Source organism: Pseudomonas sp. HMWF021 (genome assembly GCF_003061005.1).
Taxonomy (GTDB): Bacteria; Pseudomonadota; Gammaproteobacteria; order Pseudomonadales; family Pseudomonadaceae; genus Aquipseudomonas.
In genome coordinates this window covers 10,179-52,119 of sequence record NZ_QAIK01000120.1, presented here as the reverse complement: position 1 = coordinate 52,119, position 41,941 = coordinate 10,179, and the positions used below count along the sequence as shown (strand labels likewise).

Here is a 41,941-nt window from a genome sequence, read left to right as displayed (position 1 = left end):
GCGCGCAACCCTGCGTGTTCAGGGGGCAACAGACTGATCGACTGTAGGAGAGAACGGGTGGACGAGCAAAAAGCCCTGAGGGTCATGCGCGAACTGATCGACCAGAGCCAGCTGACCGACCCCGACAGTGCTCGCGGCAAACTGCTGCAAGTGGCCGCTCACCTGTTTCGCAATAAAGGCTATGAACGCACCACCGTGCGCGATCTGGCCGGGGCGGTGGGGATACAGTCCGGGAGTATTTTTCATCACTTCAAAAGCAAGGATGAAATCCTCCGCGCGGTGATGGAGGAGACCATCCGCTATAACACCGCCCTGATGCGCGCCGCGCTGGCTGAAGCGACAGACGTGCGCGAGCGGGTACTGGCGCTGATTCGCTGCGAGTTGCAGTCGATCATGGGCGGTAGTGGCGAAGCCATGGCGGTGCTGGTCTACGAATGGCGCTCGCTATCCGAAGACGGTCAAGCCAAAGTGCTGGCATTGCGCGATGTCTACGAAGACATCTGGTTGCAGGTGCTGGGCGAAGCCAAGGAGGCCGGCTTCATCCGTGGCGATGTATTTGTAACCCGACGTTTTCTCACTGGCGCGTTGTCCTGGACCACCACCTGGTTCCGTGCCGGCGGCAGTCTGAGCCTCGATCAACTGGCCGATGAAGCGCTGATTCTGGTGCTTGAAGAGCGTTGACTGCGCTTTTTGACTGGCCGGGAAACTGGCTAACTGGGCGAAACCGCCTAGCTTGAATGCATTGATCGGTATTTTTTCGGGGAGTGGGGTGTTTTGAAGTCTTCGCCAATTCGGACGGCCACGGGTCTGGTACTCGTCGCGCTGACGGCATTTTCAGGGTTGCCTGCGCAGGCGGCGCAACTGGTTCGAGTGGGCGCGGCACACTTTCCGCCTTACACCATCCGCCCGGAAAGCGGTGCCGATACCGGGCTGCTGCCGGAATTGGTCGAAGCGCTCAATGCGTTGCAGACGGATTATCAGTTTGTCCTGGTGCCGACCTCGATTCCCCGGCGCTTCGGCGATCTGAAGGAAGGTCGCACCGACATGGCGATTTTTGAAAACCCGGAGTGGGGCTGGAAGGACATTCCACACGCCACGGTCGATATGGGCCTGGAAGATGCCGAGATTTTCGTCGCGCAACGTAAGGACGGTCGTCAGGAGAACTTTTTCGCCGATCTCAAGGGCAAGCGTCTGGCGTTGTACAGCGGTTATCACTACGAGTTCGCCAACTTCAACGCCGACCCCAAATTCCTTGCTGATACGTTCAACGCGACACTGACCTATTCCCACGACAGCAACCTGCTGATGGTCCTGCGCGGGCGGGCCGACATTGCCTTGGTGACGCGCTCATACCTGTTCGATTATCTGAGGCGCAACGAAAAGGTCAAAGACGAGCTGTTGGTATCGCAGCGCATCGATCAGATCTACCATCACTACGCCATTCTGCGTCCGACCGCGCCGATCACCGGCGAAGCCTTCGGCAAACTGTTGCAGGGTTTGCGTGACAACGGCCAGATGCTGAAAATCTTTGATCCCTACAAAATTGCCGTGGTGCCGGTGGCGCATCCCTGATCGATTTTCACCCGTGCGGCTAAATTTCCGCTCTCGGCTCACGTCCCATCGTTGAACTGTCGACGATTATCGTGAGCCCGACCCATGTCCAATCTGAATGACCTGACTGCCCTGGCCTTGCCTTCGGGCAGCGAACTGGTAGCCGACGCCACCGAAAGCCGCCTGTGCCTGAGCCTGGATGGGCAGCCGCTGATCCGTCTGCGCCTGGATCGCCAGACCCAAGGCCCGATCCAGCTCGACGAGCGTTATGCGCTGCCCGTGGGACAGGCGCTGTGGGCGGCCTGTTACTGGCTGTTTGCCCGTGATCCGCAGTGCCAGCAATTGATCTGGCAACTGGATCAGCCACCCACCGAAGCCTTGCTCAGCGGTCTGCTAGTCAGCACCGAGGTGGCCGGTGAGTACCGTTGCGAACGCACGTTGTTCTGGCAACTGCCGCAACCATGGCTCGGCACCTCGCTGACCGGCAGTTATCCGCAACAAATGGTGATCAGCAATGGCAAGCGCCACCCGCTGCGCCCGGTGAAGCCGCGCGGCGAGGTCTATCGACGCTTCGATACGCGTCTGGGGGCGTGGATTTCCCTGCGTACGGTGGAGATCGAGCAGGATCTGGCGCGATTCAATCGCTGGCAGAACAGTCCGCGGGTCGCCAGTTTCTGGCAGGAGGAGGGCAGCCTTGAGCAGCATCGCGAATACCTGAGCAAGCTCGATGCCGATCCGCACACGTTGACCTTGATCGGCTGTTTCGATGATCAGCCGTTTGCCTACTTCGAAGCCTATTGGGCCAAGGAAGATCGTATCGCGCCGTTCTACGATGCCGACAACTACGATCGCGGCATTCACATGCTGGTAGGCGAGGAAAATCACCGAGGCCCGCATAAAGTCGCGAGCTGGCTGTCGGCGCTGGTGCATTACCTGTTTCTGGACGATCCGCGTACCCAGCGCGTGGTTGCCGAACCGCGGGCCGATAACGCGAAGATGATCGGCCACATGCAGAATCAGTGCTTCCACTGCGAGAAGGAATTCGACTTTCCGCACAAGCGTGCGGCGTTGATGATTCTGGGGCGTGAGCGGTTTTTTGATTGGTGCAGGTTGGCGTAAAAGCAAAAGATCGCAGCCTTCGGCAGCTCCTACAGGGGATTACATTTCATGTAGGAGCTGCCGAAGGCTGCGATCTTTTTTTTGCGGTGAACCGTGTTTAGCGACGACCCATCGAGGCCGCATCCCCACGACTGCCCGACACCTTGCGGCAGTGCACCAGCGCATCGCGAATCATGAAGTTGACCAGGGTCGGCGAGACGCCGAGTTCCTTGGCGATGTCCTTTTGCGGCACACCGTGCAGACGGTACATCTCGAAAGCGTAGCGGGTGCGGCTGGGCAGTTCAGTCAGCGCGTCGGCGATATGTTCCAGCGTCGAGAAATTGATGTGCGAGGTTTCCGGCGAAGCGCCTTGGATGACCACATTCAACCCTTCCTCTTCGGGGCCTGAATATTTCTGCTCCAGGGCTTGTTTGCGGTAGTGATCGATGGCGAGGTTGCGCACGATCTGGAACAGGTAGCTCAACTGAGCCTTGATCGACGATGTGATCGGTGGGGCTGATTGCAGCCGGAAGAACGCATCCTGCACCACGTCTTCTGCGCGCGAACGGCAGCCGGTAATGCGGGCTGCAATCTTCACCAGAATCAGTCGATTGTCGACGAAGGCTTGAAGTAGCGGTGAATCGCACCTGCTTGTGGATACTTGTTCCGTCATGGAAATCACCTTGCTGCCAATAGGTTAGTGGGACGCCTGGGGGACGGGGCCGTCCTACACATCGAGCGACAAATTATGTTGAATGATAATGATTGTCAATTGAGAAAGAGAAGTAATGCTCCACAAAAGTGCGAATCGAGAACTGCGACACACCGCCACACCCCGGCCCGATTGGCGATCCAGCCTGCCGACTAATTATTTCAAGTTGTCATCCGTTCTCATTGGTGAATGGTTTCGGGTACGCAGCCCCGGCCAGACAGCATTCCGAAGCCTCGCACGGTCGGCACAGACCGCGCTCTGTACGCCCTCGACCGGCGTAACGCAGCAACTCGATTCCACTAGCAAGCCGAATTCAGGCAGGAAACCTCATGACCGACGCGTTCGAACTCCCCAGCACCCTGGTCCAAGCCCTCCAGCGCCGGGCGGCGCTGACTCCGGATCAACTGGCCCTGCGCTTTCTCGCCGAAACCGAGGAGCAGGGCGTGGTGCTCAGTTACCGCGAACTGGATCAACGTGCGCGCACTATCGCGGCCGCATTGCAGGCTCAGGCTGAATTCGGCGATCGCGCGGTGCTGCTGTTCCCCAGCGGCCCGGATTACGTCGCGGCGTTCTTCGGTTGCCTGTACGCCGGGGTGATCGCGGTGCCGGCCTATCCTCCGGAATCCGCTCGTCGTCATCATCAGGAACGCCTGCTGTCGATCATTGCCGACGCCGAACCGCGTCTGCTGCTGACCAGCGCCGACCTGCGCGATGCCTTGCAGCAAATCGAAGGCGCGCCGCCGCTGCTGTGCGTCGATACGCTCGACAGCGCACTGGCCGAGAACTGGATTGAACCGACCCTGCCGCAAGACCACATCGCCTTCCTGCAATACACCTCCGGCTCCACCGCACTGCCCAAGGGCGTGCAGGTCAGCCACGGCAATCTGGTAGCCAACGAGCTGCTGATCCGCCACGGTTTCGGTATCGACATGAACCCTGACGACGTGATCGTCAGCTGGTTGCCGCTGTACCACGACATGGGCCTGATCGGCGGCCTGCTGCAGCCGATCTTCAGCGGCGTGCCGTGCATCCTGATGTCGCCGGCGTACTTCCTCGGTCGGCCGTTGCGCTGGCTTGAAGCGATCAGTCAATACGGCGGCACCATCAGCGGCGGCCCGGATTTCGCTTACCGTCTGTGCAGCGAGCGGGTCAGCGAATCGGCACTGGAGCGCCTCGACCTGAGCCGCTGGCGCGTGGCCTATTCCGGCTCCGAACCGATCCGTCTCGACACCCTTGAGCGCTTCGCCGAGAAGTTCACCCCGTGCGGCTTCAGCGAAGACAGCTTCATGGCGTCCTACGGTCTGGCCGAGGCGACCCTGTTTGTTGCCGGCACACCGCGTGGCACGGGCATTCCTGCGCTGCGTGTCGACGATCTGGCGCTGGCGCAAAATCGCGCCGAGCCGGGCGACGGCAGTCCGATCATGAGTTGCGGCATCAGCCAGCCGGAACATGCGGTGCTGATCGTCGATCCGAGCAGCCTGCAAGAACTCAATGACAATGCGGTCGGCGAAGTCTGGGCCGCCGGCCCGAGCATCGCTCACGGCTACTGGCGCAACCCCGAGGCCAGCGCCAGGACCTTCGTCCAGCACGCCGGCCGCACCTGGCTGCGCACTGGCGATCTGGGCTTCATTCGCGACGGTGAGCTGTTCATCACTGGCCGCTTGAAAGACATGCTGATCGTGCGTGGCCACAACCTGTATCCGCAGGACATCGAAAAGACGGTCGAGAACGAAGTGGAGGTGGTGCGCAAGGGGCGTGTCGCGGCATTTGCGGTCAATCAGGACGGCGAAGAAGGCATTGGCATCGCCGCGGAAATCAGCCGCAGCGTGCAGAAAATCCTCCCGCCCGAAGCGCTGATCAAAGCCATTCGCCAAGCAGTTGCCGAAGCGTATCAAGAAGCGCCGAGCGTGGTGGTGCTGCTCAATCCGGGCGCGTTGCCGAAGACATCCAGCGGCAAACTGCAACGCTCGGCGTGCCGCAATCGTCTGGTTGATGGCAGCCTCGACAGCTACGCGGTGTTTCCGGGCGCCGAGGTGCAAAGTAGCGAATCGACCCTGGCAGCTTCCGAGCTGGAAGCGCTGATCGGCAAGATCTGGGCCGAGCAACTGAGCGTCAAGCAAGTCAATGCCGACGACCACTTCTTCCTGCTCGGCGGCAACTCGATTGCCGCCACGCAAGTGATCGCCCGGGTGCGTGAAGAGCTGGCGCTGGAGCTGAACCTGCGTCTGTTGTTCGAAGCCCCGACCCTGTCCGCGTTCGCCGCTGCGGTGGCGAAGCAGCAACAGGACGGCGGCAGTGCTCAAGGCGCAATCAACAGCTTGCCGCGCAACGAGGCGCTGCCGCAATCGTTGGCACAAAACCGTCTCTGGATTACCTGGCAACTCGACCCGCAAAGCAGCGCCTACAACATTCCCGGCGCCCTGCGTCTGCGTGGTGAACTGGACGAGGACGCGCTGCGTACTAGCTTCCAGCAACTGATCGAACGCCACGAATCCCTGCGCACACGCTTTTTCGAGCGCGACGGTGTGGCGCTGCAACAAGTCGATGCCGCCCCTGAATTCAATCTGCAACTGATCGACATCAGCGACCTGCCGGCCCACGAGCGTGAAGCCCGCGCGCAACAGATCCGCGAGGACGAGGCGCGCACCCAGTTCGATCTGGAAAAAGGCCCGCTGCTGTGGGTGACGCTGGTACGCCTCGACGACGAAGATCACCAGTTGCTGGTGACGCTGCACCACATCATCGCCGACGGCTGGTCGCTGAACGTGCTGATCGACGAATTCTCGCGCCTGTACGCCGCTGCCTCTCAGGGCCAGCGTGCCGACCTCGCGCCGCTGCCGACCCAATACGCCGACTACGGCAGTTGGCAGCGCCAGTGGCTGGCGCAAGGCGAGGGCGAGCGGCAACTGGCCTACTGGAAAACGCAACTGGGCGACGAACATCCGGTACTGGAACTGGCCACCGACCACCCGCGTTCGGCCAGACAATTGCACAGCGCCGCGCGCCACAGCGTGCGCCTCGGTGTCAGCCTCAGTGATGCGATCAAACAGACCGCGCAGGCGCATCAATCGACGCCGTTCATGCTGTTGCTTTCGGCATTCCAGAGCCTGCTGCACCGCTACAGCGGTCAGCGCGATATTCGCATCGGCATTCCCAACGCCAACCGCCCGCGCCTCGAAACCCAAGGGTTGATCGGCTTCTTTATCAACACTCAGGTGCTGCGCGCCGAGGTTGATTCGCGGCTGTCGTTTGTCGAGTTGCTGGCGCAGACCCGCGACGCTGCACTGGGGGCTCAGGCCCATCAGGACCTGCCGTTCGAGCAACTGCTCGAAGCGTTCCCGCAGGCCCGTGAACAGGGGCTGTTCCAGGTCATGTTCAACCACCAGCAACGCGACTTGAGTGCACTCAAGCGCCTGCCGGGGTTACTTGCTGAAGAACTGCCGTGGCACAGCCGCGAAGCCAAGTTCGACCTGCAACTGCACAGTGAAGAGGATCGCAACGGGCGCTTGACCCTGTCGTTCGACTACGCCGATGAACTGTTCGACGCGGCGACCATCGAGCGCTTGGCCGAGCACTTCAGCAACCTGCTGCGCAGTGTGTGCGAACACCCGCAACAAGCGATCGGCGACCTGCAACTGCTGACGCCGTGCGAGCACGAACAGCAACAATCGTGGAGCATCGCCCCCTGCACCCCGGCGCAACAATGGCTGCCGGAACTGCTCAACGATCAGGCGCGGCAGACCCCTGAACGCACCGCGCTGGTGTGGGACGGCGGCAGCCTTGATTTTGCCGAGCTGCACGCCCAGGCCAACCGCCTCGCGCACTATCTGCGCGATAAAGGCGTCGGCCCGGACGTGTGCGTGGCGATTGCAGCCGAGCGTTCGCCACAACTGTTGATCGGCCTGCTGGCGATCATCAAGGCCGGCGGTGCCTATGTACCACTGGACCCGGATTACCCGGCCGAACGTCTGGCCTACATGCTCAGCGACAGCGGCGTCGAACTGCTGCTGACTCAAACCGAATTGCTTGACCGCCTGCCGGCCAGCGACGGCGTCAGCGTGATCGCCATGGACGCGCTGCACCTGGAAAACTGGCCGAGCCAGGCACCGGGCCTGCACCTGCACGGCGACAACCTCGCCTACGTGATTTACACCTCCGGCTCCACCGGGCAACCGAAAGGCGTCGGCAACACCCACGCCGCATTGGCCGAACGTCTGCAATGGATGCAGAACAGCTATCGCCTGAACGACAGCGACGTACTGATGCAAAAGGCGCCGATCAGTTTCGACGTGTCAGTGTGGGAATGCTTCTGGCCACTGATCACTGGCGCGCGTCTGCTGATTGCCGGCCCCGGTGAGCACCGCGATCCGCATCGCATCGCGCAGTTGGTTCAGGAATATGGCGTGACCACGCTGCACTTCGTGCCGCCGCTGCTCGCGCTGTTCATCGACGAACCGCTGAGCGCCGAATGCACCAGCCTGCGTCGGGTGTTCTCCGGCGGTGAAGCGCTGCCGTCGGAGCTGCGCAACCGCGTGCTGGCGCAACTGCCGGCGGTGCAATTGCACAACCGTTACGGCCCGACCGAAACCGCGATCAACGTCACCCATTGGCACTGCACAAGTGCTGACGGTGAGCGTTCGCCGATTGGCCGGCCGCTGGGCAATGTGATTTGCCGCGTGCTCGATGCTGACCTCAATCCCGTGCCGGCCGGTGTGCCGGGTGAGCTGTGCATCAGTGGCATCGGTCTGGCCCGGGGTTACCTCGGTCGCCCGGCGCTGACGGCCGAGCGCTTTGTGGTCGATCCTCTGGGCGAGCAGGGCGCACGTCTGTACCGCACCGGTGACCGCGCACGCTGGACTTCGGACGGCGTGATCGAGTACCTCGGGCGTCTCGATCAGCAGGTCAAACTGCGTGGTTTCCGCGTCGAGCCGGAAGAAGTCGAAGCGCGGCTGCTGGCTCAAAACGGCGTCGCCCAAGCCGTGGTGCTGGTGCGCGAAACAGCAGTCGGCGCGCAACTGATCGGCTATTTCACTGCCGCCGATGCCAGCGAAGATCAGGACGCGCAGATCGCCCGCCTGAAAACCGCGCTGGCCGCCGAGCTGCCGGAATACATGGTCCCGGCGCAACTGATGCGTCTGGACGCGATGCCCCTGAGCCCGAGCGGCAAACTCGATCGTCGCGCCTTGCCCGAGCCACAGTGGCAAGTGCGCGAACACGTCGAACCGGTGAGCGAGCTGGAACAACAGATCGCCGCCATCTGGCGCGAAGTGCTGGGCTTGCCCCAGGTCGGCCTGCGCGACGACTTCTTCGCCCTCGGCGGTCACTCGCTGCTGGCCACACAAATCATCTCCCGCAGCCGTCAGGCCTGTGACGTCGAGTTGCCGTTGCGCGCCTTGTTCGAGCACAGCGAACTCGGCGACTTCGCCGAACAGATCCGGCTGATCCAGGCCAGCGGCCAGACCAACAAACAGCCGCCGATTGCCAAAGTCGACCGCAGCCAGGCGGTGCCGTTGTCCTATTCGCAGCAACGCATGTGGTTCCTCTGGCAGATGGAGCCGGACAGCCCGGCGTACAACGTCGGTGGCATGGCGCGCCTGCGCGGCGTGTTGCACGTCGAGCATTTCGAGGCGGCCTTGCAGGCGTTGATCCTGCGCCACGAAACCCTGCGCACCACGTTCCCGAGCGTCGATGGCGTGGCCCGTCAGCAGGTGCATGCCGAGACCGGCGTGCGCATGGGCTGGAAGGATTTCTCGAAACTGCCGGCTGACCAGCGTGAGCAGCAGGTCCAGCAATTGGCCGACGAGGAAGCGCATCTGCCGTTCGACCTGGAAAGCGGCCCGCTGCTGCGCGCCTGTCTGGTGAAGACCGCCGAGCATGAGCATTACTTCGTGCTGACCCTGCACCACATCGTCACCGAAGGCTGGGCGATGGACATCTTCGCCCGCGAACTCAGTGCGCTGTACGAAGCGCTCGTCGATGACCGCGACTCGCCGCTGGAACCGCTGCCGGTGCAATACCTCGACTACAGCGTGTGGCAGCGCAACTGGCTGGAGTCCGGTGAGCGTCAGCGTCAGCTCGACTACTGGACCGCACAACTGGGTCGCGAACATCCGCTGCTGGAACTGCCCGGCGACCGTCCGCGTCCACCGGTGCAAAGCCATCAGGGCGAACTGTTCCGTTTCGATCTGAGCGACGATCTCGCCGCCCGCGTCCGTGCGTTCAATGCGCAAAACGGTCTGACCCTGTTCATGACCATGACCGCTGCGCTCGCCACGTTGCTCTACCGCTACAGCGGCCAGACCGACCTGCGCATCGGCGCGCCGGTGGCCAACCGTATCCGCCCGGAAAGCGAAGGGCTGATCGGTGCGTTCCTCAATACCCAGGTGCTGCGTTGCCAGCTCGACGGCCAGATGTCGGTCGGCGAGTTGTTCGAGCAGGTGCGCCACACCGTGATCGAAGGCCAGTCGCATCAGGATCTGCCGTTCGATCATCTGGTTGAAGCCCTGCAACCGCCGCGCAGTGCGGCGTACAACCCGTTGTTCCAGGTGATGTGCAACGTGCAGCGCTGGGAATTCCAGCAGAGCCGCATGCTCGCCGGGATGACCGTCGAGTACCTGGCCAACGATGCGCGGGCGACCAAGTTCGACCTCAATCTGGAAGTCACTGACCTCGACCATCGCCTCGGCTGCTGCCTGACCTACAGCACCGATCTGTTCGACGAGCCGACCATCGCACGCATGGCCCGGCATTGGCGCAACCTGCTGGAAGCGCTGATCGCCGATCCGCAACAGCGCTTGAGCCAGTTGCCGCTGCTCGACCGGACTGAAAAACAGCAATTGCTCGACAGCCTTGGCGTCGAACCGGGTGAACGTCGTCTCGACCAGTGCATCCATCATCTGTTCGCCGAGCAGGCGCTGGCGCGCAAAGACGCTCCAGCGTTGACCTTCGCCGGACAGACCTTGAGCTACGCCGAACTCGACGCCCGCGCCAATCGCCTGGCCTGGGTCTTGCGCGAGCGGGGCGTCGGCCCGCAAGTGCGGGTCGGTCTGGCGCTGGAGCGCTCGCTGGAAATGGTCGTTGGCCTGCTGGCGATCCTCAAGGCCGGCGGCGCGTATGTGCCGCTGGACCCGGAATACCCGCTCGACCGCTTGCATTACATGATTGAAGACAGCCGCATCGGTCTGCTGCTCAGCGACCGCGCGATGTTCAACGCCCTCGGCGATCTGCCATCGAGCGTGGCGCGCTGGTGCCTGGAAGACGACTGCGCGGCGCTGGCGGATTACCCGGTCTCCGAACTTCCATTTATCAGCCTGCCGCAGCATCAGGCCTATCTGATTTACACCTCGGGTTCGACCGGCAAGCCGAAAGGCGTGGTGGTGTCCCACGGTGAAATCGCCATGCATTGCCAGGCGGTGATCGAGCGTTTCGGCATGCGCCCGGACGACTGTGAACTGCACTTCTATTCGATCAACTTCGACGCCGCCACCGAACGTCTGCTGGTGCCGCTGCTCAGCGGCGCGCAAGTGGTTTTGCGGGCGCAAGGGCAGTGGGACGCGGAAGAAATCTGCGGTTTGATCCGCACCCATCGGATCAATGTGCTCGGCTTCACCCCGAGCTACGGCAGCCAGTTGGCGCAGTTCCTCGCCACGCAGAATCAGGTTTTGCCGGTGCGGATGATCATCACCGGCGGCGAAGCGCTGACCGGCGAACACCTGCAGCGGATTCGTGCTGCGTTCAAGCCGAGCCTGTTCTTCAACGCCTACGGCCCGACCGAAACCGTGGTCATGCCGCTAGCCAGCCTGGCGCCGGAAGTGCTGGAAGAGGGCGCCGGCAGTGTGCCGATCGGCAGCGTGATCGGTGACCGCGTGGCGTACATTCTCGACGCCGATCTGGCGTTGGTGCCGCAAGGCGCGACCGGTGAATTGTTCGTCGGCGGTGCCGGTCTGGCGCAGGGGTATCACGACCGTCCGGGCATCAGCGCCGAGCGTTTTGTCGCCGACCCGTTTGCCGCCGATGGCGGGCGCATGTACCGCACCGGCGACCTGGTGCGCCAGCGTGCCGACGGTTTGGTGGAGTACCTGGGGCGGATCGACCATCAGGTGAAGATTCGCGGTTTCCGTATTGAGTTGGGCGAGATTGAAACCCGTCTGCTCGATCACGCTTCGATCCGTGAAGCAGTGGTGCTGGCGCTGGATGCGCCGAGTGGCAAGCAATTGGTCGGCTATCTGGTCAGCGACGTCGCCGAGCAAGGCGAAGCGCAACAAGCCCAATTGCGCGAAGCACTGAAGTCGCACCTCAAGGCGCAATTGCCGGATTACATGGTGCCGACGCACCTGATCCTGCTGGCGAGCATGCCGCTGACCGCCAACGGCAAGCTCGACCGCCGCGCTTTGCCGGCGCCGGATCCGGAGCTGAATCGTCAGGACTACGTCGCCCCGAGCAACGAGCTGGAGCAGACCCTGGCGCAGATCTGGTGCGAGGTGCTCAACGTCGAACAGGTCGGGCTCAATGACAACTTCTTCGAACTCGGTGGCGACTCGATCCTGTCGATTCAGGTGGTCAGCCGTGCGCGGCAGCAGGGCATTCATTTCAGCCCGCGTGATCTGTTCCAGCATCAGACCGTACAGACCCTGGCCGCTGTCGCCAGCCGCAGCGAGCAGGTGACTGCCGAGCAGGGACTGGTGGTCGGTGAGTCGGCCATGACGCCGATCCAGCACTGGTTCTTCGACAGTGATATTCCTGAGCGTCAACACTGGAACCAGGCGTTGCTGCTGGAGCCAACCGTGGCGCTGGAAGCGCATCGTCTGGAGCAAGCGCTGCTGGCCGTGATCGAACAGCACGACGCCTTGCGCCTGCGCTTCACCGAGGCCAATGATCAGTGGCAGGCAACCCACCAAGCGGTCTCCGATGCCGCCGTTTTGTGGCAGGTGCGTGTAACGGCGATGGACAAGTGCCAAGCGCTGTTTGCCGACGCCCAGCGCAGTCTCGATCTGCAAAACGGCCCGCTGCTGCGCGCCTTGCTGGTGGATGGGCCGCAAGGTCAGCAGAGACTGTTCATCGCGATCCATCACCTGGTGGTCGACGGTGTGTCGTGGCGCGTTTTGCTCGATGATCTGCAAACCGTGTATCGCCAGCTCGAAGCCGAGCAGTCGGTGAAACTGCCGGCGAAAACCAGTGCCTTCAAGGACTGGGCGGCACGTTTGCAGGCCTATGCCGGCAGCGAATCGCTGCGCGAGGAACTGAACTGGTGGCAGACCCAATTGGCCGGATCGAGCGCCGAGCTGCCGTGCGAAAACCCACAGGGCGGACAGCAGAATCGTCACGCGCAAACCGTCAGCGTGCGCCTGGATGCCGAGCGTACCCAACAACTGCTGCAACAAGCGCCGCGGGCCTACCGCACGCAGGTCAACGACCTGTTGCTGACCGCGCTGGCCCGTGTGCTGTGCCGTTGGAGCGGGCAGCCGTCGGCATTGATTCAACTGGAAGGCCACGGCCGCGAAACCCTGTTCGACGAGATCGACCTGACCCGCACCGTCGGCTGGTTCACCAGCGCCTATCCATTACGCCTGACCCCGCACAACATCGAAGAGGCCGCCGGGCAAGGCGCATCGATCAAGGCGATCAAGGAGCAATTGCGCGCTGTACCGCACAAGGGCCTCGGTTATGGCGTGCTGCGTTATCTGGCCGATGACCTCAGCCAGCGCAGCATGGCGGCGCTGCCGAATGCTCCGGTGACCTTCAACTACCTCGGCCAGTTCGACCAGAGTTTTGCCAGCGATGCGCTGTTCCGTCCGCTGGACGAGCCGGTCGGTGCGGCCCACGATCCGCAGGCGCCGTTGCCCAACGAGTTGAGCATCGACAGTCAGGTGTACGGCGGCGAACTGCTGTTGCGCTGGACCTTCAGCGCCGAGCGTTATGACGCGCAGTCCATCAACGATCTGGCCGATGCCTACCTTGGCGAATTGCAAAGCCTGATCGCTCATTGCCTGCAAGACACCGCCGGCGGCCTGACGCCTTCGGACTTCCCGCTGGCGAAACTGACCCAGGCGCAACTCGATGCACTGCCGGTGCCGGCCGCGCAGATCGAAGACGTCTATCCCCTGACGCCGATGCAGGAAGGCATGCTGTTGCACACCTTGCTCGAACCGGGCACCGGCCTGTACTACATGCAGGATCGCTACCGCATCAACAGCGAGCTCGATCCCGAGCGTTTCGCCCAGGCCTGGCAAGCGGTGGTCGCCCGTCATGAAGCGTTGCGCGCGTCGTTCTGCTGGAACGTCGGCGAAGACATGCTGCAAGTGATCCACACCCCGGGGCGCACGCCGATCGAGTATCTGGACTGGAGCGCCATCAGCGATGCCGAGCAAGAACCGAAGCTGCAGGCGCTGCTGAAAAGCGAGCGCGAAGCCGGCTTCGATCTGCTCAATCAGGCACCGTTCCACCTGCGTCTGATCAAGGTCGGCGCGGCACGCTACTGGTTCATGATGAGCAACCACCACATCCTCATCGATGCCTGGTGCCGTTCGCTGCTGATGAACGATTTCTTCGAGATCTACACCGCCCTCGGTGAAGGTCGCGAAGCACAATTGTCGGTGCCGCCGCGTTACCGCGATTACATCGGCTGGCTGCAACGCCAGAGCCTGGCCGAGGCGCGGCAGTGGTGGCAGCAAAACCTGCAAGGCTTCGAACGCACCACGCCGATCCCGAGCGACCGACCGTTCCTGCGCGAACACGCCGGCGAAAGCGGCGGCATGATTGTTGGCGACCGCTACACGCGACTGAATGTCGAGGACGGCGCCCGTCTGCGCGAGCTGGCCCAGGCCCATCAACTGACCATCAACACCTTCGCTCAAGCGGCATGGGCCTTGGTGTTGCGCCGTCTGAGCGGTGATCGTGACGTTCTGTTCGGCGTCACCGTGGCCGGGCGTCCGGTGGAGATGCCGGAGATGCAACGCACCGTCGGCCTGTTCATCAACAGCATCGCGCTGCGGGTGCAGATTCCGGCGGACGATCAGCGCGCCAGTGTGCGCCAGTGGCTGAGCGGCCTGCTCGACAGCAACATGCAGCTGCGCGAGTACGAATACCTGCCACTGGTGAATATCCAGGAGCAGAGCGAATTGCCGAAAGGCCAGCCGCTGTTCGACAGTCTGTTCGTGTTCGAGAACGCCCCGGTGGAAGTCTCGGTGCTGGACCGCGCGCAGAGTCTCAACGCGACGTCGGATTCGGGCCGTACTCACACCAACTTCCCGCTGACAGCGGTGTGCTACCCGGGCGATGACCTCGGTCTGCACCTGTCGTACGACCAGCGTTACTTCGACGAATCGACCATCGAACGCATGCTCGGTGAGTTCAAGCGACTGTTACTGGCACTGGTTGATGGCTTCCATGGCGACATGGCCGATCTGCCGTTGCTGGGGGCCGAAGAGCAGGATTTCCTGCTGCACGGTTGCAACCAGAGTGCGCACGATTATCCGCTGGAGCAGAGCTACGTGGCGCTGTTCGAAGCGCAGGTCGCGGCGCATCCGCAGCGCATCGCCGCGACGTGCCTTGATCAGCAACTGAGCTATGCCGCGCTCAACCACAATGCCAACCGTCTCGGTCATGCACTGGTTGCAGCCGGGGTGCAGATGGATCAGCCGGTGGCGTTGCTGGCCGAACGAAATCTTGATCTGCTGGGCATGATCATCGGCAGCTTCAAGGCCGGTGCCGGTTACCTGCCGCTGGATCCGGGCTTGCCGAGCCAGCGTCTGCAACGGATCATCGAACTGAGCCGCACGCCGGTGCTGGTGTGCACGCAAGCCTGCCGCGACCAGGCGCAGACCTTGCTCGATGAGTTCAGCTGCGCCAATCGTCCACGGCTATTGGTCTGGGAAGAGATTCAGGCTGCCGCGACATCAGCGCAAAAACCCGGCATCCACAGCGGCCCGGACAACCTGGCCTACGTGATCTACACCTCGGGTTCCACCGGCTTGCCGAAAGGCGTGATGGTCGAGCAGCGCGGCATGCTCAACAACCAGTTGAGCAAGGTGCCGTACCTGAATCTGACGGACGCCGACGTGATCGCGCAGACCGCTTCGCAAAGCTTCGACATTTCGGTCTGGCAGTTCCTCGCTGCACCGTTGTTCGGGGCGCGGGTGGACATTGTGCCGAACACCATCGCTCACGATCCGCAAGGCTTGCTGGTGCATGTACAGGCGCAAGGCATCACCGTGCTGGAGAGCGTGCCGTCGCTGATTCAGGGCATGCTCGCTTCCGATCGCCTGAGCCTCGACGGCCTGCGCTGGATGCTGCCGACCGGCGAAGCGATGCCGCCTGAGCTGGCGCACCAATGGCTGCTGCGTTACCCGGACATCGGTCTGGTCAACGCTTACGGCCCGGCGGAATGCTCGGACGACGTGGCGTTCTTCCGTGTGGACATGGCTTCGACTCGCGGCAGTTACTTGCCGATCGGTACGCCGACCGACAACAACTTGCTGTACCTGGTCGATGGCGCACTGGAGCTGGTGCCGCTGGGCGCGGTAGGCGAGTTGTGCGTGGCCGGCACCGGCGTCGGTCGCGGTTACGTCAGCGATCCACTGCGCACTGCGCCGGTGTTCGTGCCGAACCCGTTCGGCGCGCCGGGCGAGCGTCTGTATCGTACCGGTGACCTGGCGCGGCGGCGCAGTGACGGTGTGCTGGAGTACGTCGGCCGGGTTGACCACCAGGTGAAGATTCGCGGTTACCGCATCGAACTGGGTGAAATCGAAGCGCGTCTGCACGAACAGCCGGAAGTTCGCGATGCGGCGGTCGGCGTGCAGGAAGGCGTGAATGGCAAGCACCTGGTCGGCTATCTGGTCGCGGCGGATTCGGCGCTCAACCCGAGCGAACGCCTGGAGCGGATCAAGCAGCGCCTGCGCAGCGAACTGCCGGACTACATGGTGCCGCTGCACTGGTTGTGGCTCGACCAGCTGCCGCACAACGCCAACGGCAAACTCGACCGCAAGGCCTTGCCGGCGCTGGAGATCGGTCAGTTGCAAAGCCAGGATTACCTGGCCCCGCGCAACGAGCTGGAGCAGACCCTGGCCGATATCTGGGCCGAGGTGCTCAAGGTCGACAAGGTCGGTGCGCGCGACAACTTCTTCGAGCTGGGCGGTCACTCGCTACTGGCCACGCAGATCGCTTCGCGGGTGCAGAAAACCCTGCAACGCGACGTGCCGCTGCGGGCGATGTTCGAGTGCAGCACGGTGCAGGAACTGGCCGAGTACATTGAAGGGTTGGCGGCCGGGGACATGACCGAGGACAAGGTGGATCGCTTGAATGATCTGATGGCGGAGCTGGAAGGCTTGTAATCTCCAGCGCCTGTTACGGCCTCTTCGCTGGCAAGCCAGCTCCCACAGGTTTCACGGTGGACACAAAATTTGTGTACACACTCGATCACTGTGGGAGCTGGCTTGCCAGCGATGGCGTCAGTGAATTCAACACAAATAAACCGGCATATTCACGTACATATCCAGGGTTGACGATCATGAACCGGCAGCTCAGTCTGCCGGTTCTCTTTTTTGTCGCGGGGGTGGTGAATGCCTTTCTTCACGGTTGACGGACAAGCGTTGCATTACACTGATCAAGGCACCGGCCCGGCCGTGCTGCTGGCCGGCAGTTACCTGTGGGACACGGCCATGTGGGCGCCGCAGATCGCCGCGCTGTCGCCGCACTATCGGGTGATTGCCCTGGATCTGTGGGGGCATGGTGAATCCGGGCGCTTGCCGCAGGGCACCACGTCGCTGGATGACATCGCGCGACAGGTCGAGGCCTTGCTCGATCACCTGCAGATCGACCGAATCACTCTGGTGGGCCTGTCGGTCGGCGGCATGTGGGGCGCGCGTCTGGCGTTGTCGTCCCCGCAGCGCATCAACGGGCTGGTGCTGATGGATACCTACCTCGGCGTGGAGCCTGAGCCGACTCGGCAGTATTACTTCTCGCTGTTCAAGCAGATCGAGGAAAGCGGCGAGATTACGCCACAGTTGCTCGACATCGTGGTGCCGATCTTCTTCCGCCCGGGCATCGATCCGCAGTCGGCGCTGTATCAGGACTTCCGCGCCAAACTGGCGGCGTACACCGCGGATCGTCTGCGCGAAAGCATCGTGCCGATGGGACGTATCACGTTCAGCCGTGATGATCTGTTACCGCGTCTGCGCGAGTTGAATGCTGCGACCACCCTGGTGCTGTGCGGCGATCAGGACAAACCGCGACCTCCGTCCGAAGCGCAGGAAATGGCCGAGCTGATCGGCTGCCCGTGGGTGCTGGTGCCGGAGGCGGGGCATATCTCCAGTCTGGAGAACCCGCAGTTTGTCACTGAGGTGCTGTTCGCCTTCCTGGCTGAGCGCCATTGAAAAAGATCGCAGCCTGCGGTTCCCCTGTAGGAGCTGCCGCAGGCTGCGATCTTTTGATCTTGCCTATTTAGGCCCGAGAATCTTCGTCAGTTTCTCCGGCGAAGGGGCCCCTTGCTGCTGTTGCAGCTCACCCTTGTCATCCATGTAGAAAATCGCCGGTGTCGCCTGCAGTTCCAGGTCTTCCATCAACTGCATGTTGGCGGCCAGTTTGGTCTGCACTGCTTTTGGAATGTCTTTCAAGGGCTTGAGGGTGCTGGCCTTGCCGGCCTTCTCGTGATCTTCCAGCGCTTTGGCGGGATCTTTCGCCGCCATCAACGCAGCGGATTTCGCCGGGCTGTCTTCGCGGATGATCCCGACCATGATGTGCCGCAGTTGCACCTTGCCGGCCTTGACCCATGGCCGGGCCTGTTCCCAGAACATGTTGCAGTACGGGCAGTTCGGATCGCTGAACAGGTACACGGTGCGCGGGGCATCCTTGTTGCCGTCCTGAATCCAGTTGCTGGCTTCGAACTTGCCCCAGATTTCCTTGGCCATCGGCGCGTAGACCATTTTCTGCAACGGCTCGCTGCTCAGGTCCTTGCCATCGGCGTCGTACAGATTGCCCAGCAGAACATGCTGGCCATCGGGCGTCAGGTACAGCGCCATGCCACGGTTCTGATACTGCGCCGCGTAACCGCGCAAGCCGTCTGGCGCGTCGAACTGGCCGACGATTTTCGCGCCTTTGGCTTCGATCTGCTTGATCGCGGCGGGCAGTTCTTCGGCGGCCTGCACCGACGGCAGGTGCAGCAGGGCAGTGCCCAGAGTCAGCGTCAGCAGGTGGCGGAGGCGGGGCATGGCAGTTTCCTTGCAGAGGTGGCCGGTGCGGCGGTTGGATTCGGGATGTCGAAGTTTTCCAGCGCCCGGGCCAGACTGGCGTTCGACAGTTCGCCCAGGTGGCTGGTCAGCAAACGACCGTCAGGACTGTAGAACAGCGTAGTCGGCAGCGCCATGGAACCCACGGCCTGACCGAGTCGGCCGCTGCGGTCGAACAGCACGTTGTTCAGGCTCAGGCCCTGGGTTTCGAGAAACGTTGCAACGCTTTGCATGCTTTCGGCCTGATTGACGAACAGAAAGGTCAGGTCCGGGCGCTGTTGTTGGGCATTTTCCAGCACCGGCATCTCGCGCCGGCACGGCGGGCACCAGGTTGCCCACAGGTTGATCACCAGTGGCCCGCCCTGATAGTCGCTGAGCTGGATGGTTTCCCCGGCTGCGTTGCGCAGGGTGATCTCCGGCAGGCGCGTGCCTTGTTCGTAAATGTTCAGCGACAGGGTCGCCAGCAACCAGAACAACACGCCGCTGGCCACGCCAAAACCCAGTGGCCGACGCAGGCCCGGGCGACGCCAGCCGCGATACAGCGCTGCGAGCAGCAGCACGACCACGCCCGGCCAGGCGAGGAAACCGCCGTCGCGCAAGTCGATGATCTGCCACGGATCGCTGCGATAGTGGCCCCAGTACAAGGCGACAAACGCGACGCGCGCCGCCAGCATGCCCAGCAGAAACAGGCTGAACAGCGCTGACTCGGGGTTATCGCCGCCACGCTTGGCCACCCGCCAGCCGACAAAGGTCGCCAGCGCCAGGGCGCTGATCAGCAGCAGGTGGTTAAGCGCAATGGCAAAGGTGCCGAGGGTGAACGTCAGCATCAGTTGGCGTCTCGAGTGGTGGTCCAGCGTTGCAGGAACGTATCGGCATCCACTTCACCGGTGATGCGCTGGCTGCGCCGTTCTTCGCCATCGGTGCCGATCCAGACAAAACTCGGTGGCCCCGGGACTTTGTAACGGCCGAGCAGCTCGCGGCTGGCGGCATTGTCGGCGGTGACGTCGAGGCGCAGCAGACGCACATCGCTCAGTGCCTGCATGACCTTGTCCTTGCCGAACACCTGTTTTTCCATGACTTTGCACGACACGCACCAGTCGGCGTAGTAATCGAGCAGCACCCACTGGCCCTGGGCTTTGGCGGCATCCAGTTCACGTTGCAGCGCTGCCGGTTCCTTGATCGTGGTGAACGCGTCATGCCCGCTCGGTGTGGCGCTGGCGACGCGGCCGGCACTGTATACCAGCAGCGGTTGATACGGGTCGTCACCGCCACCGGCGGCGCCGATCATCAACAGGCTGCCCCACACACCGAGCAGCAACGAACTGGCGCCGAATACCTGGGCGACCCGGCCGAAACCTTCGGACTGCTTCCAGGCGCAGAATGCGGCGATCAGCAGCAGCGCGCCGCACAGGCCCAGCCACAACGAGGCGTCCAGCACCGGGCGCAGCATCAGCAGTGCGGTCGCCAGGAACAGGAATCCGAAGATGCCCTTGAGCAGGTTCATCCACGCTCCGGGTTTGGGCAGGAAGCGATTGCCGACGGTGACCAGCAACAGCAGCGGCACACCGATGCCGATACCCAGCGCGAACAGAATCAGCCCACCGTGCAGGGCATTGCCGCTTTGCGCGATGTACAGCAGGGCGCCGGCCAGCGGCGCGGTCATGCACGGGCCGACCAGCAGGCCGGATAACGCACCGAGCACCCCGGCACCGATCAGGCTGCCGCCACTGCGGCTGCGCGAGGCGTGTTCCAGGCGATCGCGCAAGGCCACCGGCAATTGCAATTCGAAGAAGCCGAACATCGGCAGCGCCAGCACCACGAACACCGCCGCAAACGCGCCGAGCAGCCATGGATTTTGCAGCCATGCCTGCAGGTTGGCACCGAGCAGAGAGGCGATCACGCCCATGGCGGCGTACACCAGCGCCATGCAGATCACGTAGCTGCTGGCCAGGGCGAAACCACGGCGGGGCGTCGCGCCGCTTCCAACGATCATGCCGGCCAGAATCGGCAGCATCGGCAACGAGCAAGGGGTAAACGCCAGCAACAGACCAAGGCCGAAGAACACCAGCAGGCTCCAGCCCAGCGCCCGCTGCTCAAGGCCACTGGCCAGAGCCTGGTCCGGCGCTTCAGCACTGGCTGTCGGGGTTGCTTTGCCACCCAGATCGATGACCCGGGTTTGTGGCGGATAACACAGGCCCGCATCGGCGCAGCCCTGGTAACTGACCTTGATCTGACCGCTGGCCGCCGCCGGGATTTTTACCTCCAGCCCCTGGCGGTACACCGGTTGTTCACCAAAGAATTCGTCACTGTGCGACTCGCCCTCGGGCAATGTCGGCTGCTGGTCTGGCGCCAGACCGTCGAATTTCAGGCGTTTCTGGTACAGGTAATAGCCGTCGGTGATTTGCCAGAACAGCTGGGTTTCCCCGGACTCAAGGCGTTCGGAGGTGAGCACGAACGCTTTGTCGACCGGCAGGAATTCCGGTTTGCTCTCGAATGGATTGTTTCCTGCCTGGGCCAGGCCCGAGACAAGGAAAGCAAAAAACAGCAAGAAATGACGCATTAAGGAGACAGTCCCTGTGAAAAGTGAATGCACAGTGGCGGGCGGCGATTAACCGGTGATTAACCGCTGCCCGCAGAGGGGCGAGTGCTGGTTCGCCCAATGGTCTCCTATCGTATCGTCTTGCCCGGGTGTTCTCTATTCACAGACCATCATTGAGCAAGCCGGGCCAGGAGTTCTCATCCACATCGATTGGCCCGCCATCGATCTGATTGAGCCGGATGTTGTAGCGGATGTACTGATTACCGGTGAGAAAAATGTAGTAGTAACTGTCGGCAAGCGTGCGGTCATTCTGGGCGGCGGTAATGATCCGGTGCTTGTAGGGTGCCAGTCCGGGCCACGACTTCTCGTCGATCTTTTCCCGCATGAAGCGATTTTTCGCGATGTTGAGCGCCAGAGTGTTCCCGTCATTCAGAAGGAAACGAAAGATCTGACTCTTGAAACCGGGCATTTCCCACCAGGTGCCGGCGACAATCTGATTGAAATATGGCGTCAGAGGTGCCCAGAGGGTCTGTTCGATGGGGCAGGTGCTTCTGACCTTGTCCAGATCCTGATCATACTTGCAGACCATCGGTCCGCTTTCGTCGCTGTAGAAGAGCCACAGAATGTCGTCATCGGCCCCACTCTGTGCATCGGGGGCAACGCCGGTCGTGGTAAACCCGAAGCGCAGGTTTTTCACGTGGCAATGGAAACTGTCCCAGTTGTCCGGCATCACGGCTCTGGGGTAGCCGGCGGGCACCTTGTTGTCATTGATGTTGAAGCGCGTGTATTTGTTCGAATCCTTGAAGAAAAAATAAATGCGGTCCTTGCCGGATCGCCAGTCGACGGCGACAAAGTTTTTCAGTTCAGACATGTGCTGATTCCTTTCAGACAGGTAAGTGGTGCTGAGCCGGGCTTTTTTCATGCTGCAATGGCTGGCTGGCACGTGTACGGTTCGCAGACTAGCGCCCCGGCAGGACCGGTTGCAGCGAACATTCGTGGCCAGCTGTTTCAGGATCAAGGCCGGGGCCGGCAGGCCGGTGATCGGAGTGCTGTGTGTGTTTTAGTACGATCGCCATAATTGCGACTTAATCCTTTGCTGTTTGACTCGCTTTTTTCCTCAGGAAATGTCCATGCACGTACTGGTTTGCGAAGACGATGAACTGATCGCCAGCGGTATCGTTGCCGGTCTCACTGCCCAGGGGCTGACGGTCGAGCACGTCAACACCGCCTCCAAGGCGCGGGCGATGCTCAAGGTTGCCGAATTCGACGTGATGGTGCTCGATCTTGGCCTGCCTGACGAAGATGGCCTCAAATTGCTGCAACAACTGCGTCAGCAGGGCCTGGAAATTCCGGTGCTGATCCTTACCGCACGCGACTCGGTGACCGACCGGGTCGACGGCCTGCAGGCCGGGGCCGATGACTATCTGCTGAAACCCTTCGATCTGCGGGAGCTGTTCGCCCGTCTGCAAACTCTGTTGCGCCGGGTCGCCGGACGCAGCGTCAACCTGATCGAACACGGCGCGCTGACCTACGACCCGAGCAGCCGTGAAACGACTCTGGCCGGGCAACCGGTGGACCTGTCGCGGCGCGAGCAATCACTGTTGCAGGCGTTGTTGCATAACCGTGGCCGGGTATTGTCCACCGAGCAACTGAAGGACAGCGTCTACGGCTTCAACGACGAGCTGGAGAGCAACGCCCTCAACGTGCATATCCATCACCTGCGCAGCAAGCTTGGCAAGGGCATCGTTGAAACCGTGCGCGGCCTGGGTTATCGCCTCGGGCCGGCCGATGGTGGAGAGCAACAGAAGTGATGAGTCTGCGTCTGCGCCTGAGTCTGACCCTCGGCGCCGCGTTTGCCCTGATCTGGGCGCTGGCCGCGGCCTGGATGCTCAGTGACTTGCGCAATCAGATGATGTTTTCCCTCGACCAGCGGCTGGTGGCTTCGGCGCGCATGGTCGCCGGGCTGCTGGAGCAATTGCCGGCGTTGCCGAGCAAAGGCGAGGGCACTCATTTCAGTGCCGAACAGTTGAATATTCCTGGCGGCATGGCCTGTCAGGTCAGTTCGTTGCGCGGGGAAATTCTGGCCCGCAGTCACAGCAGCCCCGAGCAAACTCTGGAGGCCGAGAAAATGGGCTTCCACGACCAGATGATCGACGGCGCGCCGTGGCGCAGCTTCACCCTGGCCCGTGGTGATGTGCGTATCACCACCGCCGACCGGCAGATCGAGCGCGAAGCCCTGAACATGTCGATCCTGCTGGCGGCTTCGGTGCCGGTCGGCGTGGCGTTACTCGGTTGTCTGTGCCTGTTGTGGCTGGGCATCGGCCAGGGGTTGGCGCCACTCAATCGCCTGCGCGAAGCGCTGATGCGCCGCAACGCCGACTCGCTGGAACCCTTGCAGCTGCAAGCGTTTCCCAGTGAATTGAAACCGCTGCTCGATACGCAGAATCAGCTGTTCCAGCGCATCGGCAAGACCATCGAGCGCGAACGTCGCCTGACCGGGGACGCCGCCCATGAACTGCGCAGCCCGCTGACCGCGATCAAGACCCACCTGCAAGTGGCGCGGATGACCGAAGGCAGTGCCCGCGATCAGTCGCTGGCCCGCGCCGAGGAAGGCGCCGACCGCATGCACCGCACGCTGGAGCAATTGCTGTTGCTGGCCCGGGTCGAGGGCAGTTTGTCCTTCGATGACGGCGTGCAGTGCAGCGCCGAACAGGTGGCGAAACTGGCGATGCAGGATGCGGCGGGCGGCGAGCGCCAGCGCATCAGACTGCAATTGCCGACGCCGTTGTCCGCTGCGCCGGTGCAAATGCCGGCGGTGCTGTCGATTGCCGCGCTGCGCAACCTGCTTGACAACGCCCTGCGCCATACCCCGGCGGACGCTGAGGTGGAGCTGAGTCTGGAAACCGCCGGCCAGCGCGCACGCTTTGTGGTGCGCGACCACGGCCCGGGGATTGCGGCTGATGATTTGCAACATTTGACTCAACGCTTCTGGCGCAATGGCCAAAGCACCGGCTGCGGCCTCGGCCTGGCGATTGTGCAAGCCATCGTCCAGCGCTGCGCCTGCACCCTGCATTTCGACAGTCGCCCGGATGGCTTGCGGGTCGAGTTGACGATGCCGCTGCAGTCCCTCTGACCCCCCTGTAGGAGCTGCCGAAGGCTGCGATCTTTTGATCTTGATCTTGAAAAACAAAATCAAAAGATCGCAGCCTGCGGCAGCTCCTGCAGGGGATTGGTGGTGTGACACATCAAATGTAACTTCTCGGCATTGGTGATTCGGCCATCGCGGCGTTAAGGTCGGGGCTGCTCTGACTCAATGGATTGAGGGAACAAGACATGCAAGCTTCGATCTGCATCTGCCCGGCCACACCGGCCGACGCCGGTATTATCAGCCGCATCATCGAGCGTTCGATTCGCATCGGTTGTACGCTCGACCACCGCAACGACCCGCAACGGGTCAGCCGCTGGATCGACCGGCAATCGGCCGACGTCATCAGCGGTCATCTTGCTGACCCGCATTGTTATCTGAACATCGCGCTGCTACAGGACAAACCCGTGGGCGTCGGCATGGCAGCGGGCAACGGTGAAATCAGGTTTTGCCACGTGCAACCGGAATGGTTTCGCCGTGGCGCGGGACGCGCACTGATGACCGACCTGGAAGGCTGGCTGCGGATCCGCGGTGTGCCACGGGTGAGCGTTGCCAGCGCAGGTTTCGGCGCGGCTTTTTATCGGCATCTGGGTTACCGCGAAGCATCCCCGGCCCTCACCGGTCAGGGCTTTGCCCACGTCGCGCTGCACAAGCGTTTGTCGCCGCCGGAATGACAACTCGATCAAGGGTCTAAATCCTCACCCTGCTTAAGCGTTTCCAGAACAGGAAAACCTGCATGTGCGCCCCGCGATCGGAACGCGCACCTGTGCGGTGTGCTGTTTTGGTCACTATCCATAGCGTATTGAGGGGTCGAGAGATGTCAGTCGCCACCAGCCTTATCGAAGAGTCGTCGGCCCGGATCGCCTCCGCGCCGGCCGAAAACCTGTATCAGTTCAACGAGTCGCCGCTGCTGGCCCGCCAGAGTCAGCAGGAATCCAATGCCCGCAGCTACCCGCGACGCATTCCGCTGGCACTCAAGCGCGCCAAGGGTCTGTATGTCGAAGACGTTGAAGGCCGTACCTTCATCGATTGCCTGGCCGGTGCCGGCACCCTGGCCCTGGGGCACAACCATCCGGTGGTGATCGAGGCGATCCAGCAAGTGCTCGCCGATGAACTGCCGCTGCACACGCTCGACCTGACCACGCCAGTGAAGGATCAATTCGTTCAGGACCTGTTCGGATTGCTGCCGCCGGCGCTGGCGGCCGAGGCAAAAATCCAGTTCTGCGGCCCGTCCGGCACCGATGCGGTGGAAGCCGCGTTGAAACTGGTGCGCACCGCCACCGGGCGCAGCACCGTGTTGTCGTTCTCCGGCGGTTATCACGGCATGAGCCAGGGGGCGTTGAGCCTGATGGGTAGCCTGGGGCCGAAAAAGCCGCTGGGCGCGTTGCTCAGCAACGGCGTGCAATTCATGCCGTTCCCGTACGACTACCGTTGCCCGTTCGGCCTCGGCGGCGCAGCCGGGGTGAAAGCCAACTTGAGTTATCTGGAAAACCTGCTCAACGACCCCGAGGCCGGGGTGCAGTTGCCGGCGGCGGTGATCGTTGAAGCGGTGCAGGGCGAGGGCGGGGTGATTCCGGCCGACATCGAGTGGCTGCGCGGCTTGCGTCGGATCACCGAGAAGGCTGGCGTGGCGCTGATCGTCGACGAGATCCAGAGCGGTTTCGCCCGTACCGGCAAGATGTTTGCTTTCGAACACGCCGATATCGTCCCGGATGTGGTGGTGCTGTCCAAAGCCATCGGCGGCAGCCTGCCACTGGCAGTGGTGGTCTACCGCGACTGGCTCGACACCTGGCAACCGGGTGCCCACGCCGGCACCTTCCGTGGCAATCAGATGGCGATGGCCGCCGGTTCCGCGGTGATGCGTTATCTGCTTGAGCACAAGGTCTGCGAGCACGCCGCGGCGATGGGCGAGCGCCTGAGCGAACACTTGCGCATCCTGCAACGTGACTTCCCGCAACTGGGCGACATTCGTGGTCGCGGCCTGATGCTCGGCGTCGAACTGGTTGACCCGAACGGCGCGCTGGACGCTCTTGGTCACCCACCCGCGTTCGCCCGTCTGGCACCGCTGGTGCAGCGCGAATGCCTCAAGCGCGGACTGATTCTCGAGTTGGGCGGCCGCCATGGTGCGGTGGTGCGTTTCCTGCCGCCGCTGGTCATCACCGCCGCCGAAATCGACCGCGTCGCCGAAATCTTTGGCCGCGCCCTGGCTGCCGCCACCGCCGCTGTGTAAATTTTTCGCAGCGCCGAACGTTCTATCTACATACCCGGCTGCACCCCGAGTGCAGCCCACCCTTACAACGATGGAGAACCAGCATGACGTCAGTATTCGACCGCGAGGACATCCTCTTTCAGGTCGTGGTCAACCACGAAGAGCAATACTCGATCTGGCCGGATTACAAAGCCGTGCCGGAGGGCTGGCGCACCGTGGGCAAGAGCGGCCTGAAAAAGGAATGCCTGGCCTACATCGAAGAAGTCTGGACCGACATGCGTCCGCTGAGCCTGCGCCAGAAGATGGAAGGGCAGGCGGCTGCTCAGTAATTCGTCGGCCAAAAACAAACCCGCTGCACTGGTGACAGGCAGCGGGTTTTTTCATGGCCTGCAAAAGATCGCAGCCTACGGCAGCTCCTACAGGGTGTAAATATTCCCGTGTAGGAGCTGCCGAAGGCTGCGATCTTTTGACCTTAGGCCGAAGGCCCGCCGCTCAACCCCTTGAGCAACACATCCACATTCCCCTCCAGCTCCGCCACCGGATCCTCGGCATCGGTACTCAACACCAGCAAATGACTGCCCGACTCGGCAATCGCCGCTTTCACCGCTTCCGACGGCTGGCGATGATGCAACACCAGCGCCACGTCATTGTCCTTGAGCGTCGCCGTGAGTTTCTTCAAGTCCTCGGTTGTCCACTCGGCATCCGGCCGTGGATCCTGACCGATCAGCTCCAGGTTCAGACTGCCGATCAGGTAACCGAAGTGATCACTGAGGCTCATCACGCTCAGGTTGTCGGCCTCGGCCAGGCGCGCTTCGCTGTCGGCGCTGAGTTTGAGCAGGCGCTGTTTCAGCGTTGCCAGATTGGCTTCGATTTTCGGTTTGGCCGAAGGCGCCAGACGCACCAGATCCGCCGCGATCACGTCGGCCATGCGCCCCATGTTGTTGCCCGCCAGCCACGGCTGACTGTTCAGCCCATCGACCTTCAAGCCCGGTTGCACGGCAATCCCCGGCAGGGCGCCGTCCACCGGCCGCGCCGCGTCGACCTCGACAATGCGAATGTTGCTGCGCCGCGCAATCGGGTACAGCGGATCATCGGTCCACAGCGAGCGCACGCCGATTACCGCGTCGGCATCGGTTGCCAGCTTGCCCAGCGCCGGAGCGCCGCGGCCGGTGAAGTACGCGGTCTGACGGCTGCCTGGCAGATTCGCCGGGGCCGCACGCTCAAGGCTCACATCAGTGCCTTTGAGCAACACCTCGCCCAGGCCGTAGGTGATGGGCAGCGAGGCCAGTACGCGCAATGGTCTGGTGTTTTCAGCCGCCAGCAACGGGCTGCCGACCACGCCGCACAGAGCCATGGCCAGGGTCAGTTTTCGCAGTGAAAAAGTCATTTATCCAAGGTTCCCTTTCAGACTCGGGACAACCCCGCGCGCAATGGCGGCGAGGGCGAAGGCGATGCCGGCGACCAGAATGATCGCGGCGCCAGACGGGATCGGCAGATCGAACACGATCGGCGCGAGAATCCCGCACAGCGTGCTGACGGTGGCAATCAGCACCGAACACCAGAAGAAGCCCTTGAGCGACTGGCTGAGCAACCGCGCGGCGGCCGCCGGAATCACCAGCAACGCGCCGACCAGAATCGCGCCGATGACCTTCACCGCCGCGACGGTGATCAGCGTCACCAGAATCACGAACAGGTAATCCAGAGTCTTCACCGCCACGCCGCGCACCGCCGCCAGTTGCGGGTTGAAACTGGCGAGCATGATTCGGTTGTACAGCGGCAGCGCCAAAGCCATGACCAGCGAGCCGACGATGGCCAGCACCAGCAGGTCGTTGCCATTGACGGTGAGCACCGAACCGAACAGCACGTTCTCCAGAATATGCACGTTGATCTTGCCGGCGAGAATCAGCAGCAGGCTCGCGCCGAGGGCCAGCGACACCGAGAGAAACACACCGATCAGAGTGTCCGGCGCCAGGCCGGTGCGGTTGCGCAGGTAGTTGAGCAGGATGCCGAACAGCAGGCAGTAACCGAACAGGCTGCCGTACGGCCCGGTGTAGGGTTCGCCGAGCAGAATGCCGATGGCCACGCCGGTCAGCGCCGCATGGCCGACCGCTTCGGAGAAGAATGCGAAGCGCTTGACCACCACCAGTGTGCCGAGGCCACCGAGCACCGGGCCGATCAACAGCCCGGCGAGCAGCGCATTGACCACAAATCCGTAGGCCAGCGCTTCCGGCAGGTAACCGGACGACGCCCAGCCCTGGACCATCAATCGAAAGGCTTCGTAACTCATCAGACAGCGCTCCGTGGATGGGTCGAAAACAGGCTCAGCAGGCGTTCCGGGGTCAGCGCCTGTTGCGGGGTGGCGTCGAACAGTACGCGACGATTGAGACCGGTAACCCGGTCGGCCAGACGCTTGACCGCTTCCAGATCGTGCTCGATCCACAGCACGGTGATGCCGGCCGCGCGCCAGTCGCCGAGCAGGCGTTCGAACACCTGGATGCCGGCTTCGTCGAGGGCTGACATCGGCTCATCCAGCACCAGCAATTGCGGGGCCGGGATCAAGCCTTGAGCGAGCAACACGCGCTGACGTTCGCCGCCGGACAACGCGCCCATGCGCCGCTTGCGTTTGTCCTGCATACCGACCCGCTCCAGTGCCTCGCCGATGGCCTTGGCGTAGTGTCTGCTCAAGCCGAGAAACGCCGGGCGACGCTGGCACATGGCGGCCATGAAATCGTCGACGGTCATTGGCAGGCCGCGATCGAATTCCAGTGCCTGCGGCACATAACCGATGGTGCCGGGCGCGCCGGGCCAGTGCAGGCTCAGTCGGCCCTGATGGGGCATCTGCCCGAGCAGGGTCTTGATCAGCGAGCTCTTGCCGCCACCGTTGGGGCCGACCAGTGCGTGCACGTGGCCGGGTTGCACCTGGAAGGTGACGTTGTCGAGGATCGTGGTGCGCCCGAGGGTCAGAGAGACTTGCGCAAAATCCAGCGTCGGCCCACTTACCCCTTGTGGGAGCGGGCTTGCTCGCGAATGCGGTGGTTCATTCAATAATGATGCTGACTGACCGGACGCCTTCGCGAGCAAGCTCGCTCCCACAGGGGATGGCGGGGTGTCAGAGAGGGTTTCTTTTGCTGTCATGCCCCGGACTCCTGAATCGCCCGCACCACGGTGTCGAGGTTGCCGGTCATTTCCTTTTCGTACTTGTCGGCGGTGTATTCGCCATAGGAAATGTGTGACAGCGGGTACAGCTTCACGCCGGACTCACGCTGGATGGTTTCGACGTAAGTGGACGGGAAATCCATCTCGGAGAAGATCACCTTCACGTCGAGTTCGCGCAGTTGGTCGATGGTCTTTTTCAGCTGGCTCGGGCTCGGTTCGATGCCGTGGGCCGGTTCGACCACGGCCGTCACTTCCAGGCCGAATTCGCGCAGCAGGTAGTCGTAGGCCGCATGCACCGTGGCGACGCGCAGTTCGGCATTGGGTGCCTGGGTCAGTTTCGCCAGCGCATCGGCGCGCATCTGCCGCAGGCGTTTGCCGTAGGCGCGGGCGTTCTGCGTGTAGGTTTTGGCGTTGTCCGGATCGAGTTTGCCCAGCTCGCGGGCAATGTTGTTGACCTGGGCAATCGAGGCACTGATCGACAGGAAGGTGTGCGGGTTGACCACTTTGCCGGCACCGCGTGCAGCGGTGCCGGTGGCGGCCAGCAGCGGCACGTTCTCGTTGGCTTCGATGGTCTTGATGTTCGGCGTTTCGCTGGCGGCGATCATGCGGTCGGCGAAGTCGTCATGGCCGACGCCGTTGAGCACGATCACGTCCAGCCCGCTGATGCGCTTGATGTCCTCGGCCCGTGGCTCATAGGCGTGCGGGTTGAAACCGGCGGGAATCAGCGGCACCACGTCGGCCTTGTCGCCGACGATGTTGGCCACATAGCTGTAATACGGGTGCAGGGTGATGCCGATGCGCAGGCGTTTGGCTGGATCGGCGCCGGCCAGTGGGCTCAGCAGGCATGCGCACAGGCCTAACAGCAGGGTGCGCAGGAAAGGACGGCGAGTCAGGGAAATAAGCATGGGCTAGCGGTCTTCTCTCGGGTGAAGGCGAAGGTTCAGTGGCGATGCTCGCGGGTCACCCCGGCATCGAACTGCGCGACGATCTGTTTCCAGCCAGCGGCCGATAGCGCAGCGTCGGTCAGTTCGGCAGGCGTCTTCGGATCGGCGTTGCGGTTGAGCCAGATGTCCGGCGCGGCATTGGCGTCTGCACTCAACAACATCACGAACGATCCGGCGACGGCGGGCGACTGGCTGTGGCCGAAATAGGCGCTGTCCGCCAGCAGCTGCCAGGCATGCCCGCCACGGCTGATCGAGCTGGCGTCCTGGGCGAACGGAGCGAAACCTTCATCGGCCAGCGTTTGCGGGGCCGGCAGGCTTTGCTGTTCTTCACGCAGCAGGCGGATTTCGTCGAGGGTCACCCGCAGATCGGCGTAGATGCCTTGCTCGGCGGCGCTGAGGTCGCGCCGCGCATCAAGTTGATGGCTGGCGACTGGCTCCGGCTCATGGGCAACCCCACGCCATGCCACCACTGAGGCGGCAACGGCGAGGATCAGCAGGCATAACAGCAGGACATTGAGGGTTTCATGACCGGCACCGGCCGGGCGTACGACTTGCGTGGTAGGTGTGCTCATGGGGCCTCGATGTCCGCTTGGTCGATTTCCACGACGTGACCGGGACCGGCGTCGAACAGTACATAGAATTCGGCAGCGGGCCTCTTGAAGGTCAGCGTCGAGTCGGCGCCGAGCTTGCCCGGCACCAGAATGGTTTCGTCATAACCGATCACGTCCAGCGTTACTCCCGGTGCGCCGCTGCCGTCGGAGAAGCCGCCGGTGCATCTGATCTGGTCATCGCCGACGGCCTTGCATTCGCACATCGGGTTATGGGCCAGGGCGCCGGCGCTGAAACCTGCGCACAGCATCAGCAACGCGGCGCGCAACCGCAGGCAGGAAGGGCGTTGAACGCGGTTCATGGTTTGGCTCCTTGTTTGTTCAGCCAGGCGATGGTCGCGGGGGAGGCCTGGCTCAGGGGAATCGAGGCCTGATGCAGGCTGCCGTCCCAGCCTTCCATGGTGATCCACAGTTCGGCGTCAGAACGGGTCTTTTCCGGAATCGGCATTTGTGTGCCCATGCGGTACGGCGTACCGAAGAAGATGGTTCCAGCGGCGCGCAGGCTGCGCGGCTTGCCGATGCGCAGGTAGGTAGCCTTGACCTGATCGATACAGGCATCACACAGGGCGGCGCTGAAATCCTTCATATAGCCGGCCGGCCCGGTGAGAGTCGGCGCTTCGTTGCGCAATTCGGCCAGTCGCAGGCTCCACGGGCCGACCTGGATGTTGCCAATCTCCCGTTGACCCAAACCGCTGTCGCCGCGAAACAGCGATGCATCGGCAAAATACTTGGGCATGAAGCCCAACGGAATCAGCAGGAGCAGGACATTGAGGTGAAAGCGCCATTGGTGCCAGTAACGGGCCAGTCGGGAGGGCGGTGTGATCGTGCTGGACTTGCTCACAGGCTCACCTCCGAAGGCACACGGGTACGGGCCGGTTGTGCCTTGCGGTTCTTCTTTTCTTCGCGCTTCAGCGCATTGGCGGTTGCCAGCGCGGTGCGCTTGGTCCAGATCAGCAAACCGCTGAGTACCATCATGCTCAGCAGCAGGCCGAAGAAGAACCAGATCAGCTTGATCCAGATTCCACCGAAATCACCCGTGTGCAGCGGTCGCATCGACTCGGTGACAAACTCCAGCGAGGAGCGATCGGACAGCAGGCGAGAAGCGGCCATGTCGCCGTTGTAAGGATTGAGCGTTGCGGTCTGGAACATCAGCGGATACCAGCCGCGACCGCCGACGCTCATGTGGCTGTAGGCGTTGCCCGGAAGGCTGACGAAACTGGCTTCCAGCCCCGGAATCTTCTGCTGGGCGATCTCGACGGCGCGGTCCAGGCTGATGCGCGGCGGCGGTGTGCCGGCGGCCGATATCGGCACGCTTTCCCGGGACACGGCAGGAATGATCGGCTCGCTGGAAATGGAGATCTGGTTGTCGAACAGGATCGCGCGGATCAGGAACCAGATGCCGGTGATGGAGATCACCGCGATGAACCAGATCGACCAGATGCCGCACAGCCGGTGAAAGTCGCCCCAGAAGATCCGCGCGCCGTGGCGTATGCGCAGGGTCGGGCGCAGAAAGCCTTTCCAGAATTTTTTGTAGACCACCAACCCGGTGATCAGCGACACCAGCATCGGCACTCCAAGGAACGACACCAGATACCAGCCCCAACTGAAACCGTTGGTGAACGGCACCAGCCACCAACCGTGCAGGGCGCGAGTGAACGCCTTGAAGTCGAAGCTGGGGGCGGTGCCCTGAATGACCCCGGTGTACGGATTGACATAGACCGTGAGCGAACGACCGTCCGGGTAGCTCACTTCGACATCGAGGGCGAAGTGCGACTCGTCGGGACGGCTGATGCTTTGTACCAGGGTCTGCGGCTCGGCCTGTTTGATCGCCGCCAGTACCTGATCGTAACTGAGTAGCGGCGCGTCGTCCGACGGCTGGCTCGCACGCATCTGCGGGTTGGCCAGCCAGACGATTTCCTGGCTGATCACCGCCAGCGTACCGGTGACGCAGACGATCAGGACAAAAAACCAGATCGGCAGCGCGAGCCAGCTATGCACCAGGAACCACAGTTTCGAGCGGGATTTCTTTGACATGATTGCGCGTCTTGATTCGGTGAGTGGAGCCTCTGCTACGGGCTTCGCAGCATGGTTCTCCGTAAAAGGCGCGGTCGTGGCTGTTGCCTACGCGAACGGCCTGCATCTCTATAGGACGGATGAGCCGGACAAATCCCGAAAGACGATATGAAAGCAAATGTTTCGCACTTCGCAGGGAGCAGCGAGATCCCCCTGTAGGAGCTGCGGCACGCTGCGATCTTTTGATCTTGATCTTTAAACAACAGATCAAAAGATCGCAGCCTCGTTGCACTCGACAGCTCCTACAGGATTTTGCGGTTCGTCAGATCAAACACGATTCATGAACGTGGCACTCACTGTCAGGCAATTGATGGCCGGTTCGCGCTCCTTATGATGGAAATCACTGGATTCCCCGAACGAGCGCCCTGATGAGCCCCAGAACCCTCTACGACAAACACATCGACTCACACACCGTGTGCCGCCTCGACGATCAGGGCCACGTGCTGCTGTATATCGACCGCCAGGTGATCAACGAATACACCAGCCCTCAGGCGTTCAGCGGTTTGCGCGCCGCCGGGCGCAAGGTCTGGCGGCCGGGTACGGCGTTGGCGGTGGTCGATCACGTCAACCCGACCACGCCGCTGCGCGTGGCGGCAATGCCCGACGCGGGCGGTGCGCGGCAGGTGTCGTATCTGGCGGAAAATTGCCGGGACTTTGGCATCGAACTGCTGGACATCCTCGACAAGCGTCAGGGCATCGAGCATGTGATCGCCCCGGAGCAGGGCTTCATTCTGCCGGGCATGGTCATCGCCGCCGGTGACAGCCACACCACCACTTACGGTGCGCTGGGGGCGTTCGGGTTTGGCATTGGCACCTCGGAAATCGAGCATCTGCTGGCCTCGCAGACCCTGGTCTATAAACGCCTGAAAAGCATGCGCGTGACGGTTGAGGGCGAACTGGGCCCGGGGCTGACTTCAAAGGATGTGATCATGGCGCTGATCGGCCAGATCGGTGCCTCCGGCGCCAGCGGTTACGCCATCGAGTTCTGCGGTTCGACCATCGATGCGCTGAGCGTCGAAGCGCGCATGACCATTTGCAACATGGCCGTAGAGGCCGGCGCACGCGGTGCGTTCATGGCGCCGGACGAAAAAGTCTTTGCCTATCTCAAGGGCAAACCCCGGGCGCCACAAGGCGAGTTGTGGGAGCGCGGCGTGACAAAGTGGCGTGAATTGCGCAGCGATCCCGACGCCGAGTTCGACCGCGAAGTACACCTGGACGCCAGCCTGCTGGAGCCGATGGTCACCTGGGGCACCAGCCCGGATCAGGCGGCTGCCATTGGCGCACACGTGCCTGACCCGCAGAGCATCGACGATCCGATCCTGCGTCAGGACATGCGTCGCGCCCTTCAATACATGGGGCTGGAGGCGGGCATGGCACTGCGCGATATCGTTATCAGTCATGCCTTTATCGGCTCCTGCACCAACGCGCGGATCGAGGATCTGCGTGACGCCGCCAGCGTGGTGCGGGGACGGCAGGTGGCCGGGCATGTGCGGGCGATGATCGTGCCCGGCTCCAGCGAAGTGCGCGCTCAGGCCGAGGCCGAAGGACTGGCGCAGATCTTCATCGATGCCGGTTTTGAATGGCGCCAGTCGGGCTGCTCGATGTGCCTGGCGATGAACGATGACGTACTCGCGCCAGGCGACCGCTGCGCTTCCAGCACCAACCGCAATTTCGAAGGCCGGCAGGGCGCCGGAGCGCGCACGCACCTGATGAGTCCGGCGATGGTGGCCGCCGCCGCCATCAGCGGCCACCTGACCGACATCCGCCACTTTGGAGAACGCCCATGAGCCTGCAACCTTTCACGCACGTCAGCGGCCAGGCCGCGCCGCTGCTGGCGGCCAACGTCGACACCGATGTGATCATGCCCAAGCAGTTTCTCAAGGGCATCGATCGCCAGGGCCTGGATCGTGGCGTGTTTTTCGATCTGCGTTTTCTCGCCGACGGCACGCTCAACCCTGAGTTCGTGTTGAACCAACCCACCTGGCAGGGCGCGAGCTTTCTGGTGGTCGGGGCGAATTTCGGCTGTGGTTCCAGCCGTGAACACGCGGTGTGGGGATTGCAGCAGTTGGGCATTCGCGCGCTGATCGGCAGCAGCTTTGCCGGGATCTTCTACGACAACTGCCAGCGCAACGGGGTGTTGCTGATTACCCTGGACGAGGCGCAGGTGCAGCGCATTGGCCGGTTGGTGAGTCAGCCTGAAACGGCACGGATCAATGTTGATCTAGAGGCGCAGCAGATCCGTCTGGCGGACGGTGAAGTCATCGATTTCCAGATTGATGGTTTGCGCAAGACATCGCTGTTGCTGGGGCTGGATGCGATTGGCAGTACCTTGCAACGGCGTGAGCAGATCGAGGCATTCGAGCGCGAACACCTGGCGGCCAACCCATGGCTGACCTGACACACCTTTGACCCTGTGGGAGCTGGCTTGCCAGCGATGAGGCCAGCACATCCAGCATTTATATCGGCTGGGCTGACGCCTTCGCTGGCAAGCCAGCTCCCACAAGGTTTTGTGGTGTTTGGGTTACAGAGAAAGATCCTTGAAATGCCCCTGCAAAAACTCCACACACGCCCGCAGCTTGCCGGAGTTGGCCAGTCGCGTCGGGTACACCGCCCAGACATTGGCGCTCTGGCTGTAACCGGCCAGCACCGGCACCAGGCGGCCCTGTTCCAGCAACGGTTTCACATCCCACAACGAACGCAGCAACACGCCGCGTCCGTCGAGCGCCCATTGCAGGACGATCTCGCCGTTGTTGGACGATAACGGCCCACTGACCCGCACGCTTTCCGGCGTACCGTCGCGATCCAGATTCCAGATGCCAAAGGCGTTATCGCGCTCCTTGATCACCAGGCAATCGTGCTGTTGCAGATCCTCTAGGGTCTGCGGTGTGCCACGGCGTTGCAGGTACTCGGGCGCAGCGCACAGCACCCGGCGGTTGCTCACCAGTTGCCGGCCGATGTGCTGGCCGGGCAGGTCGTCGCCGACGCGGATTTCCAGATCAAAACCTTCGTTGACGATATCCACCGCGCGGTCGAACAGGTCCAGGCGAATCTGCAACTGCGGGTGAAGCTCGGCCAGCCGCGAAACCGCAGGCGCCACATGGTTACGGCCGAAACCGAAGCTGCTGCAGATGTGCAAGCGCCCGCGCGGGCTGTCGTGGGCGTCGGCGAGGTCGTCGCGCAGTTGCTGGAAGTCATCGAGAATACGCAAGGCCCAGCGCTGCACCCGCTCGCCGTCCTCGGTCAGTGACACGCGACGACTGGTGCGGTGCAACAGGCGGGTGCCGAGGGTCGATTCGAGAATCTGGATGCGTTTGCTGACGTAAGCCGGGGACAGGCCCAGCTCATCGGCAGCGGCGGCGAAACCGTGCTTGCGGATCACGGTCAGCAGCACGCGCAGGTCTTCGGGCAGGGGCACGGGGTCTTGGTTCTGGGACATGTGGGAACGGGAACTGGCGGCACAAGCCGCCAGCATAGCATCGGCGGAGAACGCTCGATTCAGCGCAGGAAATCCAGGGCTTCGGCGAGCAGCAACTCAGGCACTTCTTCGGCCAGATAATGCCCGGCCGGCAGCGCCTTGCCGCTGACGTCGGTTGCCACGTGCTGCCATTCCTTGAGCGGATCGAAGCAACGGCCGACCGCGCCTTCGGCGCCCCACAACACCCGCAGTGGCAGGTCAAGATGATTGCCGGCAGCGATGTCGGCGCGGTCATGTTCCAGATCGATACTTGCGCTGGCGCGGTAATCCTCGCAAATGCCCCGGGCACTGCCGGGACGTTGCAGGCAGCGCAGGTATTCGCTGAACGCAGGCTCGGTGAACGGCGCAAGTCCGGCGCTGCGGCTGCCCATTACGCTGCGCAGGTAGGCTTGCGGATCGGCTTCGATCAGGGTTTCCGGTAACGGCGCCGGGCGGATCAGGAAAAACCAGTGCCAATAGGCACGGGCGAAGGCTTCGTTGGTCTGGGTGTACATCGCCAGGGTCGGCGCGATGTCCAGCAGCATCATCCGCTGTACGGCAGATGGATGGTCGAGGGCCAGGCGATGGGCGACCCGGGCGCCACGGTCGTGGGCCAGAATCGAAAACTGCGCAAAGCCCAGCGACTGCATCAACTCGACGTTGTCCCTGGCCATTTCACGTTTTGAATAGCTGCGGTGCTGCTCATCGGCGGCGGGGCGGGCGCTGTCGCCATACCCGCGCAAGTCGGCGGCGACCACGGTGAAGTGCTCGGCCAGTTGCTCGGCGATTTTGTGCCAGATCACGTGGGTCTGCGGGTGCCCGTGCAAGAGCAACAGGCCCGGGCCGCTGCCGCCGAGGCAATAGGTGATGTCGACGCCGTTGACGTGGCGCTGGTCTTTGACGAATCCGGCAAACATCGGGCTGATCCTTGTTCAGGTGCTTGTAGGGGGCATCCTGAAAGTCTCTGGCATGCCGGGCAAGGGGTGAAGCGTGGTGTGGTGGTTCATGAAGTGTGATGTGTGTCGTCAGGGCTGGCCCCTTCGCGGGCAAGCCCGCTCCCACAGTGTTTTTCTGTGTGACACCCATCGTGTAAACACCAAAGATCCCTGTGGGAGCGGGCTTGCCCGCGAAGAGGCCAGCCCAAACCCTGAAGATCTCAACCTTGGCTGAACATCTCCATCGCCCGCTGCTTGATCTGCTCTTCCGTCAGATCTTCCTTGCGCGTAGCCAGAAACCACACATGCCCATACGGGTCCTTCAGTGTCCCGCTGCGATCACCGTAAAACTGATCCTTGACCTCCGACACCGAAGTCGCCCCTGCATCCAGCGCCCGTTGGAAGGACTTGTCGACATCGGTGACGTACAGATGCAAACCGACCGCCACGGCATTGTCCGGACCACTCAATGGTCCTTGGTCGCACGGCGTGCCGAGCATGATCGCGCTGTCGCCAATGCGCAGTTCGGCGTGGCCGACGCGCCCGTCGGGCATGTCCAGGCGCATGACCTGCGTGGCGCCAAAGGCTTTTTTGTAGAACTCGATGGCCTCGGCGGCCTTGAGGATGCCGAGGTACGGGGTAATGCTGTGATACCCCTCGGGAATGGGTTTGACGCTCATGACGTTCTCCCTGTTTTTGTTTTGCGAGGTGTGGCCCCACAGGATTTGTGGAAGATTGACTATAGAACTGTCTGCGCGGCCAGGAATTTTCCCCGACGAGCAGTCAGCCGAGAAAATGCGCCCCCGGTCCTTGTTCGCCGAGCACGTCACCCTGATTGCGCAACGGGCAGGCTTCCATCGACAGACAGCCGCAGCCGATGCAACCGGTGAGCCGGTCGCGCAACAGTGTCAATTGGTTGATTCGTTCGTCCAGCTCCCGCCGCCACTGCTCGGACAGGACTTTCCAGTCCGCCGCTGTCGGCGCGCGATCGTCCGGAAGTTTCTTCAGCGCGTCGCCAATCTCCGCCAGCGGAATGCCCAAGCGTTGCGCAACCTTGATCAGCGCCACCCGACGCAACACTTCCCGTGGATAGCGGCGCTGATTGCCGGCATTGCGCTGGCTCTTGATCAAACCCTTGGTTTCATAAAAGTGCAGGGCGGTGACCGCCACTCCGCTGCGCGCAGCGACTTCGCCGACGGTGAGCTGTTTGTGCAGGTTTTCCGGGGTGATCATTTTGCAAAAGGACTCTTGACCTTGACTTAACTAGAGGTTTTACCCTGCAGGCCTTCGAGTCGCAAGACTCGGCTTACGATGAGTGGGGACTTCTCATGCAAACCTCGACGAAAAATCGCAGCTTTACCCAATTGATCGAATTCGAGATCGAACCGCGCCAGCAGCCGGCGCTGGTGACGGCGCTGGCGCAACAGACCGAGCATCTGGCGCAACGCTACGCAGGCTTCGTCTGCGCCAGCGTCCAGGTCAGCGACGACGGTCGGCGGGTGCTGAGCCTGCTGCAATGGCAGACCCGCGAGGCCGGGGAGGCGGCGTTCAGCCGTTTTGAAAGCGGCGAGCAGGATTTCTGGCAACTGATCCGCGCCCACCAGGCGAAAACCGTGACGTTCAATTCGTTCCAGGTGCTGAGCAGCATCGCCCGCAGTCATGACGATGCGCTGCACTGCAATCTGCTGGGCTAGATCGACAGCTGGATCAGCCGTTCGCCTTGCAGGTTCTCCGTGAGTCGCCGCTTGTTCACCGCCAGTTCGCCGATCTTGATCAGCCGCGTGCGGGTGACATTGCGGCTCAGCCCGAGCAGGGCCGCCGTGTGTACCTGGTTGTAATGGCAGAAGCGGTAGGCGGCGCGCAGCAGGGCGTCTTCGACCTTTTCGTGAAGGGCGCCGGCCTGCTGCTCAAAGAGCTTTTGAAAGGCCCGCTCCAGCAGTGCTTCCGGTGAATCGTCGGCGCTCGACTGCTGATCGTCCGGGCGCTCGATGCGCAGGTTCGACAGACGCAAATCATCACGCTCGATCACGCCGTTTCGGCAGATCAGCAAGGTGTGATGGATGACGTTTTCCAGTTCGCGGATGTTGCCCGGCCAACTGTAGCTGCGCAGCTTGTGCTCGGCACCGGGGCTGATGCTGACGCGTCCGTAACCCAGGCGCTGGCTGTAGGCCTCGATGAAATGCCGGGTCAGCGGCAGGATATCGCCGGGCCGTTCGCGCAACGGGCTGAGTTCCAGGTTGACCACGTTCAACCGGTAGAACAGGTCTTCGCGAAAGTTGCCGGCATTGATCGCCTTTTCCAGTTGCACGTTGGTCGCCGCCAGCACCCGCACATCGATGGGAACGCTCTTGCGCGAGCCAAGGCGCACCACTTCGCGCTCCTGCAGCACCCGCAGCAACTTGACCTGAATCGCCATCGGCAAATCGCCGATTTCGTCGAGGAACAAGGTGCCTCCATCCGCCTCTTCGAACCAGCCGGCCTTGGCACTCAGGGCGCCGGTGAAGGCACCTTTTTCGTGGCCGAACAGTTCGGCTTCCACCAGCGATTCGGAGAAGGCGCCGCAGTTGACTGCGACAAACGGCCGATGCCGGCGATTGCTCAGGTTGTGGATGTGCCGCGCCACCAGTTCCTTGCCGGTGCCGGTCTCGCCGATGATCAGCACGCTGGCTTCGCTCGGCGCGACCTGTTGCAGATGGGCGAGCAGGGCCTGGGATTTCGGATCTTCGAAGACCTGCGCGGTGGCGCGGATCGACGTCGCCAGGGCGGGTGAGGGCGGAAGGGTCAGCAGTTGCATGGGGCTCGCTCCATTGAAGGCAAGGTCAGGAATAGAACGTCGGCACCGGCAGCGCCTGGTTCAGTGCCCAGTCGCCCAGCTCGTGGAGTTTGTAATCGAGCGGGTCGTGCAGGGTCTGGGTGCGCAGGTTGCGCCAGTGCCGGTCGAGGCGCAGCGAGGCGTGGGTCGAACGCGCGCCGGTGACTTCGAACAAACGGCTGCAGATCTCCAGCCCCTGACGACTGGCGGCGACCTTGGCGGTGGCAATCGCCGTGGCCAGGTGCCCACGCTCTTCTGCGCTCAGGTTCGGGCCTTTGGCCCAGGCCTCGTCGAGCAGCGCGGCGGCCCGTTCGACCAGCAGGCGAATGCCTTCCAGCGCGACCCAGAACTCGCCGTAATGCGCGAGCACGTACGGGTCTTCGCGCACATCACGGGCCACGGATCTGTGCCACAGCCGGGTTTCGCTCAGGGTGTATTGCCGGGCTTCGTCGAAGGCACCTTCGGCGATGCCGAGGAACATGTGAGTGAAGGTCAGTTGCGCGATCAGCGGACGCAGGCAGGCGAACGGTGTGCTCAACGGGCCGGGATCGAGCAGCAGCTCGGATTCTTCGACCCGCACCCGTTCGAAGGTGGCGCTGCCACTGTCGGTCTGGCGCTGGCCGATGTTGTTCCAGTCATCGTGCAGAGTGATGCCGCTGCGCCCGCTGGGAATCGCCGCGATCAGCAACTTGCCGCCGGCGCTTTCGTCCACCGCCGAGGCGATCAGCATCTGCGAATCGCTGGCGCCGGAGCAGAAACTTTTCTTCCCGGAGAATTCGCGCCAGCCACCGAAGTCCTTGACCACGGTGCGGGTGTCGAGCGGGTTGAGGGCGTTGCCCCAGAACCAGTTCTGCCGTGCGGTCTGTTCGAACCACGGCTGCCATTGTTCCGGGCGCGAGAACAGGCGCACGGTGGCGAGCATCAGGTGATGAAAACCGAACACGTGGGCGATGGAACTGTCGACCTTGGCGAACTCGCGCACGATCTGCAGGGTTTCGCTCCATGTCGCGCCGAGGCCGCCGTAGCGGGTAGGAATGCTCAGGGCCAGCAGGCCGCTGTCGCGCAGGGCATCGCGCTCGGCCTTCGGCGTGCCACCGCGCTCGTCACGCTCGACGGCGGTGAGGGCGAATTCGGCGGCCAGTTGACGGGCGGTCTGCAGGGGGGAGAGCAGGGTGCTTTGTGGTTTGGCGGTCACACCAAAACTCCTATGTTCTACAACTTCCGTGTAGGAGCTGCCGCAGGCTGCGATCTTTTGATTTGATTTTTTACAAGCAAGATCAACAGATCGCAGCCTGCGGCAGCTCCTACAGTGGACGTTTTAGGCCTTTGCCTGGGTGGGCAACACATCGTTGGCAATCATTTCGCCAAACGGCCCGGTGAGGTTGGTCACGCCGCGTCCGGCCAGGCTTGCGTACGGCTCGGGCAGCAACGGGAACACCAGTTCGGCAAAGCGGTAGGCCTCTTCCAGGTGCGGATAGCCGGAG

At 62.5% G+C, this 41,941-nt stretch carries 32 protein-coding genes and 1 pseudogene; 13 read left to right on the top strand and 20 right to left on the bottom strand.

Annotated elements, in window-relative coordinates; all coding sequences use genetic code 11:
• Positions 1 to 57: 57 nt before the first annotated feature.
• The 3 genes from DBR18_RS16345 to DBR18_RS16335 all read left to right on the top strand — a co-directional run bounded on the left by DBR18_RS16345 (position 58) and on the right by DBR18_RS16335 (position 2,670).
• Entirely contained in the window at positions 58 to 681 is a 624-nt protein-coding gene (locus DBR18_RS16345) for a TetR/AcrR family transcriptional regulator (RefSeq protein WP_108591098.1), read from the top strand.
• Positions 682 to 774: 93 nt separating this feature from the next.
• The gene (locus DBR18_RS16340) at positions 775 to 1,572 is read left to right on the top strand and encodes an ABC transporter substrate-binding protein (protein WP_108591097.1); all 798 of its coding nucleotides are present in this window, start codon (positions 775 to 777) and stop codon (positions 1,570 to 1,572) included.
• An 84-nt stretch (positions 1,573 to 1,656) separates the two neighbouring features.
• The gene (locus tag DBR18_RS16335) at positions 1,657 to 2,670 is read left to right on the top strand and encodes a GNAT family N-acetyltransferase (protein WP_108591096.1); all 1,014 of its coding nucleotides are present in this window, start codon (positions 1,657 to 1,659) and stop codon (positions 2,668 to 2,670) included.
• A 97-nt stretch (positions 2,671 to 2,767) separates the two neighbouring features.
• Here DBR18_RS16335 and DBR18_RS16330 read toward each other — a convergent pair whose 3' ends face one another.
• Positions 2,768 to 3,322, bottom strand: a complete 555-nt coding sequence (locus DBR18_RS16330; RefSeq protein ID WP_027613402.1) for an RNA polymerase factor sigma-70 — start codon at positions 3,320 to 3,322, stop codon at positions 2,768 to 2,770.
• Between the two features lie 368 nt (positions 3,323 to 3,690).
• Here DBR18_RS16330 and DBR18_RS16325 point away from each other — a divergent pair, with 368 nt between their 5' ends.
• Positions 3,691 to 16,689 carry a non-ribosomal peptide synthetase gene (locus DBR18_RS16325; protein ID WP_108591095.1) on the top strand — a complete coding sequence of 4,333 codons (12,999 nt, stop codon included), beginning with the start codon at positions 3,691 to 3,693 and terminating at the stop codon, positions 16,687 to 16,689.
• A 228-nt stretch (positions 16,690 to 16,917) separates the two neighbouring features.
• The gene (locus DBR18_RS16320) at positions 16,918 to 17,730 is read left to right on the top strand and encodes an alpha/beta fold hydrolase (RefSeq protein WP_108591094.1); all 813 of its coding nucleotides are present in this window, start codon (positions 16,918 to 16,920) and stop codon (positions 17,728 to 17,730) included.
• Between the two features lie 63 nt (positions 17,731 to 17,793).
• On the opposite strand, the gene dsbG is transcribed toward DBR18_RS16320, so the two are convergent.
• The 4 genes from dsbG to DBR18_RS16300 form a co-directional block, all read right to left on the bottom strand.
• Positions 17,794 to 18,564, bottom strand: a complete 771-nt coding sequence (gene dsbG / locus DBR18_RS16315; protein ID WP_108591093.1) for a thiol:disulfide interchange protein DsbG — start codon at positions 18,562 to 18,564, stop codon at positions 17,794 to 17,796.
• Entirely contained in the window at positions 18,540 to 19,409 is an 870-nt protein-coding gene (locus tag DBR18_RS16310) for a TlpA disulfide reductase family protein (protein WP_108591092.1), read from the bottom strand. The genes dsbG and DBR18_RS16310 overlap by 25 nt, the downstream gene beginning before the upstream one ends.
• Entirely contained in the window at positions 19,409 to 21,142 is a 1,734-nt protein-coding gene (gene dsbD, locus DBR18_RS16305; RefSeq protein ID WP_108591091.1) for a protein-disulfide reductase DsbD, read from the bottom strand. Before dsbD ends, DBR18_RS16310 begins: the two co-directional genes overlap by 1 nt.
• Before the next feature lie 139 nt (positions 21,143 to 21,281).
• On the bottom strand, positions 21,282 to 21,992 hold the full coding sequence (locus DBR18_RS16300; RefSeq protein WP_108591090.1) for a hypothetical protein: 711 nt from the start codon (positions 21,990 to 21,992) through the stop codon (positions 21,282 to 21,284).
• Between the two features lie 259 nt (positions 21,993 to 22,251).
• Here DBR18_RS16300 and DBR18_RS16295 point away from each other — a divergent pair, with 259 nt between their 5' ends.
• The 5 genes from DBR18_RS16295 to DBR18_RS16270 all read left to right on the top strand — a co-directional run bounded on the left by DBR18_RS16295 (position 22,252) and on the right by DBR18_RS16270 (position 26,804).
• Entirely contained in the window at positions 22,252 to 22,932 is a 681-nt protein-coding gene (locus DBR18_RS16295) for a response regulator (protein WP_007969056.1), read from the top strand.
• A complete protein-coding gene (locus DBR18_RS16290; RefSeq protein ID WP_108591089.1) occupies positions 22,932 to 24,254 on the top strand; it encodes an ATP-binding protein in 1,323 nt (440 codons plus the stop codon). Before DBR18_RS16295 ends, DBR18_RS16290 begins: the two co-directional genes overlap by 1 nt.
• A gap of 200 nt (positions 24,255 to 24,454) precedes the next feature.
• Entirely contained in the window at positions 24,455 to 24,940 is a 486-nt protein-coding gene (locus DBR18_RS16280) for a GNAT family N-acetyltransferase (RefSeq protein WP_108591088.1), read from the top strand.
• Positions 24,941 to 25,083: 143 nt separating this feature from the next.
• Positions 25,084 to 26,496: an aspartate aminotransferase family protein gene (locus tag DBR18_RS16275; protein WP_108591087.1), complete on the top strand. Its 1,413-nt coding sequence runs from the start codon at positions 25,084 to 25,086 to the stop codon at positions 26,494 to 26,496.
• A gap of 83 nt (positions 26,497 to 26,579) precedes the next feature.
• Positions 26,580 to 26,804: an MbtH family protein gene (locus tag DBR18_RS16270; protein ID WP_003226665.1), complete on the top strand. Its 225-nt coding sequence runs from the start codon at positions 26,580 to 26,582 to the stop codon at positions 26,802 to 26,804.
• Between the two features lie 143 nt (positions 26,805 to 26,947).
• Here the strand turns inward: DBR18_RS16270 and DBR18_RS16265 are convergent, their stop codons facing one another.
• From DBR18_RS16265 to DBR18_RS16230, 8 genes are read right to left on the bottom strand one after another with little or no spacing between them, the layout of a single operon-like run.
• A complete protein-coding gene (locus DBR18_RS16265; protein WP_108591086.1) occupies positions 26,948 to 27,862 on the bottom strand; it encodes a metal ABC transporter solute-binding protein, Zn/Mn family in 915 nt (304 codons plus the stop codon).
• Entirely contained in the window at positions 27,863 to 28,762 is a 900-nt protein-coding gene (locus tag DBR18_RS16260; protein WP_003226663.1) for a metal ABC transporter permease, read from the bottom strand.
• Complete coding sequence (locus DBR18_RS16255; protein ID WP_108591085.1) at positions 28,762 to 29,610, bottom strand: metal ABC transporter ATP-binding protein; 849 nt, start codon at positions 29,608 to 29,610, stop codon at positions 28,762 to 28,764. The genes DBR18_RS16260 and DBR18_RS16255 overlap by 1 nt, the downstream gene beginning before the upstream one ends.
• Positions 29,607 to 30,536, bottom strand: a complete 930-nt coding sequence (locus DBR18_RS16250) for a metal ABC transporter substrate-binding protein (RefSeq protein WP_108591084.1) — start codon at positions 30,534 to 30,536, stop codon at positions 29,607 to 29,609. The genes DBR18_RS16255 and DBR18_RS16250 overlap by 4 nt, the downstream gene beginning before the upstream one ends.
• Before the next feature lie 35 nt (positions 30,537 to 30,571).
• Positions 30,572 to 31,147 carry a DUF6162 family protein gene (locus DBR18_RS16245; protein WP_108591083.1) on the bottom strand — a complete coding sequence of 192 codons (576 nt, stop codon included), beginning with the start codon at positions 31,145 to 31,147 and terminating at the stop codon, positions 30,572 to 30,574.
• Positions 31,144 to 31,485, bottom strand: a complete 342-nt coding sequence (locus DBR18_RS16240; RefSeq protein ID WP_108591082.1) for a hypothetical protein — start codon at positions 31,483 to 31,485, stop codon at positions 31,144 to 31,146. The genes DBR18_RS16245 and DBR18_RS16240 overlap by 4 nt, the downstream gene beginning before the upstream one ends.
• Entirely contained in the window at positions 31,482 to 32,024 is a 543-nt protein-coding gene (locus DBR18_RS16235) for a thiamine pyrophosphate-binding protein (RefSeq protein ID WP_108591081.1), read from the bottom strand. The genes DBR18_RS16240 and DBR18_RS16235 overlap by 4 nt, the downstream gene beginning before the upstream one ends.
• Positions 32,021 to 33,217, bottom strand: a complete 1,197-nt coding sequence (locus DBR18_RS16230; protein ID WP_108591080.1) for a PepSY domain-containing protein — start codon at positions 33,215 to 33,217, stop codon at positions 32,021 to 32,023. Before DBR18_RS16230 ends, DBR18_RS16235 begins: the two co-directional genes overlap by 4 nt.
• Positions 33,218 to 33,624: 407 nt before the next feature.
• Between DBR18_RS16230 and leuC the strand changes: the two genes are divergently transcribed.
• Positions 33,625 to 35,043: a 3-isopropylmalate dehydratase large subunit gene (leuC, locus tag DBR18_RS16225; protein WP_108591079.1), complete on the top strand. Its 1,419-nt coding sequence runs from the start codon at positions 33,625 to 33,627 to the stop codon at positions 35,041 to 35,043.
• A complete protein-coding gene (gene leuD, locus DBR18_RS16220; protein ID WP_108591078.1) occupies positions 35,040 to 35,654 on the top strand; it encodes a 3-isopropylmalate dehydratase small subunit in 615 nt (204 codons plus the stop codon). The genes leuC and leuD overlap by 4 nt, the downstream gene beginning before the upstream one ends.
• Positions 35,655 to 35,777: 123 nt before the next feature.
• On the opposite strand, the gene DBR18_RS16215 is transcribed toward leuD, so the two are convergent.
• The 4 genes from DBR18_RS16215 to soxR all read right to left on the bottom strand — a co-directional run bounded on the left by DBR18_RS16215 (position 35,778) and on the right by soxR (position 38,878).
• Complete coding sequence (locus tag DBR18_RS16215) at positions 35,778 to 36,728, bottom strand: LysR substrate-binding domain-containing protein (RefSeq protein WP_108591077.1); 951 nt, start codon at positions 36,726 to 36,728, stop codon at positions 35,778 to 35,780.
• A gap of 23 nt (positions 36,729 to 36,751) precedes the next feature.
• On the bottom strand, positions 36,752 to 37,627 hold the full coding sequence (locus DBR18_RS16210) for an alpha/beta fold hydrolase (protein WP_108591076.1): 876 nt from the start codon (positions 37,625 to 37,627) through the stop codon (positions 36,752 to 36,754).
• 239 nt (positions 37,628 to 37,866) lie between these two features.
• Complete coding sequence (locus DBR18_RS16205) at positions 37,867 to 38,325, bottom strand: VOC family protein (RefSeq protein WP_108591075.1); 459 nt, start codon at positions 38,323 to 38,325, stop codon at positions 37,867 to 37,869.
• A 103-nt stretch (positions 38,326 to 38,428) separates the two neighbouring features.
• Positions 38,429 to 38,878: a redox-sensitive transcriptional activator SoxR gene (soxR, locus tag DBR18_RS16200; protein ID WP_108591074.1), complete on the bottom strand. Its 450-nt coding sequence runs from the start codon at positions 38,876 to 38,878 to the stop codon at positions 38,429 to 38,431.
• Positions 38,879 to 38,973: 95 nt separating this feature from the next.
• Between soxR and DBR18_RS16195 the strand changes: the two genes are divergently transcribed.
• Positions 38,974 to 39,339, top strand: a complete 366-nt coding sequence (locus DBR18_RS16195; protein WP_108591073.1) for an antibiotic biosynthesis monooxygenase — start codon at positions 38,974 to 38,976, stop codon at positions 39,337 to 39,339.
• On the opposite strand, the gene DBR18_RS16190 is transcribed toward DBR18_RS16195, so the two are convergent.
• From DBR18_RS16190 to DBR18_RS29320, 3 genes and pseudogenes are all read right to left on the bottom strand, one after another.
• On the bottom strand, positions 39,336 to 40,439 hold the full coding sequence (locus tag DBR18_RS16190; RefSeq protein WP_108591072.1) for a sigma-54-dependent Fis family transcriptional regulator: 1,104 nt from the start codon (positions 40,437 to 40,439) through the stop codon (positions 39,336 to 39,338). The genes DBR18_RS16195 and DBR18_RS16190 overlap by 4 nt on opposite strands.
• 25 nt (positions 40,440 to 40,464) lie before the next feature.
• Positions 40,465 to 41,652 (bottom strand): acyl-CoA dehydrogenase family protein, encoded by a 1,188-nt coding sequence (locus DBR18_RS16185; protein ID WP_108591071.1) that lies wholly within the window; start codon positions 41,650 to 41,652, stop codon positions 40,465 to 40,467.
• Positions 41,653 to 41,775: 123 nt separating this feature from the next.
• Positions 41,776 to 41,941: pseudogene (locus DBR18_RS29320) on the bottom strand (alkanesulfonate monooxygenase); the annotation flags it as partial.

What these genes read in the sequence shown, in the direction of transcription:
- DBR18_RS16290 (WP_108591089.1), top strand. Translation starts at nt 22,932, where the DNA reads ATGAGTCTGCGTCTGCGCCTGAGTCTGACCCTCGGCGCCGCGTTTGCC.
- DBR18_RS16190 (WP_108591072.1), bottom strand. Translation starts at nt 40,439, where the DNA reads ATGCAACTGCTGACCCTTCCGCCCTCACCCGCCCTGGCGACGTCGATC.
- dsbG (WP_108591093.1), bottom strand. Translation starts at nt 18,564, where the DNA reads ATGCCCCGCCTCCGCCACCTGCTGACGCTGACTCTGGGCACTGCCCTG.
- DBR18_RS16215 (WP_108591077.1), bottom strand. Translation starts at nt 36,728, where the DNA reads ATGCTGGCGGCTTGTGCCGCCAGTTCCCGTTCCCACATGTCCCAGAAC.
- DBR18_RS16270 (WP_003226665.1), top strand. Translation starts at nt 26,580, where the DNA reads ATGACGTCAGTATTCGACCGCGAGGACATCCTCTTTCAGGTCGTGGTC.
- DBR18_RS16245 (WP_108591083.1), bottom strand. Translation starts at nt 31,147, where the DNA reads ATGAGCACACCTACCACGCAAGTCGTACGCCCGGCCGGTGCCGGTCAT.
- DBR18_RS16320 (WP_108591094.1), top strand. Translation starts at nt 16,918, where the DNA reads ATGCCTTTCTTCACGGTTGACGGACAAGCGTTGCATTACACTGATCAA.
- DBR18_RS16325 (WP_108591095.1), top strand. Translation starts at nt 3,691, where the DNA reads ATGACCGACGCGTTCGAACTCCCCAGCACCCTGGTCCAAGCCCTCCAG.
- DBR18_RS16210 (WP_108591076.1), bottom strand. Translation starts at nt 37,627, where the DNA reads ATGTTTGCCGGATTCGTCAAAGACCAGCGCCACGTCAACGGCGTCGAC.
- DBR18_RS16195 (WP_108591073.1), top strand. Translation starts at nt 38,974, where the DNA reads ATGCAAACCTCGACGAAAAATCGCAGCTTTACCCAATTGATCGAATTC.
- DBR18_RS16255 (WP_108591085.1), bottom strand. Translation starts at nt 29,610, where the DNA reads ATGACAGCAAAAGAAACCCTCTCTGACACCCCGCCATCCCCTGTGGGA.
- DBR18_RS16295 (WP_007969056.1), top strand. Translation starts at nt 22,252, where the DNA reads ATGCACGTACTGGTTTGCGAAGACGATGAACTGATCGCCAGCGGTATC.
- leuD (WP_108591078.1), top strand. Translation starts at nt 35,040, where the DNA reads ATGAGCCTGCAACCTTTCACGCACGTCAGCGGCCAGGCCGCGCCGCTG.
- DBR18_RS16335 (WP_108591096.1), top strand. Translation starts at nt 1,657, where the DNA reads ATGTCCAATCTGAATGACCTGACTGCCCTGGCCTTGCCTTCGGGCAGC.
- DBR18_RS16260 (WP_003226663.1), bottom strand. Translation starts at nt 28,762, where the DNA reads ATGAGTTACGAAGCCTTTCGATTGATGGTCCAGGGCTGGGCGTCGTCC.
- DBR18_RS16230 (WP_108591080.1), bottom strand. Translation starts at nt 33,217, where the DNA reads ATGTCAAAGAAATCCCGCTCGAAACTGTGGTTCCTGGTGCATAGCTGG.
- DBR18_RS16280 (WP_108591088.1), top strand. Translation starts at nt 24,455, where the DNA reads ATGCAAGCTTCGATCTGCATCTGCCCGGCCACACCGGCCGACGCCGGT.
- soxR (WP_108591074.1), bottom strand. Translation starts at nt 38,878, where the DNA reads ATGATCACCCCGGAAAACCTGCACAAACAGCTCACCGTCGGCGAAGTC.
- DBR18_RS16240 (WP_108591082.1), bottom strand. Translation starts at nt 31,485, where the DNA reads ATGAACCGCGTTCAACGCCCTTCCTGCCTGCGGTTGCGCGCCGCGTTG.
- DBR18_RS16205 (WP_108591075.1), bottom strand. Translation starts at nt 38,325, where the DNA reads ATGAGCGTCAAACCCATTCCCGAGGGGTATCACAGCATTACCCCGTAC.
- DBR18_RS16330 (WP_027613402.1), bottom strand. Translation starts at nt 3,322, where the DNA reads ATGACGGAACAAGTATCCACAAGCAGGTGCGATTCACCGCTACTTCAA.
- DBR18_RS16275 (WP_108591087.1), top strand. Translation starts at nt 25,084, where the DNA reads ATGTCAGTCGCCACCAGCCTTATCGAAGAGTCGTCGGCCCGGATCGCC.
- DBR18_RS16250 (WP_108591084.1), bottom strand. Translation starts at nt 30,536, where the DNA reads ATGCTTATTTCCCTGACTCGCCGTCCTTTCCTGCGCACCCTGCTGTTA.
- DBR18_RS16265 (WP_108591086.1), bottom strand. Translation starts at nt 27,862, where the DNA reads ATGACTTTTTCACTGCGAAAACTGACCCTGGCCATGGCTCTGTGCGGC.
- DBR18_RS16300 (WP_108591090.1), bottom strand. Translation starts at nt 21,992, where the DNA reads ATGTCTGAACTGAAAAACTTTGTCGCCGTCGACTGGCGATCCGGCAAG.
- dsbD (WP_108591091.1), bottom strand. Translation starts at nt 21,142, where the DNA reads ATGCGTCATTTCTTGCTGTTTTTTGCTTTCCTTGTCTCGGGCCTGGCC.
- leuC (WP_108591079.1), top strand. Translation starts at nt 33,625, where the DNA reads ATGAGCCCCAGAACCCTCTACGACAAACACATCGACTCACACACCGTG.
- DBR18_RS16310 (WP_108591092.1), bottom strand. Translation starts at nt 19,409, where the DNA reads ATGCTGACGTTCACCCTCGGCACCTTTGCCATTGCGCTTAACCACCTG.